Source organism: Hydrogenophaga sp. (genome assembly GCF_965657535.1).
Classification (GTDB): Bacteria; Pseudomonadota; Gammaproteobacteria; order Burkholderiales; family Burkholderiaceae_C; genus Hydrogenophaga.
The window spans coordinates 450,601-491,282 of sequence record NZ_CBFHOP010000003.1; the positions used below are offsets into that span (position 1 = coordinate 450,601).

General features: G+C 64.8%; 40 protein-coding genes (1 of these 40 running past the window's edge). 22 read left to right on the forward strand and 18 right to left on the reverse strand.

The genetic code is table 11. The features are described 5' to 3' along the window. The 3 genes in view from ACTG4K_RS07405 to ACTG4K_RS07415 are tightly spaced (at most 50 nt apart) and all read right to left on the reverse strand, a layout consistent with a single transcriptional unit that may run on beyond the window. Window positions 1-399: the 5' portion of a substrate-binding domain-containing protein gene (locus tag ACTG4K_RS07405; RefSeq protein WP_439113596.1), read on the reverse strand. Its footprint begins 402 nt before the window's first position; 399 of the gene's 801 nt are visible here — the first part of the coding sequence; its start codon is at window positions 397-399; its stop codon lies beyond the left edge, outside the window. Window positions 400-449: 50 nt separating this feature from the next. Beyond that, window positions 450-1,220, reverse strand: a complete 771-nt coding sequence (locus ACTG4K_RS07410; RefSeq protein ID WP_439113539.1) for an ATP-binding cassette domain-containing protein — start codon at window positions 1,218-1,220, stop codon at window positions 450-452. Window positions 1,221-1,224: 4 nt separating this feature from the next. Continuing rightward, entirely contained in the window at window positions 1,225-1,953 is a 729-nt protein-coding gene (locus ACTG4K_RS07415) for an ABC transporter permease (RefSeq protein WP_439113540.1), read from the reverse strand. Window positions 1,954-2,069: 116 nt separating this feature from the next. Between ACTG4K_RS07415 and ACTG4K_RS07420 the strand changes: the two genes are divergently transcribed. After that, the gene (locus ACTG4K_RS07420) at window positions 2,070-3,224 is read left to right on the forward strand and encodes a substrate-binding domain-containing protein (RefSeq protein ID WP_439113541.1); all 1,155 of its coding nucleotides are present in this window, start codon (window positions 2,070-2,072) and stop codon (window positions 3,222-3,224) included. Window positions 3,225-3,348: 124 nt separating this feature from the next. On the opposite strand, the gene ACTG4K_RS07425 is transcribed toward ACTG4K_RS07420, so the two are convergent. Together ACTG4K_RS07425 and coaBC are read right to left on the reverse strand one after the other, a co-directional pair. After that, window positions 3,349-4,410, reverse strand: coding sequence for an MBL fold metallo-hydrolase (locus ACTG4K_RS07425; protein ID WP_439113542.1), 1,062 nt, complete (start codon window positions 4,408-4,410; stop codon window positions 3,349-3,351). 133 nt (window positions 4,411-4,543) lie between these two features. Next, the gene (gene coaBC / locus ACTG4K_RS07430) at window positions 4,544-5,785 is read right to left on the reverse strand and encodes a bifunctional phosphopantothenoylcysteine decarboxylase/phosphopantothenate--cysteine ligase CoaBC (protein WP_439113543.1); all 1,242 of its coding nucleotides are present in this window, start codon (window positions 5,783-5,785) and stop codon (window positions 4,544-4,546) included. Window positions 5,786-5,906: 121 nt separating this feature from the next. On the opposite strand from coaBC, the gene ACTG4K_RS07435 reads away from it, so the two are divergent. From ACTG4K_RS07435 to ACTG4K_RS07465, 7 genes are read left to right on the forward strand one after another with little or no spacing between them, the layout of a single operon-like run. Further along, complete coding sequence (locus ACTG4K_RS07435; RefSeq protein ID WP_439113544.1) at window positions 5,907-7,568, forward strand: CTP synthase; 1,662 nt, start codon at window positions 5,907-5,909, stop codon at window positions 7,566-7,568. A 14-nt stretch (window positions 7,569-7,582) separates the two neighbouring features. Then, window positions 7,583-8,437: a 3-deoxy-8-phosphooctulonate synthase gene (kdsA, locus tag ACTG4K_RS07440; RefSeq protein WP_439113545.1), complete on the forward strand. Its 855-nt coding sequence runs from the start codon at window positions 7,583-7,585 to the stop codon at window positions 8,435-8,437. Further along, window positions 8,434-8,721, forward strand: a complete 288-nt coding sequence (locus ACTG4K_RS07445; protein ID WP_439113546.1) for a DUF1330 domain-containing protein — start codon at window positions 8,434-8,436, stop codon at window positions 8,719-8,721. The genes kdsA and ACTG4K_RS07445 overlap by 4 nt, the downstream gene beginning before the upstream one ends. Before the next feature lie 53 nt (window positions 8,722-8,774). After that, on the forward strand, window positions 8,775-10,061 hold the full coding sequence (gene eno, locus ACTG4K_RS07450) for a phosphopyruvate hydratase (protein WP_439113547.1): 1,287 nt from the start codon (window positions 8,775-8,777) through the stop codon (window positions 10,059-10,061). Window positions 10,062-10,090: 29 nt separating this feature from the next. Continuing rightward, complete coding sequence (locus ACTG4K_RS07455) at window positions 10,091-10,375, forward strand: septum formation initiator family protein (RefSeq protein WP_439113548.1); 285 nt, start codon at window positions 10,091-10,093, stop codon at window positions 10,373-10,375. Window positions 10,376-10,380: 5 nt separating this feature from the next. Then, window positions 10,381-11,058: an AAA family ATPase gene (locus ACTG4K_RS07460; RefSeq protein WP_439113549.1), complete on the forward strand. Its 678-nt coding sequence runs from the start codon at window positions 10,381-10,383 to the stop codon at window positions 11,056-11,058. Next, complete coding sequence (locus tag ACTG4K_RS07465) at window positions 10,995-12,269, forward strand: AGE family epimerase/isomerase (RefSeq protein WP_439113597.1); 1,275 nt, start codon at window positions 10,995-10,997, stop codon at window positions 12,267-12,269. The genes ACTG4K_RS07460 and ACTG4K_RS07465 overlap by 64 nt, the downstream gene beginning before the upstream one ends. Window positions 12,270-12,453: 184 nt before the next feature. Here ACTG4K_RS07465 and ACTG4K_RS07470 read toward each other — a convergent pair whose 3' ends face one another. Next, window positions 12,454-13,434 carry an Hsp33 family molecular chaperone HslO gene (locus tag ACTG4K_RS07470; protein WP_439113550.1) on the reverse strand — a complete coding sequence of 327 codons (981 nt, stop codon included), beginning with the start codon at window positions 13,432-13,434 and terminating at the stop codon, window positions 12,454-12,456. A gap of 140 nt (window positions 13,435-13,574) precedes the next feature. Further along, window positions 13,575-14,099 (reverse strand): gamma carbonic anhydrase family protein, encoded by a 525-nt coding sequence (locus ACTG4K_RS07475; RefSeq protein WP_439113551.1) that lies wholly within the window; start codon window positions 14,097-14,099, stop codon window positions 13,575-13,577. A 103-nt stretch (window positions 14,100-14,202) separates the two neighbouring features. Between ACTG4K_RS07475 and ACTG4K_RS07480 the strand changes: the two genes are divergently transcribed. Continuing rightward, window positions 14,203-15,054 (forward strand): ferritin-like domain-containing protein, encoded by an 852-nt coding sequence (locus ACTG4K_RS07480; protein WP_439113552.1) that lies wholly within the window; start codon window positions 14,203-14,205, stop codon window positions 15,052-15,054. Window positions 15,055-15,088: 34 nt separating this feature from the next. Here the strand turns inward: ACTG4K_RS07480 and ACTG4K_RS07485 are convergent, their stop codons facing one another. Next, complete coding sequence (locus ACTG4K_RS07485) at window positions 15,089-15,520, reverse strand: CBS domain-containing protein (protein ID WP_439113553.1); 432 nt, start codon at window positions 15,518-15,520, stop codon at window positions 15,089-15,091. A gap of 282 nt (window positions 15,521-15,802) precedes the next feature. Here ACTG4K_RS07485 and dbpA point away from each other — a divergent pair, with 282 nt between their 5' ends. Continuing rightward, window positions 15,803-17,224 carry an ATP-dependent RNA helicase DbpA gene (gene dbpA, locus ACTG4K_RS07490; protein ID WP_439113554.1) on the forward strand — a complete coding sequence of 474 codons (1,422 nt, stop codon included), beginning with the start codon at window positions 15,803-15,805 and terminating at the stop codon, window positions 17,222-17,224. A gap of 13 nt (window positions 17,225-17,237) precedes the next feature. Here dbpA and ACTG4K_RS07495 read toward each other — a convergent pair whose 3' ends face one another. Then, entirely contained in the window at window positions 17,238-17,477 is a 240-nt protein-coding gene (locus tag ACTG4K_RS07495) for a heavy-metal-associated domain-containing protein (RefSeq protein ID WP_439113555.1), read from the reverse strand. Between the two features lie 233 nt (window positions 17,478-17,710). Between ACTG4K_RS07495 and ACTG4K_RS07500 the strand changes: the two genes are divergently transcribed. Further along, the gene (locus ACTG4K_RS07500; RefSeq protein ID WP_439113556.1) at window positions 17,711-17,962 is read left to right on the forward strand and encodes a hypothetical protein; all 252 of its coding nucleotides are present in this window, start codon (window positions 17,711-17,713) and stop codon (window positions 17,960-17,962) included. A 16-nt stretch (window positions 17,963-17,978) separates the two neighbouring features. Further along, window positions 17,979-18,854, forward strand: a complete 876-nt coding sequence (locus ACTG4K_RS07505; protein ID WP_439113557.1) for a PA4780 family RIO1-like protein kinase — start codon at window positions 17,979-17,981, stop codon at window positions 18,852-18,854. 192 nt (window positions 18,855-19,046) lie between these two features. On the opposite strand, the gene xerD is transcribed toward ACTG4K_RS07505, so the two are convergent. After that, window positions 19,047-19,997, reverse strand: coding sequence for a site-specific tyrosine recombinase XerD (gene xerD / locus ACTG4K_RS07510; protein WP_439113558.1), 951 nt, complete (start codon window positions 19,995-19,997; stop codon window positions 19,047-19,049). Between the two features lie 171 nt (window positions 19,998-20,168). Between xerD and ACTG4K_RS07515 the strand changes: the two genes are divergently transcribed. The 5 genes from ACTG4K_RS07515 (at window position 20,169) to ACTG4K_RS07535 (ending at window position 26,359) form a co-directional block, all read left to right on the forward strand. Further along, window positions 20,169-21,125: a TAXI family TRAP transporter solute-binding subunit gene (locus ACTG4K_RS07515; RefSeq protein ID WP_439113559.1), complete on the forward strand. Its 957-nt coding sequence runs from the start codon at window positions 20,169-20,171 to the stop codon at window positions 21,123-21,125. 94 nt (window positions 21,126-21,219) lie between these two features. Continuing rightward, window positions 21,220-23,271, forward strand: coding sequence for a TRAP transporter permease (locus ACTG4K_RS07520; protein ID WP_439113560.1), 2,052 nt, complete (start codon window positions 21,220-21,222; stop codon window positions 23,269-23,271). A gap of 9 nt (window positions 23,272-23,280) precedes the next feature. Then, a complete protein-coding gene (locus tag ACTG4K_RS07525) occupies window positions 23,281-23,691 on the forward strand; it encodes a DUF1850 domain-containing protein (protein ID WP_439113561.1) in 411 nt (136 codons plus the stop codon). A gap of 37 nt (window positions 23,692-23,728) precedes the next feature. Beyond that, the gene (locus tag ACTG4K_RS07530; protein WP_439113562.1) at window positions 23,729-24,649 is read left to right on the forward strand and encodes an AEC family transporter; all 921 of its coding nucleotides are present in this window, start codon (window positions 23,729-23,731) and stop codon (window positions 24,647-24,649) included. A gap of 180 nt (window positions 24,650-24,829) precedes the next feature. Next, window positions 24,830-26,359 carry a S8 family peptidase gene (locus tag ACTG4K_RS07535; protein WP_439113563.1) on the forward strand — a complete coding sequence of 510 codons (1,530 nt, stop codon included), beginning with the start codon at window positions 24,830-24,832 and terminating at the stop codon, window positions 26,357-26,359. Between the two features lie 33 nt (window positions 26,360-26,392). Here ACTG4K_RS07535 and ACTG4K_RS07540 read toward each other — a convergent pair whose 3' ends face one another. From ACTG4K_RS07540 to ACTG4K_RS07550, 3 genes are read right to left on the reverse strand one after another with little or no spacing between them, the layout of a single operon-like run. Continuing rightward, window positions 26,393-27,061, reverse strand: coding sequence for a hypothetical protein (locus tag ACTG4K_RS07540; RefSeq protein ID WP_439113564.1), 669 nt, complete (start codon window positions 27,059-27,061; stop codon window positions 26,393-26,395). Next, window positions 27,058-28,095 carry an MlaD family protein gene (locus ACTG4K_RS07545; protein WP_439113565.1) on the reverse strand — a complete coding sequence of 346 codons (1,038 nt, stop codon included), beginning with the start codon at window positions 28,093-28,095 and terminating at the stop codon, window positions 27,058-27,060. Before ACTG4K_RS07545 ends, ACTG4K_RS07540 begins: the two co-directional genes overlap by 4 nt. Before the next feature lie 4 nt (window positions 28,096-28,099). After that, the gene (locus ACTG4K_RS07550) at window positions 28,100-28,906 is read right to left on the reverse strand and encodes an MlaE family ABC transporter permease (protein WP_439113566.1); all 807 of its coding nucleotides are present in this window, start codon (window positions 28,904-28,906) and stop codon (window positions 28,100-28,102) included. A 220-nt stretch (window positions 28,907-29,126) separates the two neighbouring features. On the opposite strand from ACTG4K_RS07550, the gene ACTG4K_RS07555 reads away from it, so the two are divergent. Then, window positions 29,127-30,689, forward strand: coding sequence for an acyl-CoA synthetase (locus ACTG4K_RS07555; RefSeq protein ID WP_439113567.1), 1,563 nt, complete (start codon window positions 29,127-29,129; stop codon window positions 30,687-30,689). On the opposite strand, the gene queG is transcribed toward ACTG4K_RS07555, so the two are convergent. Continuing rightward, the gene (gene queG, locus ACTG4K_RS07560) at window positions 30,677-31,768 is read right to left on the reverse strand and encodes a tRNA epoxyqueuosine(34) reductase QueG (RefSeq protein WP_439113568.1); all 1,092 of its coding nucleotides are present in this window, start codon (window positions 31,766-31,768) and stop codon (window positions 30,677-30,679) included. The genes ACTG4K_RS07555 and queG overlap by 13 nt on opposite strands. On the opposite strand from queG, the gene tsaE reads away from it, so the two are divergent. Continuing rightward, the gene (gene tsaE / locus ACTG4K_RS07565; protein ID WP_439113598.1) at window positions 31,751-32,344 is read left to right on the forward strand and encodes a tRNA (adenosine(37)-N6)-threonylcarbamoyltransferase complex ATPase subunit type 1 TsaE; all 594 of its coding nucleotides are present in this window, start codon (window positions 31,751-31,753) and stop codon (window positions 32,342-32,344) included. The two genes, queG and tsaE, sit on opposite strands and share 18 nt — an antisense overlap. Continuing rightward, on the forward strand, window positions 32,341-33,837 hold the full coding sequence (locus tag ACTG4K_RS07570) for an N-acetylmuramoyl-L-alanine amidase (RefSeq protein ID WP_439113569.1): 1,497 nt from the start codon (window positions 32,341-32,343) through the stop codon (window positions 33,835-33,837). The genes tsaE and ACTG4K_RS07570 overlap by 4 nt, the downstream gene beginning before the upstream one ends. A 29-nt stretch (window positions 33,838-33,866) precedes the next feature. Here ACTG4K_RS07570 and ACTG4K_RS07575 read toward each other — a convergent pair whose 3' ends face one another. The 3 genes from ACTG4K_RS07575 to ACTG4K_RS07585 form a co-directional block, all read right to left on the reverse strand. Beyond that, window positions 33,867-34,385, reverse strand: coding sequence for an aromatic-ring-hydroxylating dioxygenase subunit beta (locus tag ACTG4K_RS07575; protein ID WP_439113570.1), 519 nt, complete (start codon window positions 34,383-34,385; stop codon window positions 33,867-33,869). Beyond that, on the reverse strand, window positions 34,382-35,725 hold the full coding sequence (locus tag ACTG4K_RS07580) for an aromatic ring-hydroxylating dioxygenase subunit alpha (RefSeq protein WP_439113571.1): 1,344 nt from the start codon (window positions 35,723-35,725) through the stop codon (window positions 34,382-34,384). Before ACTG4K_RS07580 ends, ACTG4K_RS07575 begins: the two co-directional genes overlap by 4 nt. 90 nt (window positions 35,726-35,815) lie before the next feature. Continuing rightward, window positions 35,816-36,391, reverse strand: coding sequence for a YqaA family protein (locus ACTG4K_RS07585; RefSeq protein WP_439113572.1), 576 nt, complete (start codon window positions 36,389-36,391; stop codon window positions 35,816-35,818). A gap of 117 nt (window positions 36,392-36,508) precedes the next feature. Here ACTG4K_RS07585 and mutL point away from each other — a divergent pair, with 117 nt between their 5' ends. Both mutL and gdhA read left to right on the forward strand, forming a co-directional pair. After that, complete coding sequence (gene mutL / locus ACTG4K_RS07590) at window positions 36,509-38,464, forward strand: DNA mismatch repair endonuclease MutL (RefSeq protein ID WP_439113573.1); 1,956 nt, start codon at window positions 36,509-36,511, stop codon at window positions 38,462-38,464. A 142-nt stretch (window positions 38,465-38,606) separates the two neighbouring features. Beyond that, window positions 38,607-39,950, forward strand: coding sequence for an NADP-specific glutamate dehydrogenase (gdhA, locus tag ACTG4K_RS07595; RefSeq protein ID WP_439113574.1), 1,344 nt, complete (start codon window positions 38,607-38,609; stop codon window positions 39,948-39,950). Between the two features lie 402 nt (window positions 39,951-40,352). Here the strand turns inward: gdhA and ACTG4K_RS07600 are convergent. Further along, on the reverse strand, window positions 40,353-40,682 hold a 330-nt coding region (locus ACTG4K_RS07600), incomplete at its 5' end, for a transposase (RefSeq protein ID WP_439113575.1).

The window sequence follows — 40,682 nt, forward strand, 5'->3', positions numbered from 1 at the left end:
GGGCGCGTTGGCTGCGGCCACTTTTTTCAGCGCAACCACGATATCGCCGCCCTTTGTGCCGGCCGGGTCGGCCTTGGGGCCAATCAGCACGAAGTCGTTGTACATCACCTCCTGGCGCTTGGCGGCGAAGCCGTCAGCCACAAACTTTTCTTCAGCCACTTTGTCGTGCACGAACAGCACGTCGGCGTCGCCACGGCGCGCCATGTCAATGGCCTGGCCGGTGCCAAGCGCAACAACCTTCACATCGATGCCGCTGGCCTTCTTGAACTCGGGCAGCAGGTAGCTGAACAGACCCGATTGTTCGGTGGACGTGGTGGACGCCACGACGATGCTGCTTTGCGCAAAAACCGCTGCGCTGCCCAGCAGTCCAGCCGTGACAAGCCCGGCGGTAGCCAGCATGCGAACGGTGAGACGGCGGTTGAACGGACGGTTCAGTGGTTGTGTCGTGATCATGTGGTTTCTCCTTTGACGAACAGATGGGCCTGGGGGCTGTGCGCCTCCAGGTGGGTTGGGTTGAAAAAATCGTTCACAGGCAGGTCGGCCAACACACGGCCGCGCTCCAGGTAAATCACCCGGCTGGCCAGGCGCTTTACCTGGCCCAGGTTGTGGCTGCTGAACACCAGCGTGGGCGGGCGGCGCACGGGCAAGGGCGCCACGCTGGTGAATTCGGCAATCAGCGCCTCCACCTCGCGTTTGGCGTGCGGGTCCAGGCTGGCGGTGGGCTCGTCGAGCAGCCACACGTCGGGCTGCAGGGCCCATGCCCTGGCCAGCGCCAGGCGCTGCTGCTGCCCGCCCGACAGCGCCCGCGCGTTGCGCCCGGCCAGGTCCTGCATGTTGACCCGGGCCAGCGCCAGCGGCGCCTGCTCACGGGCTTGCGCCCAAGGCACACCCTGTAGCCACAGGCCCAGTGCAATGTTGTTCAGTGCGCTGAGGCGCAGCATGTGGGGCCGCTGAAAGAGCATGGCTTCTAACTGGCCCTCGGGCTTGCTCAACACGCCGGCTCGGATGCGCTGCAGGCCATGCAGCGTGCGCAGCAAGGTGCTCTTGCCGCTGCCGTTGGCGCCCACCAGCGCCACCCGTTCCCCGCTGGCGATCTTGAGCGTCACCGCGATCAGCGCAGCCAGCCGACCGGCTGGGCCCAGGTGCACCTCCACGTCGCGCAAGTCAAAGCAAGCGGGGGTGTGTACGTTCAATGGGGTCACTGGGGGTAAGCCGCTCATGGATTCATGCCACAGCCAAGGCCATGCCCACACCATCGGCGCGCTCGCGCCAGCGGCGCAACACGGCCACCAGCGCATTGAGCAGCAGCACCACGCTCAGCAACACCAGGCCCAAGCCCAGCGCCAAGGGCAGGTCGCCCTTGCTGGTTTCCAGCGCAATGGCGGTGGTCATCACGCGGGTGAAGCCCTCAATGTTGCCGCCCACGATCATCACAGCACCCACCTCGGACACCGCACGCCCAAAGGCCGTGATCAGCACGGTGAGCAACGCGTAGCGCTCGTCCCAGGCCAGCAGCAGGCTGCGCAGGGCCGTGCCCGCGCCGAGCGACTGCAGCTGCTCACCATGGCTGCGCTCGGCGTCTTCCACCACCTGGCGGGTTAGCGCGGTCACCAACGGCAGCACCAGCACCGCCTGCGCCAGCACCATGGCTTGAAAGCTGAACAGCCAGCCCAGAAAACCCAAGGGGCCAGAGCGCGACAACAGCAGATAGATCACCAGCCCGACCACCACCGAGGGCACGGCCAAAAACGTGTTGAGCAGCGTGAGCACCACACCGCGCCCGGCAAAACGCACTACGGCCAGCCAGGCGCCCAGCACCAGCCCGACGCCGCACGCCAGCGCGCAGGCCGTGGCGCTGACCGCAAGCGAGCGCAGCACCACCGTCCAGAGCCCGGCGTCGCCCGACAAAACCAGTTGCAGCGCCGTGGCGATGCTGTCCGAAAATGTATTCATGTTGCGCTGCAGCTTAGCGACCACAGCCCGTCTTGAGAGTACGTAATGACGCGGTATGAAGCGCCGAACATAGGCCCCGGGCAGCGAGCCGCGACGCTTGAGGCACACTGGCGGCCATGAGAAAGATCGAGCTGTCTTACAGCATCAAGGAGCGGTTCACCGAGCCGGCCACAGATCGGGCTCCCGAAGCCGCCAGTGCGGCGCCCGCCCCGGCGCACGCGATGCTGCGCAACCCCATGATGGATGTGTTGCATGCAGTCCGAGCGCGTGGTTCGATTTCGGCTGCCGCTCGGCAACTGGGTTTTTCTTACCGCCATGTGTGGGGCCAGCTCAAACAATGGGAAACCGAGCTGGGGCAGGAACTCATCGTCTGGGAACGCGGCCAGGCTGCGCTGCTGAGCCCGTTTGGCGAACGCCTGCTGATGGCCGAACGGCTGGCCCAAGCCCGGCTGGGGCCGCAGATGGAAAGCCTGCGCGCCGAGCTGGAGCGCGCTTTTGCGCTGGCTTTTGAACCCGACACGCTGCAGGCGGGGTCCGGAGTGCTGACGCTGTACGCCAGTCACGACCACGCCCTGAACGCCTTGCAGGACATGGCCCGCCAAGGAATGGACGGCTCGGGGCTGCACCTGGACATTCGCTATTGCGGCAGCGTGGACGCGATCCGGGCGCTGAACGAGGGCCGATGCGTACTGGCCGGCTTTCATACCCAGCCGTTTGCCGACGCCAACAGCTTGAGCGCCCGGACCTACCGCCCTTTGCTCAAGCCCGGCACACACAAGATCATCGGTTTTGCACGCCGCGTGCAAGGCCTCATGGTGGCACCGGGTAACCCGCTCAAGCTGCACGACATGGCTGATGTGGCCCGCCTGCAGGCCCGATTTGTCAACCGTGCCAAAGGCACCGGCACCCGCCTGCTGCTGGACGAGCTGATGGCCCAATGTGGCCTGGACCCGATCGACATCACCGGTTTTGACACCGTGGAAAGCTCACACGCCGCTGTGGCCCATGCCGTGGCCAGCGGCCACGCCGACGTGGGGCTGGGAACGGAATATGCAGCCCGCAACCAGGGCCTGGGTTTTGTGCCTCTCACCGACGAACGCTACCTGCTGGTGTGCTTGAAAGCGGCGCTGGAGACACCGGGCGTGCAACGCCTGCTGGCCCTGCTGAGCAGCCCGAAATGGCAAGCCACGCTCAACGCCTTGCCCGGCTATGCCAGCGACCACAGTGGCGAAGTCGCCGCCATGAAGCGGCTACTGCCGTGGTGGAAGTAAAGGCCCCCCCCACCGCCGGCTCACTGTGTGTACCCAACGCCGCCCCTGCAGGGGCTGACCGGCCACGGCCGCCTGTGGCATTCGCCTAAGCCACAGCAGCGGGCCCGCGATGGGTCGGGTGCCGTTAGAAAGCTTCTTTCTCCGCTTCCAGATAAGCCAGGCTGGTGTACTTGCCAATGTTGCTGTCAAAGCCGTCCATGGTCTTGGCGCGGCTGGCCACTCGGGGGTCCTCCAACACCCGGGCCTTGGCGCCGTCGAGCCCCACGCCGTCTTTCACGGCCTTCTCACACGGCTCGTAAATACCGTTCATGAAGGTGCCGTAGGTGTCGAGCAGGGTTTTGCTCCCCCGGCCGTGGCCAGGCACCCAGAGCTGGTCTCCCGCGGCCGCTTTGATCGCGTCGTAGTACTTGAAGGTGCCCAGGTAAGAGCCGTCGTCCATGTTGGCGATGCGGTTCTCCATGGCGATGTCGCCAATGTAGGTCAGCTTGTCCTGCACGATTTCCAGGCACAGGTCGGACGGCGTGTGGGCGCGACCGTAGTGGTGCAGCTTGATCTGCACATCACCGAAATCAAATACCTGGCCGTGCTGTACCGTCTGGTTGGGCGCAAACACCTTGGTTCCCAGCGTGGCCTGGTTGGTCCAGCGCTCCATCAGGCTGCGCCACAGGTTGCCCTCGTGTCCGGCGATCTGTTCACGCGTGTGGGCCAGCGCATGGATAGGCAGATCTTTGCCGTAGGCTTCCACAAAAGCGTGGTTGCCCAGCCAATGGTCGCCGTGGTAGTGGCTGTTAAACACCGCAATCACCGGCTTGTCGGTCACCTTTTTGATCATGCGAATCGCCATCTGGCCGATTTGCAGCGAAGCGCCGCTGTCCAGCACAACCACGCCTTTTTGTGTGATGACAAACAGCACGCTGGCCATCAGGCCCTGGTTTTCGGCCGTGGGAAAGCCGTCTTTGGCATACACCATCCAGACATGCTGGGACAGTTGCTCGGGCGCAACGTCGGGCACCGGCGGGCCTTCAATGAAGTCTTGCACCTGCTGGGCAAACAACCGCACCTCGGGCACCAGGGCCAGCCCAGCCACGCCCAGTCCGGCGCCGCCCACCATGCGCAGCCATTGGCGGCGGCTACGCACCAGCGCGCTCGACACATCCAGCGGTAAAGAAGGTTTGACGGGTTTCATGAGATGTCTCCTGCAGGGCGTCGTTATCAAATAAGCACATGCTTATTAAACAATGATAGAACCGCCAGCCACTCTAGGCAAGCACCTGCGCTGTCAGCCGACCCTTACGGGTAAACAGGGTAAGCCCAGCCATTCAGACCGACGTGTTTTTGACGGGCAGGCGCCGCGCAATTTCAGCCACCAACTGCCGCGCCAGCTGCAACTTGGAAGCCCGGGGCAGCTCGGTGGCGCCGTGTTCGTCCACCAGCAGCAGGGCGTTGTCGTCCTGCCCAAAGGTGTCGGGCCCAATATTGCCCACCAGCAGGGGCACGCCCTTGCGGGCCCGCTTGGCTTGCGCGTGAGCCAGCAGGTCGTGGCTTTCGGCGGCAAAGCCCACACAAAAGAGCGCGCCGCTGTGGGCGCGGCCGCTGGCGGCAATGCCGGCCAATATGTCGGGGTTTTCAACAAACGAGAGCGTGGGCGCGTCGCCCGAGCCATCTTTCTTGATCTTTTGGTCGGCTTCGGTGGCAGGTCGCCAGTCGGCCACAGCGGCGGCCGACACAAAAATGGTGGCGTTCTGGCACAGCAGGTTGAGCGTTTTTTGCATGTTCAGCGCCGACTTGACGTTGATACGCCCCACCCCGCGTGGCGTAGGCAGGCTCACCGGCCCGGCCACCAGGGTCACGTGCGCCCCCGCCTCGTGGGCCGCGCGCGCAATGGCAAACCCCATCTTGCCGCTGGACAGGTTGGTCAGCCCCCGCACCGGGTCAATGGCTTCAAACGTGGGTCCCGCGCTCACCAGCACATGCTGGCCAACCAGCACCTTGGGCGTGAAAAAGCGCACCAGCTCGTACAGAAGTTCTTCGGGCTCCAACATGCGGCCGTCGCCGGTCTCCCCGCAGGCCTGATCGCCAACGCCGACATCCAGCACCGTGGTGCCGTCGCTGCGCAGCTGGGCCACGTTGCGCTGTGTGGCCGGGTGCGCCCACATTTCACGGTTCATGGCCGGCGCCAAAATCAGCGGCACTTTGTCCAGCGGGCGCGCCAGGCACATCAGGCTCAGCAGGTCGTCGGCCCGGCCGTGCAGCAGCTTGGCCATGAAGTCGGCGCTCGCCGGGGCCACCAGAATCGCGTCGGCCTCACGGCTCAGGTTGATGTGCGGCATGTTGTTGTCCACCCCGGCCGCCGTGCGGGCGTCCCACTGCGAGGTGAACACCGGCCGGCCCGAGAGCGCCTGCAGCGTTACTGCGGTGATGAAATGCTCAGCTGCCTCGGTCATCACCACCTGCACGGTGGCACCCTGCTTGATCAGCGCACGGCACAACTCAGCGGCTTTGTAACAGGCAATGCCCCCGGAGAGGCCCAGGACGATGTGTTTTCCAGCGAGGTCGTTCATGCGCGCAATGTAGCAGCTTGGTTATCGGTCCCCAGCGGCCGGGCCGGGCCACCGTCGCAAAAATGGGCGCCATTTATAATCGCCATTTCCACCTCCTGCGAGCAAACGGCTCGCCCGAGACATGACCAAATTTGTGTTCGTCACCGGCGGTGTGGTGTCCTCCCTGGGCAAGGGCATCGCTTCTGCATCCTTGGCCGCGATTCTTGAATCGCGCGGCCTCAAAGTCACCCTCATCAAACTCGACCCGTACATCAACGTGGACCCGGGCACGATGTCGCCGTTCCAGCACGGCGAGGTGTTCGTCACCGACGACGGCGCCGAGACCGACCTGGACCTGGGCCACTATGAGCGTTTCATTGAAACGCGCATGAAAAAGACCAACAACTTCACCACCGGCAAGATCTACCAGTCGGTGCTGGAAAAAGAGCGCCGCGGCGACTACCTGGGCAAAACCGTGCAGGTCATTCCGCACGTCACCAACGAAATCCAGGACTTCATCAAGCGCGGCGCCGGCATCGGCACCCCAGACGCGGTGGACGTGGCCATTGTTGAAATTGGCGGCACCGTGGGCGACATCGAGTCGCTGCCGTTCCTGGAAGCCGTGCGCCAGATGAGCCTGCGCATGGGCCCCAACAACTCGGCCTTTGTGCACCTGAGCTATGTGCCCTGGATCGCCGCCGCCGGCGAGCTGAAAACCAAGCCCACGCAGCACACGGCGCAAAAGCTGCGCGAAATCGGTATCCAGGCCGACGCCCTGCTGTGCCGCGCCGACCGGCCCATTCCGGACGAAGAGCGCGCCAAGATTTCGCTGTTCTCCAACGTGCCCGAGTGGGGCGTGATCTCCATGTGGGACGTGGACACCATTTACAAGGTGCCGCGGATGCTGCACGAACAGGGCCTGGACGGCCTGATCTGCGACAAGCTGCGCCTGAACACGCCACCCACCAGCCTCAAGCGCTGGGACGAGCTGGTGTACGAGACCGAGCACCCGCAAGGTGAAGTGACCGTGGCCATGGTGGGCAAATACGTGGATTTGTCCGACAGCTACAAGTCGGTCAACGAAGCCTTGCGCCACGCCGGTATGCGCAACCATGTGCGCGTCAAGATCGACCACATCGACTCTGAAACCATTGAAGGCGATGTCTCGGCGCAGCTGTCCAAGTACGACGCCATTCTGGTTCCCGGCGGCTTCGGCCAACGCGGGGTCGAAGGCAAGATCAGCACCGCCCGGTTTGCCCGCGAGCACAAGGTGCCCTACCTGGGCATTTGCCTGGGCATGCAGGTGGCCACCATCGAATACGCCCGACATGTGGCCGGTTTGAAAGACGCCAACAGCACCGAATTCGACCCGGCCACGCCCCACCCGGTGATCGCACTCATCACCGAATGGAAAGACGCCGATGGCAGCATCCAGACGCGCGACACCAGCTCGGACCTGGGCGGCACCATGCGCCTGGGCGCGCAAACGTCTGACGTGCAGCCCGGCACGCTGGCCCACAGCATTTACGGCAACGAAGTGACCGAACGTCACCGCCACCGCTTTGAAGCCAACGTGAACTACCTCGACCAGCTGCGCCAGGCCGGCCTGGTGATCTCGGCGCAAACCCAGCGCGAACAGCTCACCGAAATGGTCGAACTGCCCCAAAGCGTTCACCCCTGGTACATCGGCGTGCAGTTTCACCCCGAATTCAAGTCCACACCGTGGAATGGCCACCCGCTGTTCAACGCGTTCATCAAGGCAGCTATGGAACACCAGCAAACCCGTGCAACGGCCAAGGCCTGACCAGGACGCACCCCATGAAACTTTGCGGATTTGACGTTGGCCTGGACCAGCCCTTCTTTCTGATTGCGGGCACCTGTTCCATTGAGGGGCTGCAAATGTCCATTGACGTGGCGGGCCAACTCAAGGAGGCCTGCAACGCGCTCGGCATTCCGCTCATTTATAAAGGCTCGTTCGACAAGGCCAACCGGTCGTCGGGCACCAGCCAGCGAGGCGTGGGTCTGGAGGCTGGCCTGAACATTCTGGAAGAAGTGCGCCGCCAGCTGGGCCTGCCGATCCTGACCGACGTGCACGACACGTCCCATGTGGCCGAGGTGGCCAGCGTGGTGGACGTGCTGCAAACGCCCGCCTTTCTGTGCCGCCAGACCGATTTCATCCGCGCCGTGGCCCAATCCGGCAAGCCGGTGAACATCAAAAAAGGCCAGTTTCTGGCCCCTTGGGACATGACCAACGTGATCGACAAAGCCCGCGCCGCCGCACGCGAGGTTGGCCTGTCCGAAGACCGCTTTCTCGCCTGCGAGCGCGGTGTGAGCTTTGGCTACAACAACCTCGTGGCCGACATGACCAGCCTGGCCGAAATGCGCAAGTCGGGCGCGCCGGTGGTGTTTGACGTGACCCACTCGGTGCAAAAGCCAGGCGGCTTAGGCGCTGTGAGCGGCGGTGCCCGCGACATGGTGCCCGTGCTGGCCCGCGCTGGCGTGGCCGCTGGCGTGGCCGGCCTGTTCATGGAAACGCATCCGAACCCGTCAGAAGCCTGGTCGGACGGCCCCAACGCCGTGCCACTCAAACACATGAAGGCGCTGCTGCAAACGCTGGTGGCGCTGGATTCCGTAACCAAAACGAATCCACTGCTGGAGAACAACTTCGAATGAATGCGTACATCATTGCGGACGTGACCGTTACCAACGAAGACCAGATGAAGCTCTACCGCGAGTGGAGCACGCGCGCCATGCAGGAACATGGTGCCGAAGTGCTGGTGCGCGGTGGCCGCATGGAGTCGCTGGAAGGCGACTGGAACCCGCAGCGCATCGTGGTACTGAAGTTCAAAGACCTGGCTTCGGCCCGCGCCTATTACGACTCTGAAACTTACACGCAAGCGCGCAAGGTGCGCGAAGGTGCCGGCTCGATCCGCATGGTGGCGGTCGAGGGCATCTGACCTGCACCCCACCGCCAGACCATTTTTTGTTTTATTGACCAAAGGTAGACAACATGAGTGCAATCGTTGACATCGTCGGCCGCGAAATCCTGGACAGCCGAGGCAACCCCACCGTCGAATGCGACGTGCTGCTGGAAAGCGGCGTGATGGGCCGTGCGGCCGTGCCGTCGGGCGCCTCCACCGGCAGCCGCGAAGCCATTGAGCTGCGCGACGGCGACAAGAGCCGTTACCTCGGCAAGGGCGTGCTTAAGGCGGTTGAACACATCAACACCGAAATTTCTGAAGCTGTGCTGGGCCTGGACGCTTCCGAGCAGGCTTTTCTGGACAAGACCCTGATCGACCTGGACGGCACCGACAACAAAGGCCGCCTGGGCGCCAACGCCATGCTGGCGGTTTCGATGGCCGTGGCCCGCGCCGCCGCTGAAGAGGCGGGTCTACCGCTGTACCGTTACTTTGGCGGCATGGGTGCGGTGCAAATGCCCGTGCCGATGATGAACGTCATCAACGGTGGCGAGCACGCCAACAACAACCTCGATTTGCAAGAGCTGATGATCATCCCCGTGGGGGCACCCAGCTTTCGCGAAGCCCTGCGTTGGGGCGCCGAGGTGTTCCACGCGCTCAAGAAAATTCTGCACGACCGTGGCATCAGCACCGCGGTGGGCGACGAAGGCGGCTTTGCACCGAGCGTCGAAAACCACGAAGCCGCAATCGAGATGATTCTGGAAGCCATCGACAAAGCTGGCTACACCGCCGGCGAACAGATTGCTCTCGGCCTGGACTGCGCGGCCTCCGAGTTCTACAAGGACGGCATGTACGTGCTGGAAGGCGAAGGCGGCATCCGCCTGAACGCCGAACAGTGGACCGACATGATGGCCAACTGGGTCGACAAGTACCCCATCATTTCCATTGAAGACGGCATGGCCGAAGGCGACTGGGACGGCTGGAAGCTGATGACCGACCGCCTGGGCCAAAAGGTGCAGATCGTGGGCGACGACCTGTTCGTCACCAACACCAAGATCTTGAAAGAAGGCATCGACAAAGGCATTGCCAACTCGATCCTGATCAAGATCAACCAGATCGGTACGCTGACCGAAACGTTTGCCGCCATTGAAATGGCCAAACGCGCGGGCTACACCGCCGTCATTTCGCACCGGTCGGGCGAAACCGAAGACAGCACCATTGCCGACATCGCCGTGGGCACCAACGCTGGCCAGATCAAGACCGGCTCGATCTCACGCTCAGACCGCATGGCCAAGTACAACCAGCTGCTGCGCATTGAAGAAGACCTGGGCGAAGTGGCGTACTACCCCGGCCGCGCTGCGTTTTACAACCTGAAGTGAACCCCGGCGCCTGACACGCTGGACGCACCATGGGTTCGCGCTTGATCTCTCCCCTGCTGATCGGGCTGCTGCTCGTGCTGCACGCGCAGCTGTGGTTTGGGCGTGGCAGCGTGCCCCAGGTGGCCAACATGAAACAGCAGCTGGCCGAGCGGGACCACAGCAACCGCGAAGCCCAGCAGCGCAACGACAGCCTGGCGGCCGAGGTGCGCGATCTGCAAGAAGGCCTGGACATGGTGGAAGAACTGGCCCGCCAGGAACTCGGTATGGTCAAGCCCAACGAAATCTTCGTTCAGATCGCCCAGGGCAAACGCTGAGCCCCATGGCACTGACCATCACCTTGCTGGGCGGCGAGTCCACCGGCAAGTCCACCCTGGCCCAGGCGCTGCAACGCCATCTGAACGACACCCTGGGCATACCCACCGTGCGGGTGCCCGAGCACCTGCGCAGCTGGTGCGAAACCATGGGCCGAGCGCCCCAAAGGCACGAGCAAGCAGCACGGGCGCATGAACAAGCCCGCCAGATCGATCAAGCCAGCCAGCCAGCTGGCGTGCGCGTCGTGGTTGCCGACACCAGCCCCCTCATGGTGGCGGCCTACAGCGAGCTGTATTTCAACGACCGCAGCCTGTACCCGTCCGCACTGGCGCAGCAGCGGCGCTACAGCCTGAGCCTGCTCATGGGCCTCGATCTGCCCTGGGTACCAGACGGCCTGTTTCGCGACAGCCCCGCCGTGCGCGAAGCCACCGACACCGTACTGCGCCGCGAACTGCAGGCGGCCGGTATGGGCTTTCAGACGGTCTATGGTCGGGGCGGCGCCCGGCTGCAGCAGGCGCTGCGTGCCATTGGCCCGCTGCTGGGCGAGGCGCTGGCACCCACCGACCCCAGCCTGAGCGAAGGCCGGGTAGCCTGGAACTGCGAAAAATGCAGCGACCCCGCCTGCGAACACCGCCTCTTCAGCCAGTTGATCCAACGGCAAAATCCCACTCAAACACCCGCATGATCCCGGCCAGCCCCACGCCCGACTTCCGTTCACCCGATTTTCTGCGCGCCCATGTGCGGGATACCTTGGCGTTTTACCTGCCCCGCGCCATCGACCCGGCCGGCGGCCTGTTTCACTTCCTGCGGGATGACGGGAGCGTGTACGACCGCCACACCCGCCACCTGGTGAGCAGCACCCGCTTTGTCATCACCTGTGCCATGGCGCAGCGGCTGGACCCCAGCGAGGGCCACCGCCTGTCCTTGCAGCAAGCGTTTGACTTTGTGCAAGTCCACCACAACCCGGCCACGGGTGGCTATGCCTGGCTGCTGGACTGGCGCGACGGCCAGAAAACCGAACTCGACGGCACCAACCACGCCTACGGCCTGGCCTTTGTGCTGCTGGCCCACGCACACGCCCACATGGCCGGCGTGCCAGGCGCCCACGCGGGTATCGGCCGCACATTCGATGTGCTGGAACAGCGCTTCTGGGAACCCGCGCACGGCCTGTACGCCGACGAAGCCACCGCCGACTGGCAGCTAAAGCCCTACCGCGGCCAAAACGCCAACATGCACCTTTGCGAAGCCCTGCTGGCGGCGTTTGATGCCACAGGCGAAGCGCGCTACCTGGACCGCGCCGCGCTGCTGGCCGAACACATCACCGTGCGGCAAGCCGCATTGGCCGGTGGCCTGGTGTGGGAACACTACCGCGCCGACTGGTCGGTGGACTGGGACTACAACCGCGATGACAAGACCAACATCTTCCGGCCCTGGGGCTTTCAGTCCGGTCACCTGACCGAATGGGCCAAGCTGCTGCTGTTGCTGAACCAGCGCCGCCCGCAAGTGGGCCTGGTTGAACGCGCCCAGCGGTTCTTCGACACCGCCATGGAGAAAGCCTGGGACGCACAACACGGCGGCCTGTTTTACGGCTTTGCGCCCGACGGCAGTGTGTGCGACAGCGACAAATACTTCTGGGTACAAGCCGAGTCGTTTGCCGCCGCTGCGCGCCTGGCGGTTGCCACGGGCGAAGCGCGTTACTGGGCCGACTACGACCGCCTGTGGGCCTACGCCTGGGCGCACTTTGTAGACCACACGCACGGCGCCTGGTGGCGCATTTTGCGGGCCGACAACAGCAAGATCAGCGACGAAAAGAGCCCCGCCGGCAAGGTGGACTACCACACCATGGGTGCCTGCCACGACGTTCTTGAGCTGCTGGGATGCCCGCTGCGCCGCTGAAGGGGGACCAGATCAGCTGCACGGCAAAGCCGCAGCAACGCTCGTGTTGTAACGTGCGCAGAGCCCCCATCCAGCCCCCAGCGGGGTAGGGCGTTCAGCAATCCCCACGCGAGAGCGCTTCATTGCGGTGGGCGAGCGCCTTCCCCCGCTGGGGGAAGGCTGGGATGGGAGCCCGCTTGCTTGGTCAGTGCACCCCAGGTGACCCCGGTGCCTGCTTGAGCGGCTGCAAAAACACCTGCGCCGCATCCACCGGGTCAAACCGGTACTGCGCGCCACAAAACTCGCAGCCCACCTCCACCTGGCCCTGCTCGGCCAAGATCGATTCCACCTCTTCGCGGCCCAGGCTGCGCAGCATGCTGCTTACCCGCTCTTGCGAGCAGGTACAGGCAAACTTCGGCCCCTGTTCGCCGGTCAACGGCTCGAAGTGGCGTACGTCTTCTTCCCAAAACAAGCGGTGCAAAATGGTTTCGGCGTCCAGTTCCAGCAGCTCCTCGCGTTTCAGGCTGGACGCCAGAATAGCGATGCGGTTGTAGTCTTCGTTGCGGCCAATCTGGTCTTCGTCCGAACGCACCACGCCGCTGCCGTCCAGGTTGGCTTCGCCCTGCATGGGCAAGCGCTGAATCAGCAGGCCGGCGGCCACCTGGTCGTTGGCGGCCAGCACCAGACAGGTGTCCAGCTGCTCGCTCTGCAGCATGTAGTGCTCAATCACCTCGCTGAGCTTTTCCAGCTTTTCGTGGCGGTCGCCAAACAGCGGCACCACGCCCTGGTAAGGCTGCTGGCCCGGCAGGCGGTCTTTCGGGTCGAGCGTGATCGCGCAGCGGCCCTGGTTGTTCACGTTGACCATGTGCGACAGCGGCGCATTGATGGCCACCTCGCCCACCACGGTGGCGGTGGCGCGCAGGCTCAGGTCGGGCTGCACTTCGGCCACGGCCAGCTTCACCGGGCCATCGCCCATGATCTGCATCACCAGCGCGCCGTTGAACTTGATGTTGGCCTGCATCAGCGTGGCCGCAGCGGCCATTTCGCCCAGCAGCTCGGTCACGGCAGCAGGGTAGCCACCGCCCTCGCGGCGGCGTTGCAAGATGTCTTGCCAGGCGTCGGTCAGGCGCACGAGCATGCCGCGCACCGGCAGGCCTTCAAACATGAATTTGTGGAGTTCGGACAAAAGGTTCTTTCAGAAACAGGGCTTACGCAAAGCCGTCAGGGTCAGGAGCCGCAGACCGTGCAAACGCAAGGCAAGGCGAAGCAACAACGTCATCGCGACTTTGCGTGAGTCCAGAGCAATTCAGCGCTGGCAGATCGGGGTCAAGCCAGCTTATTCAAGCCCTTGCGGTAGCGCTGGGCGTTTTCAATGTAGTGCTGGGCGCTCTGGCGCAGGCCTTCCATTTGCTCAGGTGTCAGGCTTTTGACCACGCGCGCCGGGCTGCCCATGATCATGGAGCCATCGGGGAATTCTTTGCCCTCGGTCACCAGAGAGCCCGCACCCACCAGGCAGTTTTTGCCAATCCTGGCGCCATTGAGCACGATGGCACCAATGCCAATGAGCGAGCCGTCGCCCACCGTGCAGCCGTGCAGCATCACCTGGTGGCCAACCGTTACAAAGTCGCCAATGGTCAGCGGCATGCCCACGTCGGCATGCAACACGCTGCCGTCTTGCACGTTGCTGCCCCGGCCAATGGTGATGGTTTCGGTGTCGCCGCGCACCGTGGTGCCAAACCACACGCTGCTGTCTTCACCCAGCACCACATCGCCCATCACCTGCGCGTTGTCAGCCACCCAGGCCGATTCGGCCATGCGGGGCGCCAAGCCGTCGAGTTCGTAAATTGCCATGGTGCGAGTCTCCTGTGAAGCTGTGGGGGTGCGTCGGGCAGGACTTGCCGGCGCAAAACCTAGAATTGTAGGGATGCAAGCCCCCGCAACACAGCCACAGTCCATGTCAGCGCCCTGGCCCAACGTTTCGTGGCGCCAGCAAGCCCTGCAAGTGCTGTGCATCACCGACCCTGCCGCCAAGGTGGCCGCCACCCACGCACTGTTTGGCGCCATGCAGGGCCAGCCACACAACCACGCGGCCGCCTTTGGCACGGCTACCCCGCTGCAGCCCGACCCGGCCAGCCCCCTGCCCGGCCGGCCGCTCAAGCCCGTGCTGCTGGCGCCCATGCAGGTGCCGCACCGCTCGCCCTTCACCCCCGAAGGCCTGGCCGCGCTGGTGCACGCGGTGTGCCACATCGAATTCAACGCCATCAACCTCGCGCTGGACGCGGTGTGGCGCTTCCCCGGCATGCCCACCGAGTTTTACAGCGACTGGCTGCGCGTGGCCGACGAAGAAGCCACCCACTTTGGCGTGCTGCATACCCACCTGCAGAGCCTGGGTCACGCCTACGGCGACTTCCCTGCCCACGACGGTTTGTGGGAAATGTGCGTCAAAACGCAAGACGACATCACCGCCCGCATGGCCTTGGTACCCCGCACCTTAGAGGCGCGCGGGCTGGACGCCACGCCGCTCATCCAGGCCCGGCTGCGCAAGGTCAACACCCCAGCAGCCCTGCGCGCCATCGAGATTCTGGACGTGATCTTGCGCGACGAAATTGGCCATGTGGCCGTGGGCAACCGCTGGTACGGCTGGCTGTGCACGCAGCAAGGCCTGGAGCCGCTGGCGCACTACCGCGCACTGGCCCGGCAACACAACGCCCCCCGGTTGAAACCGCCGTTCAACGACGCGGCCCGGCTCGCGGCTGGGTTTACGCAGCAAGAGCTGGACGCGCTGGAGAACCCGGAAAGGGCGTGAAGCGCCTGGATTGGCAGAGGGATACCCCGCTCCGTCAACCGCTCACGTAGGTTTCAAGCTGGTTGATGGTGAACTCGTGATCGGCAATCACGTCGGCCATGATGTCGCGCATGGAAATCAGACCCAACACCTTGTCGCCATCCACCACGGGCAGGTGGCGGAAACGTTTTTCGTTCATCAGCGCCATGCACGCGTGCGTGCCGGTGTTCGAAGGTACGGTGAACACCTCGGACGTCATGATGTCGGCCACGGTGGTTTCTTTGGAGTTGCGGCCTTTCAAGGCCACCTTGCGGCAGTAGTCGCGCTCCGAAAAAATTCCGGTCAGCCGGTCGCCATCCATCACCATCAAGGCACCCACGCCCAAGTTGGACAACAGTTCCAGCGCACCAAACACACTCACGTCGGGTGCGACGCGCAAAAACTTGCTCTGGTCATTGGCTTTGAGCAATTGAGCAACGGGCTTCATGGGGCTCTCCTTGGAAAAAGTGGCGTCCCGGCTAGCTTACAGAGAAGGCTGACGCCCCGACACAGCACGGCCGCCATTTTGGCCAATTTCAGGGAAAGTATCCACACCCGACAAGCCGCTTGTATTTGCATCAATTTTTAAAAACTCGATTGCATTCCTTAGTTGAACCGAACAACCCAGCTTACAGCCGCACACCCGCTACTGCCTGGAGCCCACCGTCCACCGCCCAACCTCCCAAACAGCCTCACCAGACCCTCCCAGCAGTAACCGGGATAATCCCGCATGACCACCGCTTCCCTGAACCCTACCGCTTCGGCACTAGCCGCACCCTCTTTCAGCCAGTTGCCGCTCAGCCCGGCTATGCTGGCCAACCTTCAGCAGCTGGGCTACCTCAGCATGACGCCCATCCAGGCGGCCAGCCTGCCGGCCGCTTTGCTGGGCAAAGACATCATTGCGCAGGCCAAAACCGGCAGCGGCAAAACGGCCGCTTTTGCCCTCACGCTGCTTTCCAACCTGAACCCGCGCCGCTTTGCGGTGCAAACGCTGGTGCTGTGCCCTACGCGCGAGCTGGCCGATCAGGTGACGACCGAAATACGCCGGCTGGCGCGGGCTGAAGACAACATCAAGGTGGTGACGCTGTGTGGTGGTGTGCCGCTGCGCGGGCAAACAGCCACCCTGGAGCACGGCGCGCACATCGTGGTGGGCACACCCGGGCGGCTGATGGACCACCTGGAGCGCGGCAGCCTTCAGCTGGAGGCGCTGAACACGCTGGTGCTGGACGAGGCCGACCGCATGCTGGATATGGGCTTTTTTGACGACATTGTGAAAGTGGCGCGGCAGTGCCCCAAGACGCGACAGACCCTGCTGTTTTCAGCCACCTACCCAGAAGGCATTGCCAAGCTGAGCGCGCAGTTCATGCGCGAGCCGGTGACGGTGACGGTGGAGGCGCAGCACGCTGGCGGCCAGATTGAGCAGCGCTGGTACCAGGTGAGCGAAAACGAGCGGCTGGACGCAGTAAGCAAGCTGTTGCTGCACTTTCGCCCAGCGAGCACGCTGGCGTTTTGCAACACCAAGGCGCAGTGCCGCGACCTGGTGGCGGTGCTGCAGGCGCAGGGCTTCAGCGCGTTGGCGCTGTTTGGCGAACTGGAGCAGCGAGAGCGCGACCAGGTGCTGGTGCGCTTTGCGAACAAGAGCTGTTCGGTGCTGGTGGCCACCGATGTGGCCGCGCGGGGCCTGGACATTGCCAGCCTGGCAGCGGTGATCAACGTGGACGTGACGCCCGACGCCGAGGTGCACATTCACCGCATTGGGCGCACCGGCCGCGCGGGCGAAAGCGGCCTGGCGCTGAACCTGGCGAGCATGAACGAGATGGGCTCGGTGGGCAAAATTGAGCTGCTGCAGGGCCGTGAATCGGAATGGCACGAGCTGAGCGAGCTGACGCGCACCGGCAAAGGCCCGCTGGTGCCGCCCATGGCCACGCTGCACATTCAGGGTGGGCGCAAAGAAAAAATTCGCCCTGGCGACGTGTTGGGCGCGCTCACCGCCGACCTGGGTTACACCCGCGAGCAGGTGGGCAAGATCAATGTGAACGAGTGGTCCACCTACGTGGCGGTGGACCGCGCCATTGCCCAGCAAGTGGCCAGCCGCCTGAACGACGGCCGCATCAAAGGCAAGAGCGTGAAGGTGCGGGTGCTGGAAGACTGAAGCCGCCCGGCTTTCAGCTGTTCAGCCAATCTGCGTCTTGGCCTTCAATCAACACGGCACTGAAGCCGGCTTCTTCCAGTTTGGCGGCAATGTCCTCAGCCGCAATCATGCTGGTGTGGCTCACCCAGGCCTGGCGTTTGGCCAGGTCCACGTCGGCCATGTTCACACAGGGCAGGTCTTGCAGTTCAAACATGACGGCGTCAGCGTCGTCTTGCGTGTGCATCTGGGCAATTTCAAACCGGGTTTCGGGCATGAGGTTCCTAAGGTGGGTGCAGGGCACGCTGGGTCTATCCCAACGCCGTACTGACTCGGTGCCATTTTTCCAGCAATCTCAAGCCAGTGCATGACCCGGGCAAAGGCATGGACTTGAACGGCTGGCAGCCAAGCTGCTGCCGGCTGGCCAGCCACCCTGGCGCAGGGCGCACAATCTCTCTATTCAAAAACAGCGCGCCCGCGTGCGCGCACAGTCCCTCCCAAGCCCCCGCCATGACAACAGAAACCCAGGCCGCCACCCCATCCGAACCATCGCCGCTGTGCGAGCCTTGCCAGGGCATTCAGCGCAACTGGCGCGGTGCGCCCGGCCATGCCGAGCTGCAGCAAGGCAACCACCGCAAGGAACTGCGCGGCACGGTGCAGGTAACCATCACCGGCTATTTTTGCGACCGCTGCGGCACGCATTGGCACTACACCAACGACAAAACCAACCAGCGCGCGGGCTGGTCGGTGGTGGTCGATTGAACCGGCAAAGCCCCGCATGAAAGCTCCGCCCCGGCTGCAAGCGCTGGTTGAAGAAGGCCTGATCGACTCGGTGGTGCGCCAGCTCATGAGCGGCAAAGAGGCCATGGTGTTCGTGGTGCGCTGCGGCGAAGAAACCCGCTGCGCCAAGATTTACAAAGAAGCCAACAACCGCAGCTTTCGGCAGGCGGTGGACTACACCGAAAACCGCAAAGTCAAAAACTCGCGTCAGGCGCGGGCCATGGCCAAAGGCACGAAGTTTGGCCGCGAAGCCCAAGAAGCCGCCTGGCAAAGCGCCGAGGTGGACGCGCTCTACCGCCTGGCGGCCGCTGGTGTGCGCGTGCCCACGCCCTACAACTTTTTTGACGGTGTGCTGCTGATGGAGCTGGTGACCGACGCCCACGGCGACGCCGCGCCGCGCCTGAACGATGTGCGCTTCACGCCCGAACAGGCGCGCCAGCACCACGCGACGCTGGTGGCCGAGGTGGTGCGCATGTTGTGCGCGGGGGTGGTGCACGGCGACTTGTCTGAATTCAACATCTTGCTAGCGCATGGCGGCCCCAGTGACGGTGGCAGCGCCGGTCTGGACTTCCCCGTGATCATTGACCTGCCGCAAGCGGTGGACGCCGCTGGCAACAACCACGCTCCGCGCATGCTGCTGCGCGACGTGGCCAACCTGCGCGACTTCTTCGGCCAGTTTGCACCCGAGCTGCGCGGCACCCAATACGGCCCCGAAATATGGAGCCTGTACCAAAGCGGGTTGCTGAGCAACGACACCGTGCTCACCGGCCGCTACACGCCCCGCCACACCGATGTGGACCTGGCCAGCGTAATGCGCGAAATTGACGATGCGCGCGACGAAGACGCCGCGCGCAGGCTGCGCATGGCGCAGTGAGCTGCGCTGGCTCGCGCTTACATGCTCACCCTCCAGCACCGCATACCGCCAAACCGCATCGGTTGTTCATGGGGCAGGAGCACCAACCAAAAGTGTGGGGCGGTATAGCCCGGTGCTCTGCCGGGACCGGCTCTGCCAAACGGCCAGTACAGCCCCCTTGTAGGCAGCAAGCAGCGCTGCGGGGGTGTGACTTCAGCCGCGGGGGTGGTGCTGCGCCACGATGGTTTTCAAGCGCTCGCGGGCCACGTGGGTGTAAATGGTGGTGGTGGAAATGTCAGCATGGCCCAGCAGCATTTGCACTGCGCGCAGGTCGGCGCCGTGGTTCAGCAAATGGGTGGCAAAGGCGTGGCGCAGCGTGTGCGGCGACAGCGGGCTGGTGATGCCCGCGAGCTGCGCATATTTTTTGACCAGTTGCCAGAACATGGCCCGCGTCATGGCATCACCGGCACGCGAGCCTCGAGCAGTGACAAACAGGTCTTCGCTCTGCAGGCCCGCCAAGATGTCGACCCGGCCCTGCCCCACATAGCGCTGCAACCACTGGCCAGCGATCTGGCCAAACGGCACCAGACGCTCTTTGTTCCCCTTGCCGGTGATGCGCAGCACGTGTTCGTTCAGGCCCACGTGCCAGGTCTTGAGGGTGACCAGCTCGCTGACACGCAGGCCACTGGCGTACATGAGCTCCAGCATGGCGCGGTCGCGCAGACCCAGCGGCGTGCTGGTGTCGGGCGCGTTCAGCAGGGCTTCCACTTGTGCCTCGGTCATGGTTTTGGGCACGCGCAGCGGCTGGCGCGCGGCCACCAGGCGCAGGGTGGGGTCGGTGGTGATGAACCGTTGGCGCAGCGCCCAGCGAAAGTAGCGCTTGAACACCGTGAGCCGCCGGTTGGCGGTGGTCGCGCGCGTCTGGCTGTGCTTGTCGGCAAAGTACCGGTTCAGGTCGTGTTCGCGCACGTCCAGCAAGGTCTTGCCTTGCTCGGACAGCCACTGACCCAGCAGCACCAGGTCGCGGCGGTAGGCGTCGAGCGTGTTGCGCGAAAGGCCCTCCTCCAGCCAGAGCGCGTCGGCAAAGGCATCGGCCGCCTCGCGGCTGGCCAGCTCTTGGGGCGACACAGCGACGGCTGGCGGTGGTGCGTGGGTCTTGGCCATGGTTGCGAAATTCGGTTAAGCCAGAAGTGTGAACGTTGAAAAAAGGGCACCCAAAAAGGCGGAAAACCCGGGAAAACCCGCCCTTGCCGGTACGCGTTTCCCCCATCGGCACGCCTTGAAGTTGCTGTATTCTGCCCATTTGATTTCATCCAACGACAGGAGACACACAGCATGCGTTTGATTCACAAAATCGGTCTGGGTTTGAGCTTGGGCGCGGCCCTCGTCACCGGCGCGGCCAATGCCCAACAACAGTTCGTCAACGTGCTCACCGGTGGCCAGAGCGGCGTGTATTACCCCATGGGTGTCGCGTTGTCGCAGATTTTCGCCAAAGACATCCCCAATGTGCGCTCCACCGCGCAGGTCACCAAAGCTTCGGCCGAAAACCTGAACCTGCTGCAAGCCGGCCGTGGTGAGCTGGCCTTGGCGCTGGCCGACTCGGTGTCGGACGCCTGGAAGGGCGAGGCCGAAGCGGGCTTCCCCAAGAAGCTCGACAAGCTGCGCGGCCTCTCGGGCACCTACAACAACTACATTCAGATCGTGGCCAACGCCGATTCCGGCATCAAGACCCTGGCCGACCTGAAAGGCAAGCGCATTTCGGTGGGCGCGGCCAAGTCGGGCACAGAGCTGAACGCCCGCGCCATTTTTAAAGCCGCCGGCCTGGCCTACAGCGACATGGCCAAGGTGGAATACCTGCCGTTTGGTGAGTCGGTGGAACTGATGAAGAACCGCCAACTGGACGCGACCTTGCAGTCGGCCGGTCTGGGTGTGGCGTCCATCCGCGACCTGGCCACGGCCGTGAAGATTGTGGTGATTCCGGTGCCCGCTGACGTGGTGGCCAAGGTCGGCGACGCGGCCTACCAGGCATCCGTGATTCCGGCCAACACCTACACCGGCCAAACCGAAGCCGTGGCGACCGCAGCGATCCCCAACTTCCTGGTGACGCACAGCGGTGTGTCCGACGATGTGGCTTACCGCATGGCCAAGGCGATGTACGACAACATCGACACCCTGTACGCCGCGCACAACGCCGCCAAGGTGATCAAGCGCGAAAACGCCATCAAGGGCATGCCCGTGCCACTGCACCCCGGTGCCGAGCGTTACTACAAAGAGGTGGGGCTGATCAAGTAATCGGGCCCCGAAAGACGGGCACCACACCGGCACCCGCCTTTTGCGACGCGGCCCCTACCCGGGGCCGTTTCCATTTCTGTCGACACAAGCTCACATGAACGACCACACCAGCAACCCACCCAACGACAACCCTGGCGGCCACGGCAGCGCCCTCACCGGCGCCATCTTCTGGGTCGCCATCGCGTTTTCGGCCTACCAGCTCTGGATGGCTTCGTTTCACCCGCTTTCCAGCCAGGTGATCCGCGCCATTCACGTGGGCTTTGTGCTGCTGATGATCTTTGCGCTGTTTCCGCCCATGGGCGGGCGCTCGGGCCTGTGGCGCGCAGCGGGCTGGGTGCTGGGCATTGCCGGCTTTGCCACCGGCTTGTACCAGTGGCTTTTTGAAGCCGACCTGACCCAGCGCGCCGGCGACCTGACGCAGGCCGACTGGGTGGTGGGCGTGCTGCTGATTGCCTTGGTGTTTGAAGCGGCACGGCGCGTGATGGGCTGGGGCTTGCCGCTGGTGTGCGCCACGTTTTTGCTGTATGCCATGTTTGGCGAACACCTGCCCGGCGCCATGGCGCACCGCGGCTACGGGCTGGACCAGATCGTGAGCACGCTGGGTTTTGGCACCGAAGGCCTCTACGGCACACCCACCTACGTGTCGTCCACCTACATTTTTCTGTTCATTCTGTTTGGCGCGTTTCTGGAGCAGGCCGGCATGATTCGCCTGTTCAACGATTTCGCCATGGGCACGGTGGGCCACACCCGCGGTGGCCCGGCCAAGGTATCGGTCATTTCCTCTGGCCTCATGGGCACCATCAACGGCTCGGGCGTGGCCAACGTGGTCACCACCGGGCAGTTCACCATTCCGCTCATGAAGCGCTTTGGCTACAGCCCAGCCTTTGCCGGCGGTGTAGAAGCCACGGCCAGCATGGGCGGGCAGATCATGCCGCCGGTGATGGGGGCCGTGGCCTTCATCATGGCCGAGACCATCAACGTGCCCTACATCGAGATCGTCAAGGCGGCGCTGATCCCGGCCATCTTGTATTTCGTCACCGCGTTCTGGATGGTGCACCTGGAAGCCGGGCGCAAGGGCCTCATGGGCTTGCCCAAAGACGAATGTCCCAACCCCTGGACCGCCGTGAAAGAGCGCTGGTACCTGCTGCTGCCGCTGGCCGGTCTGGTGGCGCTGCTGTTTTCGGGCTACACACCGTTGTTTTCAGGCACCGTGGGACTGGGCCTCACGGTCATTCTGATTTTTGGCGCGGCGGTCATCAGCGGCGTCAAGCCCATGGCGCTGCGCGGCTTGGCCTGGGTGCTGCTGGGCTTTGCCTGCGCGGGCTTCTTCCAGTTTGGCGTGGGTACCTTCTTTGTGGTGAGCGCCTTGTTGGTGGCGCTTACGTTCATCTTGCGCACCGGGGGCGATGCACGCGCCCTGGCCGTGAAAGCGCTGGTGGACGGCGCGCGCCACGCCCTGCCCGTGGCCATTGCCTGCGCGCTGGTGGGCGTGATCATTGGTGTCATCAACCTCACCGGCGTGGCCGCCGAACTCGGCGGCCACATCATCGCCATCGGCCGCGAAAGCCTGTTCCTGGCGCTGGTGCTGACCATGCTCACCTGCCTGGTGCTGGGCATGGGCATTCCCACCATTCCCAATTACATCATCACCAGCTCGCTGGCCGCGCCGGTGCTGTTGGAGCTGGGCGTGCCGCTCATCGTCTCGCACATGTTCGTGTTCTATTTCGGCATCATGGCCGACCTGACACCGCCAGTGGCCTTGGCCTGTTTTGCCGCAGCGCCTATAGCGCGCGAGAGCGGGTTGAAGATCAGCATGCAGGCCATCCGCGTGGCCATTGCCGGTTTCATCGTGCCCTTCATGGCGGTCTACAGCCCGGCGCTCATGCTGCAAAGCGGCGACTGGACCGACACCGCCTGGATCGTCTTCAAAGCGCTGGTGGCCATTGCCATGTGGGGAGCGGCTGCCATTGGTTTCCTGTTCAGTCGGCTGAACGTGGTGGAACGCATTGTTGCCTTTGGCTCGGCCAGCTTCCTGGTGGTGGCCCTGCCGCTGACCGACGAAATTGGACTGGGCGCCGTGGCGGTTTTCATCGCCTGGCACTTCTGGCGCACGCGCCAGCAGCGCGCCCTGGCGGCGGCACGCTGAAGCCCGGCGGTGGCCCTGATCGGTATCTGTCTGGCGCTGGCGGCATCAAGCGCAGCGCCGGTGTTTGTGCCCGCCGAGCGCTTCACGCTGGCCTGGATGCACTCCATTGAAAAAGTGCGCTGGGAAGAAGACTACGCCGTTACGCCATCGCCATCGCCATCGCCACCGACGCTGCAGGCGCTGGCCGCGCGGGTGCGCGGCTCGGCCGCCGGCATGGAGCCGCCCGACGACGCGCGCCTGATCAACGGCCGGTACACCTACACACCGCACATGCGAAACCCGGCCGAACTGCGCCTGACGCGCTCGGAATTCACACCCGACTACGAGCTGTGCCTGCAAGGCCAGTGCCAGCCCCTGTCGGTCTGGTTGCCGTCCGATGGCGGCATTACCCGGCTAACGGCTTGCAGCCATCCCGGCTGATGCCGCTTGCCAAGCCCACCGTTGCTATGCTCCCCGCGTGAACTTCGCCCAACTCCTCTTCCCAGATTTCTCGCTCATCCTCATCGGCTACCTGCTGTGCCGCTTCACCGCGCTCAACCGCGGGGTGTGGTCGCAGGTGGAGATCCTGGTGTATTACTTTCTGTTCCCGGTGCTGTTGTTTCACTCCATTGTGAAAAGCCCGCTGGACTTGTCTGCCGCCTCCAGCCTCATGGGGGCTGGCCTTTCGCTGGGCGTGGCGGCCATTGCACTCAGCTACTCGCTGCCCTATTGGCCGTGGCTGGGCAACAAGCTGGACGTGCGGTTGCACGCGGCCAGTGCGCAGGTGGGCTTTCGGTTCAACTCGTTCATTGCGCTGGCGCTGGCCGACAAAGTGGCCGGGCCCCAAGGGCTGCTGATGATCGCGGTGCTGATTGGCGTGTGCGTGCCGCTGTTCAACGTCGGTGCCGTGTGGCCCATGGCGCGACACGCAGGCAAAGGTCTCGTGCGCGAGCTGGTGCGCAACCCTCTCATCGTGGGCACCGCCAGCGGCCTGGTCGCCAACCTGCTCGGGTTTTCCATGCCAGTGTGGCTGGAACCCACGGTGAACCGCATTGGCCAGGCCTCGCTGGCGCTGGGCCTGATGGCCGCCGGTGCCGGCATGCAGTTCGGCACCCTGGCATCGGCCAAAACGCTGGGCGCCATGGTGCTGGCCGTGAAACACCTGGCCATGCCGCTCATGGCATTTGGCCTGGCGCTGCTGTTCCGGCTGGACGCCACCCAAACCACCGTGCTGCTCATGTTTTCGGCCGTACCCACCGCATCCAGCTGCTACGTGCTGGCGGCACGCATGGGCTACAACGGCCCGTATGTGGCCGGGCTGGTCACGCTGTCCACCCTGCTGGGCATGGCGAGCTTGCCGTTTGCGCTGGGGGTGCTGGGGCAACTCCATCTCGGGTGAAGTACGGCGGGTCAGCGCAAAAGAGGCCGCCCGCACACGTGTCGCGCTCAAGTTTGGTGAAGAGGTACCGATAAGTCGTCTGATGACTAGGCGAATACCCGCCAGTTCCCAGGCACTCAAGAAGCGCCCGGGCTCACTGGCTGGCCTGGCGATTGTGTTTTTCACCCAGAGAGCGAGACCATGTCCCACCAGTTTTCAACCCCAGACTTCGGGCCCAAAACCGCGCTTGCCGTGGTGGCCATCGCCTTGGCAAGCCTGGCCCCGGCGACCGCGCAGACCGTCAAACAGGCCGCCAAACCCACGGTCATCGGCAAGCCGATTGCCCACCAGTACATCGTGACGCTGAACCCCTCGGTGAGCGATGCAGACAACGAGGCCCGACAACTTATACAAGGAACGGGTGGCACATTGGGCCGGGTGTACCAGCATGCTTTCAAGGGTTTCAGCGCGCGCCTGCCCGCGGCCGCCGTCAACGCGCTGCGCAACAAACCCGAGGTGCGCCTGATCGAACAGGACGCTGTGATCTACCTCAACAACACACAAAACAGCGCGCCCTGGGGCTTAGATCGCATCGACCAGGTCGACCGCCCGCTGAGCAGCACGTACGAATACACCGCCACCGGCCTGGGGGTGCGCGCTTATGTCATCGACACAGGCATCCGCGCGGGTCACCAGGACTTTTCGGGCCGCATGCTGGCCGGGTTCACCGCCATCAACGATGGCCAGGGAACCAACGATTGCAATGGCCATGGCACCCATGTGGCGGGCTCCGTGGGCGGCACCACCTGGGGCGTTGCCAAAGGTGTTCAGCTGGTGCCGGTGCGGGTCCTCGGGTGCGACGGCTCAGGCTCTTACAGCGGCGTGATCGCGGGCATCGACTGGGTGGCCAGCCAGGCCCACCGTCCGGCCGTGGCCAACCTGTCGCTGGGCGGGCCAGCCTCGGCCTCGCTGGACGCAGCCGTGGCTGGCGCGGTGGGCAAAGGCGTGACCGTGGTGGTGGCCGCCGGCAACGACAACGCCAACGCGTGCAACTATTCGCCCGCTCGGGAGCCCCTGGCCATCACCGTGGGCGCCACCACATCTACTGACGCACGCGCCAGCTACTCCAACTTTGGCACCTGCCTTGACGTGTTTGCGCCCGGCAGCGCCATTGTGTCGGCCTGGATCACCAGCGACACCGCCACGGCCACGCTCAACGGCACGTCCATGGCCAGCCCACACGTGGCCGGTGTGGCGGCACTGGTGTTGCAAACACAGCCGCAAGCCAGCCCGCAAGCGGTGTCTGATCACCTGAAAAATACCGCGTCTGTCAACAAGCTCAGCAGCATCGGCACCGGTTCGCCCAACGCTTTGCTGTACGCGCTGGGTACCGGGCAGGCTCAAGAGCCCGCAACCCTGAGCGTGGCGGTGAGTGCCATGTCGGGCAAAGCGTTGCTCAGCAAGAAAAACTGGCAGGCACAGGCCACCGTGACGGTGCGCGACCTGGCCAGCGGAACGCCGGTGGGGGGCGCTAGCGTCAGCGTCGGGTTCAACCCGGGTGGCAGCGGGAGCTGCACCACCAGCCTGAGCACGGGTTCGTGCAGTGTGACCAGCAGCACCATCAACAACCGCACCAGCGCCACGGAGGCCAAAGTCAACCAGGTGAGCGGCAACTCCATGGTTTACGAGAGTTCGCAAAACAGCGTCACGGCCATCCGGATCACCAAATAAGGCGGGCAACCGTCTTGCCGAGCCCTGCAGGCCTCACTTCGTGGGGGTGGGCGGCAGTGGCGCCACCAGATCCATGCGCCGCTGAATGCGCGCCGCTTCCTCCACCGCACCACTGGCCTGCGCCCGCGCCTGCTGCACCTTCAGCCAGGCCAGCAGCGGGCGGCGCCAGCCCTGGGCCGAGGCAGTTTGCACCGCTTGCGCCACAACGCCCGGGGTCGCCACGCCCCGCTGCAGCAGCACGCCCGCAGCGACCAGGCTTGAGAGCGGGTCTTTGATGTTGACCAGAGCGCTCTCCGGCGCTGTGGCCAAGGCCAGTGGCCGGTGGACCTCGGGCAGCAGCGCCGCGTCCACCGCCAGCGCTTGGCCTTTGAGGTACCGCGCATAAGCCAGCTCGGCGGGTGCTGCGTCGGCCGCCAAGGCCTCAAAACCGGTGCAGGTTTCAAACACCAGAGAGGCCGCCCGCGTGGCGCAGCGCAGCAGCTCCACACGGGCCACCAGCTCGGGCTGGCCGGTGCGCGCCACCTCGCTGCGGGCGCGGGCAAATTCCACCGCTTCGATGCGGCTGTCACCGCTGAGCCAGGCATCTGCGGCGCGCTCCAGGCTGCTTTTGGCGTTCATCTGCCAGTCGGGTGGGGGTGGCGTGTTGCTGCAGGCCGCCAGGGAAAGCGCGAGCAGGCTCAAGGAAAGCAGGCGTGTGTTCATGGCAGTCGTATGTCGGTGTCGCGGGCAAACGGCCACTTGCGGTTGAGTTCATTCACCAGGCTGTCCACCTTGCGCAGGCTGGCTTCCACCTCGGCACGCAGCACATTCAGGTCCACCGTGGCTTCGCGGGTGTTGCTGGCAATGGCCTGGGCTTCCACCAGCACCGCGTCCACCCGTTGCAGGCTGCCCCGGGCTTCGCCCAGCAAGCCGTTGAGTTGCTGCACGGTGGCGCGTGCGTCGGTCACCAGCCCGCCCTGGCCGGGCGCAGCGCCTTCGCCAAACACCTGCCTGTCGGCGTTTTTCACCAGTCCGTCCAGGCGTGCCACCAGCGTGTCGGCGCGCGCCAGCAGCGCGTTGCTGCGGGTCAGCGCTTCGGCCACTTTCTTCGCATCGGCTTCGTTGCCCAGCAGCACACCCATGGCGCCTTGCGGTCCGTTGAGTTTTGCCGTCACGCTCTGGAGATGGTTGAGGCTCTGGGCCAGTGCCGCATCCGAGTTGGTGAGCGCGTTCAGGTTGTCCAACAGGTCTCTGATGGACGCGGTGAGCTTGGGTATTTCAGCCGCCGCGTCGCCGCGCAGCACGGTGCGCTCGGCGCCGTCTTCCAGCGGCGGGTCTTCCAGCACGCCGCTGTAGGCGCGTATGCGGGTGCTGCCCACCAGGCTGCGTTCCATGGTGAAGATGCTCGATGTGCGCAGCCAGCGCGCATCTTTGCTGGGCACGTCCACCAAAATGCGGGCGTTGCCGTCGTCGCCCAATTCCACCCGGGCCACCCGGCCAATGGCAAAGCCGGCAAAGGTCATGTCCATGCCCACCACCACGCCTTCAATATCGTCCGACACCAGCACCAGGCGCTGCGTGCGTTCAAAGGCGCCGCGCGCGTACAGCACATACAGCGCCGAACCGATCACGAGCACCAGCATGAGCAACAGCAGCAGCGCGGCCTTGACCTCCAGATTTTTCACCGGCGGCGGCTGGTCTGGCGGCAGCGGCGTCGGCACTTCGGGCTCGGGCAGGGGTGGGTTTGTGGTGTTCATGGGCTCAGTAATAGTTGCCGACCAGTGACAGCACTTCAATCAGCAGCACCACCGAAAACAGGCGGGCGAACTCGGAAATGTCGCTGCGGCGGCTGTAGCGGCCGTCGGCGTCGCGCTGGGCGCTGGCGGCCAGCGGCACCACCGCCACCGCGAGGCTGAAAAACAGGGTCTTGAGGCTGAATATGAGCGTGACGGCCGGTGTGAACACACTGCCCACGCTGCGCGTGTACGACGGAAAACCCCAGGGCGAAAAACCATAGACCGTGAGGTAAGCCAGCACCAGCGCCACCACGCAGCTCACCGCCGCCAGCAGCAGCACCGAAAACACCGTGGCCAAGGCGCGCGGCAGCAACTCGGTGCGCAGCAGGGCCTGGTCGTTGTACTCCACGCCGTTGCGCTGCTGCTCGGCCAGCAGTTTGCGTATGCGCTGCGCGCCCGGCATGGCGTAGCGCACCGCCACAAACATGGCGGCATACAGCGGAATCAGCTCCAGCACGAGCGTGCGCACCAGCACCTCCAGCGCGTATTGCGACAGGCCGTAGCTGAAGGCAGTGGCCACCACAATGCGGATCAGAACCACGCTGATGAGCGCCGAGAGCACCAGAAACCAGGTCAGCAGTGGCGCCGTAGCCAGATACAGGTTGCGCAACACGGCGGCGCGCTGCGCGCCGCGCTGGTAGCTCGATGGCAAAAACGCCAGCACCACAATCTGAGCGCCCAGTAGCAACACCTGCCACCAGTTGGTCCAGGTGGCACGTACCCGCTGGCCCCATTGGCTGAGCTTGGTTTGGGCGGTTGAGACAGGGTCCATGGCGGCATGATAGCCCGCGAGACCTGTCACGGCTTGTGGCGCGTCAATGCAGCGAAACCCGGCTGAAAACGAACGGCGAACCTGGGCACGCAGGTGACAGCAGGCTGGTGTAAACGCGCATGGCAACCGGGGCCATTTGGTTTTCAATCGTGGCACGCCACACGGCAGCCCCTTGGCGCTGCCCGCGCCTTTTTCTCAAATGCCTATTCAGGAACAAGCCATGACAAGCAGCCTTCACCCGGTGGTACGCCGCCAGACCATTGCCGATGCCCTGCACCGCACCGCCGTTCGCCTGCCGGCCAAAACCGCCATTGTTTGCGGCGCCACGAGCTGGACCTACGCCGAGTTTGACGCGCTGGTCTCCCGCCTGGCCGCAGGGCTGCACACCATCGGCGTCATGGAGGGCGACAAGGTGGCCGTACTGGCACGCAATTCGCACGGCTTTGCCGCCTTGCGCTTTGCGCTGGCGCGCCGGGGCGCGGTGATGGTGCCCATCAACTTCATGCTCAAGGCCGACGAGGTGGCCTACATATTGCGCCACGCGGGTGCCCAGACGCTCGCCACCGACAGCGGCCTGGCCGGGCTGGCGCGTGAGGCGTCAGCGCTGGACACGCAGGTAAAGCAGTTCATCTGGCTGCCCAGCGAAGACCCGAGCGAGCCGGTGCCCGGCATGCACGCTTTCGACGCACTCACCGCCTGCGCCGACGCCCTGCCCGACGTGACCCTGGGCAGCTTTGACCTGGCCCAGATTGTGTACACCAGTGGCACCGAGTCCACCCCCAAAGGCGCCATGCTCACGCACGACGCGGTGCTGTGGCAGTACGTCAGCTGCATCATCAACGCCGAAATTGCCGAGACCGACCGCACCCTGCACGCCCTGCCGCTGTACCACTGCGCCCAGCTCGACGTGTTTTTTGGCCCGGCCATCTACATCGGCAGCAGCAACGTGATCACCAGCAAGCCGGTGCCCGACAACCTGCTCGCATTGATCGAGCGGCTGCAAATCACCAGTTTCTTTGCGCCGCCCACGGTCTGGATCGCGCTGTTGCGCTCGCCGCTGTTCGACGCGGCCAAGCTGGGCAGCCTGACCAAGGGCTACTACGGCGCGTCCATCATGCCGGTCGAGGTGCTCAAAGAGCTGGCCACGCGCCTGCCCAACGTGCGGCTGTGGAACCTGTACGGCCAGACAGAAATTGCCCCGCTGGCCACCATGCTCGGCCCCGACGACCAACTGCGCAAACCCGGCTCGTGCGGCAAGGCCGTGCTGAACGTGGAAACCCGCGTGGTCAACGACGCGATGCAGGACGTGGCCGTGGGCGAGGTCGGCGAAATCGTGCACCGCTCGCCGCACCTCATGCTCGGCTACTTCAACGACCCCGAGCGCACCGCCGCCAGCTTCGAGGGCGACTGGTTCCACAGCGGCGACCTGGCCGTGATCGACGACGAAGGCTTCATCACCGTGGTGGACCGCAAGAAAGACATGATCAAAACCGGTGGCGAAAACGTGGCCAGCCGCGAGGTGGAAGAAATGATCTACCGCCTGCCTGCGGTGAGCGAGGTGGCGGTCATTGGCCTGCCCGACCCCAAGTGGGTAGAAGCCGTGGCGGCTGTGGTGGTGGTGAAAGCCGGCCAGCAGCTCACCGAGGCCGAGGTGCTGGCCCACTGCAACGCGCACATGGCGCACTTCAAGGCGCCCAAACGCGTGGTGTTTGCCGACACCTTGCCCAAAAACCCGAGCGGCAAGCTGCTGAAAAGAGAACTGCGACGCAACTACGCGGGCTGAAAGGCGGTCTGCGCCAGCGCCCAGGCCACATGCTCGCGCACCACGGCGTCCGGGTGCTGCCCGCGCGAGACCAGCGCAGAGCGCAAGGCCGGATCGTCCGCCAGCCGCAGCGCATTGCCCATCGCCACCGCAATATTGCGCAGCCACCGCGCATGCCCAATGCGGCGGATGGGGCTGCCTTCGGTGCGGCGCAGAAACTCGTCTTCGGTCCAGGCAAACAGTTCGATCAGCGTTGAGCCGGTGAGGCCTTCGCGTGGGTCGAAGTCGGGCAAGCTGGTGCGCTGCGCAAACTTGTTCCAGGGGCACACCAGCTGGCAGTCGTCGCAGCCGTAGATGCGGTTGCCCATGAGCGGGCGCAGCTCTTCGGGAATGGGCCCCGCGTGTTCGATGGTGAGGTAGCTGATGCAGCGCCGGGCGTCCAGCCGCTGCGGCCCGAGGATGGCTTGCGTGGGGCACACGGCTATGCAGGCGGTGCAGGCGCCGCAATGGTCGCTCACCGGCTCGCTCGCGGGCAAGGCAATGTCCAGGTAGATCTCGCCCAGAAAAAACATCGAGCCGCCTTCGCGGTTGAGCACCAGCGTGTGTTTGCCGCGCCAGCCCTGGCCGCTGCGCTGCGCCAGTTCGGCCTCCAGCACCGGGGCGGAGTCGGTAAACACACGGTGGCCCAGCGGGCCCACTTCGGCAGCGATGCGCTCGGCCAGTTTTTGCAGGCGGCTGCGCAAGACCTTGTGGTAATCACGCCCCCGGGCGTAGAGCGAGACCACCGCTTCGCCCGGCCGCTGAAGGCGCGCCAGCTCGGTGGCTTGCCAGTCTTCGGGGGTGCCCTGCGGCAGGTAGTCCATGCGCGCGGTGATCACGCTCACCGTGCCCGCCACCAGCTCGGCGGGCCGCGCGCGTTTCATGCCGTGGCTGGCCATGTAGCCCATATCGCCGTGGAAACCAGCATCCAGCCAGGCTTGAAGGCCAGGCTCGGCTGCCGAAAGGTCGACACCGGCCACGCCAATTTGGGAAAATGCGAGCTCCCGGCCCCAGGCCTGTATCTGTGAGACGAGTTGAGCAGCATCAAAACCGGACTTCATATGCCGCCCATTGTAGAAACGCCCACCGGGCCAGACACGCCCAAGGCTCGCGCGGCCTGGCACGGGCACTGGGCCAGCGAGGCCGACACCGAGGCCTTTGCCCGCCAACTGGCCACCTGCCCGGCCCTGGCGCACGCCACCCTCGCGCTGCACGGCGACCTGGGCGCCGGCAAGACCACCTTTGTGCGCCACCTGCTGCGGGCGCTGGGCGTGCGCGGGCGCATCAAAAGCCCCACCTATGCGGTGGTGGAACCCCACAGCGCCATCGACTGCCCGCTGATGCCCGCGGGCGAGCCGTTGCTGGTCTGGCACTTCGACTTTTACCGCTTCAACGACCCGCGAGAGTGGGAGGATGCGGGTTTTCGCGAACTTTTCGCCACGCCGGGTCTCAAGTTGGTGGAATGGCCCAAGCGCGCCGGCCCTTTTTTGCCCGTCGTTGACCTCGACATCGACATCCAACCCGACGACATGAGCCACACCCACCCCGCCGATGCAGAACCCGACGAAGCCCGCCAGGTGCGGCTGACGGCGCATACGCCGACCGGCCAATGTTTGCTGGACGCTCTGACGGCATGAGCAGCATCGAACGCCGCACGCTGCTGCGCGCCGGCACGCTGGTGCTGCTGCTGGGCGTGCAGCACATTGCACGCGGCGCCAGCGTGGTGGCCGTGCGGCTGTGGCCTGCTGAAGATTACACCCGCGTCACCATCGAGTCGGACGGTGCGCTCAAGGTGCGCCAGACGGTGACGTCGGACCCTGCTTCGCTGGCGGTGGAGCTGGAAGGCATTGACCTGGTGGCCGGCCTACGCGAACTGGTGGGCCAGCTGAAAACCAACGACCCCAACATTGCGGGTATCCGCGTGGCGCAGGGTGCGGGCAACACGGTGCAGCTGGTGCTGGCGCTGAAGCAGCCCATGCGCCCGCAGGTTTTCAACCTGCAGCCCGTGGCGGCTTACCAGCACCGGCTGGTGTTTGACCTGTACCCGCTGAACGCACCCGACCCGCTGGAGCAGCTGATCAGCCAGCGCGTGAAAGAGCTGGACGAGGCCAGCGAACGCGCAGCGCGCTTGCTGGGCCTGGAAACCGGCGCCATGGGAGCGATGGGCGCAAGCACACCAACCACGGACCCTGCGCCGGTACCCGACACCGCAGTGGACCCGCTGGGTGCTCTGATTGCCCTGCGCGAGCGCCCCGGCGCAGGCGCAAGCCGCATGCCCGCGCCCACCCCGACAGCCAGCACGCCGCCCACCCGCCCCGGCACCGACCGCGCCGGCGTGGGCGCCACCGTGAGCGCCAACGCCAGTGGCAGCCCGGCCAAACAGGCGGTGCAAACCGGCCGAGCCACCGAGCGGCTGATTGTGGTGGCGCTGGACCCCGGACACGGCGGCGAAGACCCGGGCGCCATTGGGCCCGGTGGCACCTACGAAAAAGACGTGGTGCTTCAAATTGCACTGCGCCTGCGCGACCGCATCAACGCGACCCGGGTGAACGGCAACCCCATGCGCGCCTACCTCACCCGCGACGCCGACTTTTTCGTGCCGCTGCACGTGCGGGTACAAAAAGCCCAGCGGGTGCAGGCCGACCTGTTCATCAGCCTGCATGCCGACGCCTTCTACACCCCACGCCCGCAAGGTGCAAGCGTGTACGCGTTGAGCACCCGGGGGGCCAGCAGTGCGTCGGCCCGCTGGATGGCCAACAAGGAAAACGCCGCCGATCTGGTAGGCGGTCTGAACGTCAAAGCCAAAGACGCCACCGTGCAGCGCGCCATGCTCGACATGAGCACCACCGCGCAGATCAACGACAGCCTGAAGTTGGGCAGCGCCATGCTGGGCGAGGTGGGCCTCGTGGGCAAGCTGCACAAGCCGCGCGTGGAACAGGCCGGGTTTGCGGTGCTGAAAGCGCCCGACATTCCGAGCGTGCTGGTGGAAACGGCGTTCATCAGCAACCCGGAAGAAGAATTGCGCCTGAAAAGCGTGGCCTACCAGACGGAGCTGTCCGATGCCCTGCTCAAAGGCATCGTGCGGTACTTTTCACAAAATCCGCCGCTGGCGCGCACCCGGCAGCTGTAAAGCGCGGCCGGCGCTGCAGGCTCAGCCGCTCAAATCGGGTAGATCAGCGAGTTCAACACCATCTCGCTGTCGTACACACAGCGCCGCTCCTGCAGTTTCAGGCCGGCTTCGGTGCGCACAAAGGCGTCGATGTAGCGGCCCACGTTGTAGACCTCGCTCACGCTGCCTGGCTTGGTGCGAAACACCGCATAGTGGGCCTCGGCGCGCACGGGGTCTGCGGCCGTGCCAGCCCCGGCTGCGGTCACGCGCGCCGGGCTGACCACATGGCGCGTGTAGTACGGGCCGTGGTAGATGGTGTGGCTGGTGCCGTAAATGCGGTCGCGCAGCATGCCCTGGCTTTCCAGCGCCAGCAGCGCCAGGGGCAAGCCGCGGTCAAAGTTTTCACGCGCCTGCACCCAATACCGTGCGTCCTCGGTGAAGCACTCGGGCCAGGCGTCAAAGCGGCGTCCGTCGAGAGCGGCGGCGTAGTCGGCGTTGAAACGGTCAATCGCGTGGTGCAGCAGCAGGCTCTGCAGGGCGACGTCGCCCAGCGTCTGAAGGGGGTTCACAGGTCCATCGCTTTCTTCCAGTAGGCGTACATGCCGCGGATCAGGGTTTCGGTCACCATGTGTTCGGTGGGCGGCTCGCCAATGCCGTTGGCGGTGCCGCCCAGTTCCACCAGCGTGGCACCATCTTCGCCCCACTGTTTGAAGCCGTCCTGGCTGAATTCGATCACCTCGCCGTCGTCCGCGCTCACGAAGCCAGCCGGGCCGAACAGGTTGGCCTGGCGCAAACGGCGCTGGGTCATCTCGGGCGTGTCGTCGGTAAAGCCGATGTGGGTCCACACAAAGTCAAACTCACCCGAACCGCGCGGCACGATGTGGCGGGTGCTGAGCGAGTTCACCTGCTGCTGCACGATGACGCTGGGGAACAGCGTGATCATGGTCACCGTGGGGGTGATGGTCTGGCCCGGGTTCTGCGGGTCGTCAATGGTCCACCAGGGTTCGGACACCACGTCGAGCAGGCGGGCATCGTGCAGCGTCATGTCGGCTTTGAAACTGGTCACACCCTCGGTCACAGCGCTCTGGCCACCGTCGTTGCGGCGCGAAATCATCACCGCGTGACGGCCCTGCGCGTCCATCACCATGCGGCTTTTCTGGTCGGCGCGCCACAGGCCGAAGGTGACAAACCAGGTGTGCAGCAGGCCCGGGTGGTAAGGGTCTTTGATGTTCTCCATCATCAGCTTCCAGTTGCCCGGAATGCGCTGGCGGTTGTAGCCCAGCAACTGCAGCTGGCGGCCTTTGAAAATCCGGTCCAGCCAGGGCATCACGGCCGGGCCCAGGTAGTCTTCCAGCGGCTCGGTGTCTTCGCTGAAGGTGGCAAACACCAGCCCGTGCAGCACCGCCACGCGCAGCTTGGTCAGGCCGTTCTGCTTGATGTCAAAGCCCTCGGGCATGCCGCCGTGCACGCATTCGCCCTCGTCACCTGGGGCCTTCACGCCGTCTTTGAACGGCAGGCCGGCGAGGTCGCCGTTGAGCTTGTAGGTCCACTGGTGGTAAGGGCACACAAAGCTGCGCGCGTTGCCCACCTGCCCGTCCATGGGCGGCTGGCAAAAGCGCACGCCGCGGTGCGCGCAGCGGTTCTCCACCACACGGATGCCGGGGTCTGTGGCGCGGTCTTTGGGGGCCACGCGGTCGCGCACCATGATGACCTGGCGCTCGCCCACCCAGCTCAGCCTGTAGTCGCCCGTGTTCGGAATCTCCACCGCCAGGCCCACGTAGCACCAGTGCGGGCCGTAAAACAGGCGTTCCAGCTCGCGCTGGTAGAGAGCGGGGTCGGTGTAGGCCCAGAAAGGCACGCGGCTGGTGCCCGGCTCGCTCCAGCGAGCGGTTTCGTTCGATGTATTCATGTCTCCTCACGCGCAGGTGCTGAAGAGAAAATGATACGCCCACTTACCAATAACGGCAGCCCCGCAGCGCGGGCCCGCGCTGAGCAGGCTTCAGCGCAGCACCAGGTAAGCGGTTGCAGCGAGCGCCACCGTGCCCCAGCCCAGCCACTCAATGGCGGGCTTGAGCTTGGCTTCAGCCGCCGGGCCAAAGCGGGCCATGAGGAAAGCCACCAGAAAAAAGCGCCCGCCACGCCCAATGAACGAGGCCAAGGTAAACGGCAGCAGTGCCATGCCCAGGCCACCGGCGGTGATGGTGAAGGCTTTGTAGGGAATGGGCGAAAACCCCGCCAGCAACACCGCCCAGAAGCCCCACTGTTCAAACCACAGCTGTGCATGCGCCAGTTTGGGCGCGTAGCCCATGCGCTCGACCCAGGGCATGACGGCGTCCATGGCCGCCCAGCCGATCAGGTAGCCCAGAAGCCCGCCGAGCACCGACGCCAAGGTGGTGAGCAGGGCCAGCCGGAACCACGATTTCGGCCGCGCCAAGGCCATCGGCGCCAGCATCACGTCGGGCGGAATGGGGAAAAAAGACGACTCCGCAAAGCTCAGACAACCCAGAAACCAGGGGGCTTTGGGGTGGCGGCTCCAGGCGAGCACGCGGTCGTAAAGGGGGCCAAAGAGTTTCATGGGGCGTGCGGTGGAGACAAAACCTGTCAATTATGGGGCTGCAGGGGTTCTGGCCTGCACCCGCTAAAACAGCCCGTGGGAGTGGAAGCCACAGGCGCTAAACCTACAATTCCGGGCATGCTCAACCCCCCACGCCGCCCCATCCGGGAACTGCCCGACGAACTCATCAGCCAGATTGCCGCCGGTGAGGTGGTGGAGCGACCCGCTTCGGTGGTGCGCGAGTTGCTCGACAACGCGCTTGACGCCGGTGCCAGCCAGATCACGGTGCGGTTGCAGGCCGGCGGCGTGCGGCTGATCAGCGTGGAAGACAACGGCTGCGGCATCTTGCGCAGCGAACTGCCCACCGCGCTCAAGCGCCACGCCACCAGCAAAATTGCCAGCCTGGCCGACCTGGAGTCTGTGGGCACCATGGGTTTTCGGGGTGAGGCGCTGGCCGCCATTTGCTCCATTGCCGAAGTGTCGCTGCTGACCCGGGTGGACACCGCCGAAGAACCGTACGGCTGGCTGCTGGACGGGCGCAGCGGTGAACTGCAACCCACAGCGCGCAACGTGGGCACCACGGTGGAGGTGCGAGAGCTTTTTTTTGCCACGCCCGCCCGGCGCAAATTTCTGAAAACCGACGCCACCGAGCTGGCCCATTGCGTGGAAGCGGTGCGCCGCCACGCGCTGGCCCACCCCGAGGTGGGCTTTGCCATCTGGCACGACAGCAAACTGGTGGCGCAGTGGCGCGCAGTGGCTGGTGGCGGCATGGCCGCCCTGCGCCAGCGCCTGGCCGATGTGCTGGGCGAAGATTTTGTAGAGCAGGCCGTGCCGGTAGACTGGCCGCTGGACCTCCCCGCTGAGTCCGAAGCGGCCGACGCACCGCAGCGCCTGCGCGTATGGGGCTTTGCCGGCGTGCCCGACGCGGCCCGCTCGCGCAGCGACTGGCAGTTTGCCTATGTGAACGGCCGCTACGTGCGCGACAAGGTGATCACCCACGCGGCCCGCAGCGCCTACGAAGATGTGTTGCACGGCCACCGCCAGCCGGTGTATGCGCTGTTTGTGTCGATCGACCCGACCCGGGTGGACGTGAACGTTCACCCGACCAAGATTGAGGTGCGTTTTCGGGACAGCCGAGAAGTGCACCAAGGTGTGCGGCGAGCGGTGGAGGCGGCCCTGGCCGCACCGCGCGCGGGCGCTGCAGCGGTATCCCCCCAGCCCACCACCCCCGGTGCGGCGCCCAGCGCCGAGCAACCCGCCTGGCAGCCCCCCAGGGACCAGCAAGCGCTGGCCTGGCAGCGCAACGAACCCGAAGTAGGCCACCGCGTGAGCGATTTGGGTGCGCTGTGGGGCGCCAATCCGGCCAGCGCTTGGGCCGGCTCTGCCCAACCGGGCGCGGTGGCTGCCTATGGGGCAGAGGCCACCCGAGGCGCTGTGGACACGGCGGTCACGCAAAACGCAACCGATGGCACCTCGGCCCCCGCAACGCCACAAGCGCTGCCCGCAGGCGAATGGCCTTTGGGCCGCGCCATTGCCCAGCTGCAGGGCGTTTACATATTGGCCGAAAACACCCAGGGCCTGGTGGTGGTGGACATGCACGCCGCCCACGAGCGCATCGTTTACGAGCGCCTGAAACAGCAGCTGGACGAGGAACAATTGGCCAGCCAGCCACTGCTAATACCCGCCACCTTTGCCGCCACACCGCAAGAAGTGGCCACCGCCGAAGACAGCGCTGTGGTGCTGGCCATGCTGGGGCTGGAGGTGGTGCCGTTTTCACCCAAAACGCTGGCGGTGCGCGCGGTGCCCACCACACTGGCCCAAGGCGACCCGGTGGAGCTGGCGCGCAGCGTGCTGGCCGAGCTGGCCCAGCACGAAGCCAGCACCGTGGTGCAACGCGCCCGCAACGAACTGCTGGCCACCATGGCCTGCCACGGTGCAGTGCGCGCCAACCGGCGCCTCACGCTGGATGAAATGAACGCCCTGCTGCGCCAGATGGAAACCACGGAGCGCTCCGACCAGTGCAACCACGGCCGCCCGACCTGGCGGCAAGTGGACATGAAAGCGTTGGATGCGCTGTTTTTGCGCGGGCGCTGAAACGCACCAAAAATCGACTTTCACGGGGATCACAAGGGCTCAAGACGCACCAAAACAAATCATTACGCACCACTAAAGAGCGTTTTACGTCGCAAAATGCCAGTTTTGCATAATGTCATGCACTTATTTGGAGCATGACACCATGAAATACGCATCGGTTCACGATTTTCTCGCCCACGTTGAGCAGCGCAACCCCGGCCAACCCGAATTTCTCCAAGCCGTCACGGAAGTGATGGAAAGCCTGTGGCCCTTTATAGCGGCCCACCCCAAATACGCCGAGCAAGGGCTGCTGGACCGCCTGGTCGAGCCCGAGCGCGTGGTGATGTTTCGCGTCGCATGGGTCAACGACCACGGCGATGTGCAAGTCAACAAGGGCTACCGCATCCAGCACAGCATGGCCATTGGCCCGTACAAGGGCGGCCTTCGCTTTCACCCCTCGGTCAACCTCTCCGTGCTCAAGTTTCTGGCGTTTGAACAGACCTTCAAGAACGCGCTGACCACCCTGCCCATGGGCGGCGGCAAGGGTGGCTCCGACTTCGACCCCAAGGGCAAGAGCCCGGCCGAGGTGATGCGCTTTTGCCAGGCGTTTGTGAGCGAACTGTTCCGCCACGTGGGCGCCGACACCGACGTGCCCGCTGGCGACATTGGCGTGGGCGGCCGCGAAGTGGGCTACATGGCCGGCATGTACAAAAAACTGAGCAACCGCGCCGACTGCGTGTTCACCGGCAAAGGCATGAGCTTTGGCGGCTCGCTGATCCGCCCCGAAGCCACCGGCTACGGCACGGTGTACTTCGCTGAAGAAATGCTCAAAGCCAAAGGCCGCTCGTTTAACGGTCTGCGCGTGAGCGTGTCGGGCTCGGGCAATGTGGCGCAGTACGCGGTGGAAAAAGCCATGGCACTGGGCGCCAAGGTGATCACGGTGTCCGACTCCAGCGGCACCACCGTGGACGAAGACGGCTTCACCCCCGAAAAGCTGGCGATCTTGATGGACGTGAAAAACCACCTGTACGGCCGCGTGAGCGACTACGCCGCGCGCACCGGTGTGAAGTTTGAAGCCGGCGTGACGCCGTGGCATGTGCCGGTGGACGTGGCCCTACCCTGCGCCACCCAGAACGAACTGAACGCGGCCGACGCTGCGCTGCTGATCAAAAACGGTGTCGTCTGCGTGGCCGAGGGCGCCAACATGCCGTCCACCATCGAAGCGGCCAAGGCGTTTGAGGCCGCGGGCGTGCTGTACGCGCCAGGCAAGGCCAGCAACGCCGGCGGCGTGGCCACCTCAGGCCTGGAAATGAGCCAGAACGCGCTGCGCCTGTCATGGCCACGCGACGAGGTGGACGCCCGCCTGCTGCAGATCATGCAAGGCATCCACGCCGCCTGCCTGAAGCACGGCACCCGCGCCGATGGATCGGTCAGCTACATCGACGGCGCCAACATCGCCGGCTTTGTGAAGGTGGCCGACGCCATGCTGGCACAAGGCGTTATCTAGGCTCCCCCCCGCGCCGCGCCTAAGGGCGCGTCACCCCCCTGAGGGGGGCGGCACTGGCCGTCTGGCGAAGCCAGCCCGGCGGTGCCCTGGGTGGGGCACTTCACGCCGGATGTACTAGCTTCCCCCCGCGCCGCGCCTGAGGGCGCGTCACCCCCCTGAGGGGGGCGGCACTGGCCGTCTGGCAAAGCCAGCCCGGCGGTGCCCTAGGTGGTGCACTTCACGCCGGATGTACTAGCTCCCCCCCGCGCCGCGCCTAGCAGGCTGCTGAAATACCTCACGCCGAAACGACCCCGTTCAGTGCAATGAGTCAGTTTCGGTCGATTGGGTCTGTCGCGGTCGCGCAAAGCGCCATCCAGGGGGCTGGTTTGCGCGTTTGAAGGGCCTTTTGCCTGCATTTGGCGCTCATTGCGCACCCTGCAGACGGACTTGTCCCAAGGTGCGCATGCGCACCAGGTTGTAAGCCGCCATAGTCATCACGAAGACCTGACCGACTCTCTTGAGGCCACGCACCATCACCTGGCGAATCGGGCCGATGAACTTGCCCCAGCCAAACCCCTGCTCAATGCGTTTGCGCTTTTGCTGCGAGATGGCGTAGCCCTCGCTGGCGGCCAGCTCATCAGGCACGGCCGACGCTCTGCCCGCCTTGTTCTGTGCGACATGGGGCGCGACCTCCATGTCTTGCAAGGCTTTGATGAACTCGCCCGCGTCATAGCCCTTGTCTGCACCCAAGGT

Bases quoted from the DNA above. Each gene is read 5' to 3' on its own strand.
- ACTG4K_RS07580 (WP_439113571.1), bottom strand. From the start codon at position 35,725: ATGAATACATCGAACGAAACCGCTCGCTGGAGCGAGCCGGGCACCAGC.
- ACTG4K_RS07475 (WP_439113551.1), bottom strand. From the start codon at position 14,099: ATGGCAATTTACGAACTCGACGGCTTGGCGCCCCGCATGGCCGAATCG.
- ACTG4K_RS07435 (WP_439113544.1), top strand. From the start codon at position 5,907: ATGACCAAATTTGTGTTCGTCACCGGCGGTGTGGTGTCCTCCCTGGGC.
- ACTG4K_RS07415 (WP_439113540.1), bottom strand. From the start codon at position 1,953: ATGAATACATTTTCGGACAGCATCGCCACGGCGCTGCAACTGGTTTTG.
- ACTG4K_RS07570 (WP_439113569.1), top strand. From the start codon at position 32,341: ATGAGCAGCATCGAACGCCGCACGCTGCTGCGCGCCGGCACGCTGGTG.
- ACTG4K_RS07515 (WP_439113559.1), top strand. From the start codon at position 20,169: ATGCGTTTGATTCACAAAATCGGTCTGGGTTTGAGCTTGGGCGCGGCC.
- ACTG4K_RS07425 (WP_439113542.1), bottom strand. From the start codon at position 4,410: ATGAAACCCGTCAAACCTTCTTTACCGCTGGATGTGTCGAGCGCGCTG.
- ACTG4K_RS07455 (WP_439113548.1), top strand. From the start codon at position 10,091: ATGGGTTCGCGCTTGATCTCTCCCCTGCTGATCGGGCTGCTGCTCGTG.
- eno (WP_439113547.1), top strand. From the start codon at position 8,775: ATGAGTGCAATCGTTGACATCGTCGGCCGCGAAATCCTGGACAGCCGA.
- ACTG4K_RS07550 (WP_439113566.1), bottom strand. From the start codon at position 28,906: ATGGACCCTGTCTCAACCGCCCAAACCAAGCTCAGCCAATGGGGCCAG.
- mutL (WP_439113573.1), top strand. From the start codon at position 36,509: ATGCTCAACCCCCCACGCCGCCCCATCCGGGAACTGCCCGACGAACTC.
- coaBC (WP_439113543.1), bottom strand. From the start codon at position 5,785: ATGAACGACCTCGCTGGAAAACACATCGTCCTGGGCCTCTCCGGGGGC.
- gdhA (WP_439113574.1), top strand. From the start codon at position 38,607: ATGAAATACGCATCGGTTCACGATTTTCTCGCCCACGTTGAGCAGCGC.
- ACTG4K_RS07585 (WP_439113572.1), bottom strand. From the start codon at position 36,391: ATGAAACTCTTTGGCCCCCTTTACGACCGCGTGCTCGCCTGGAGCCGC.
- ACTG4K_RS07505 (WP_439113557.1), top strand. From the start codon at position 17,979: ATGAAAGCTCCGCCCCGGCTGCAAGCGCTGGTTGAAGAAGGCCTGATC.
- ACTG4K_RS07445 (WP_439113546.1), top strand. From the start codon at position 8,434: ATGAATGCGTACATCATTGCGGACGTGACCGTTACCAACGAAGACCAG.
- ACTG4K_RS07500 (WP_439113556.1), top strand. From the start codon at position 17,711: ATGACAACAGAAACCCAGGCCGCCACCCCATCCGAACCATCGCCGCTG.
- ACTG4K_RS07480 (WP_439113552.1), top strand. From the start codon at position 14,203: ATGTCAGCGCCCTGGCCCAACGTTTCGTGGCGCCAGCAAGCCCTGCAA.
- ACTG4K_RS07540 (WP_439113564.1), bottom strand. From the start codon at position 27,061: ATGAACACACGCCTGCTTTCCTTGAGCCTGCTCGCGCTTTCCCTGGCG.
- ACTG4K_RS07495 (WP_439113555.1), bottom strand. From the start codon at position 17,477: ATGCCCGAAACCCGGTTTGAAATTGCCCAGATGCACACGCAAGACGAC.
- ACTG4K_RS07420 (WP_439113541.1), top strand. From the start codon at position 2,070: ATGAGAAAGATCGAGCTGTCTTACAGCATCAAGGAGCGGTTCACCGAG.
- ACTG4K_RS07410 (WP_439113539.1), bottom strand. From the start codon at position 1,220: ATGAGCGGCTTACCCCCAGTGACCCCATTGAACGTACACACCCCCGCT.
- ACTG4K_RS07460 (WP_439113549.1), top strand. From the start codon at position 10,381: ATGGCACTGACCATCACCTTGCTGGGCGGCGAGTCCACCGGCAAGTCC.
- ACTG4K_RS07555 (WP_439113567.1), top strand. From the start codon at position 29,127: ATGACAAGCAGCCTTCACCCGGTGGTACGCCGCCAGACCATTGCCGAT.
- xerD (WP_439113558.1), bottom strand. From the start codon at position 19,997: ATGGCCAAGACCCACGCACCACCGCCAGCCGTCGCTGTGTCGCCCCAA.
- ACTG4K_RS07535 (WP_439113563.1), top strand. From the start codon at position 24,830: ATGTCCCACCAGTTTTCAACCCCAGACTTCGGGCCCAAAACCGCGCTT.
- ACTG4K_RS07520 (WP_439113560.1), top strand. From the start codon at position 21,220: ATGAACGACCACACCAGCAACCCACCCAACGACAACCCTGGCGGCCAC.
- ACTG4K_RS07485 (WP_439113553.1), bottom strand. From the start codon at position 15,520: ATGAAGCCCGTTGCTCAATTGCTCAAAGCCAATGACCAGAGCAAGTTT.
- dbpA (WP_439113554.1), top strand. From the start codon at position 15,803: ATGACCACCGCTTCCCTGAACCCTACCGCTTCGGCACTAGCCGCACCC.
- queG (WP_439113568.1), bottom strand. From the start codon at position 31,768: ATGAAGTCCGGTTTTGATGCTGCTCAACTCGTCTCACAGATACAGGCC.
- kdsA (WP_439113545.1), top strand. From the start codon at position 7,583: ATGAAACTTTGCGGATTTGACGTTGGCCTGGACCAGCCCTTCTTTCTG.
- ACTG4K_RS07545 (WP_439113565.1), bottom strand. From the start codon at position 28,095: ATGAACACCACAAACCCACCCCTGCCCGAGCCCGAAGTGCCGACGCCG.